Source organism: Levilinea saccharolytica (genome assembly GCF_001306035.1).
GTDB classification, from domain to species: Bacteria; Chloroflexota; Anaerolineae; order Anaerolineales; family Anaerolineaceae; genus Levilinea; species Levilinea saccharolytica.
Genome location: NZ_LGCM01000034.1, coordinates 1 through 57,671, shown reverse-complemented (window position 1 = coordinate 57,671; position 57,671 = coordinate 1). Strand labels below are relative to the sequence as shown.

39 protein-coding genes and 2 tRNA genes (1 of these 41 running past the window's edge) are annotated in these 57,671 nt (G+C 61.2%); 26 read left to right on the top strand and 15 right to left on the bottom strand.

What is annotated here, in order from left to right; genetic code table 11:
- Nucleotides 1–614 carry the 3' portion of a class I SAM-dependent methyltransferase gene (locus ADN01_RS09145; RefSeq protein WP_062419722.1) on the top strand. 88 nt of this gene lie to the left of the window's left edge, so 614 of the gene's 702 nt are visible here — the last part of the coding sequence; its start codon lies off the left edge, out of view; its stop codon occupies nt 612–614.
- Nucleotides 614–1,777 carry an MFS transporter gene (locus tag ADN01_RS09140; protein ID WP_160318404.1) on the top strand — a complete coding sequence of 388 codons (1,164 nt, stop codon included), beginning with the start codon at nt 614–616 and terminating at the stop codon, nt 1,775–1,777. The genes ADN01_RS09145 and ADN01_RS09140 overlap by 1 nt, the downstream gene beginning before the upstream one ends.
- Here ADN01_RS09140 and ADN01_RS09135 read toward each other — a convergent pair.
- From ADN01_RS09135 to ADN01_RS09125, 3 genes are all read right to left on the bottom strand, one after another.
- Nucleotides 1,760–2,635, bottom strand: coding sequence for a DMT family transporter (locus ADN01_RS09135; protein ID WP_062419724.1), 876 nt, complete (start codon nt 2,633–2,635; stop codon nt 1,760–1,762). The genes ADN01_RS09140 and ADN01_RS09135 overlap by 18 nt on opposite strands.
- Before the next feature lie 125 nt (nt 2,636–2,760).
- Entirely contained in the window at nt 2,761–5,334 is a 2,574-nt protein-coding gene (gene clpB / locus ADN01_RS09130) for an ATP-dependent chaperone ClpB (RefSeq protein ID WP_062419725.1), read from the bottom strand.
- Nucleotides 5,335–5,470: 136 nt separating this feature from the next.
- On the bottom strand, nt 5,471–6,241 hold the full coding sequence (locus tag ADN01_RS09125) for a YceI family protein (protein WP_062419726.1): 771 nt from the start codon (nt 6,239–6,241) through the stop codon (nt 5,471–5,473).
- A gap of 257 nt (nt 6,242–6,498) precedes the next feature.
- Between ADN01_RS09125 and ADN01_RS09120 the strand changes: the two genes are divergently transcribed.
- Complete coding sequence (locus ADN01_RS09120) at nt 6,499–7,068, top strand: DoxX family membrane protein (protein ID WP_062419727.1); 570 nt, start codon at nt 6,499–6,501, stop codon at nt 7,066–7,068.
- An 84-nt stretch (nt 7,069–7,152) separates the two neighbouring features.
- On the opposite strand, the gene ADN01_RS09115 is transcribed toward ADN01_RS09120, so the two are convergent.
- The 7 genes from ADN01_RS09115 to ADN01_RS19260 all read right to left on the bottom strand — a co-directional run bounded on the left by ADN01_RS09115 (nt 7,153) and on the right by ADN01_RS19260 (nt 20,945).
- Nucleotides 7,153–11,994, bottom strand: a complete 4,842-nt coding sequence (locus ADN01_RS09115; RefSeq protein WP_062419728.1) for a PKD domain-containing protein — start codon at nt 11,992–11,994, stop codon at nt 7,153–7,155.
- Between the two features lie 410 nt (nt 11,995–12,404).
- Nucleotides 12,405–13,097 (bottom strand): response regulator, encoded by a 693-nt coding sequence (locus ADN01_RS09110; protein ID WP_062419729.1) that lies wholly within the window; start codon nt 13,095–13,097, stop codon nt 12,405–12,407.
- A 3-nt stretch (nt 13,098–13,100) separates the two neighbouring features.
- The gene (locus ADN01_RS09105; protein ID WP_113918800.1) at nt 13,101–15,800 is read right to left on the bottom strand and encodes a sensor histidine kinase; all 2,700 of its coding nucleotides are present in this window, start codon (nt 15,798–15,800) and stop codon (nt 13,101–13,103) included.
- Between the two features lie 17 nt (nt 15,801–15,817).
- A complete protein-coding gene (locus ADN01_RS09100) occupies nt 15,818–17,755 on the bottom strand; it encodes an APC family permease (RefSeq protein WP_062419731.1) in 1,938 nt (645 codons plus the stop codon).
- Between the two features lie 193 nt (nt 17,756–17,948).
- Entirely contained in the window at nt 17,949–19,001 is a 1,053-nt protein-coding gene (locus tag ADN01_RS09095) for an Mrp/NBP35 family ATP-binding protein (protein ID WP_082142973.1), read from the bottom strand.
- Nucleotides 18,998–20,314, bottom strand: coding sequence for an NAD(P)/FAD-dependent oxidoreductase (locus ADN01_RS09090; RefSeq protein ID WP_062419732.1), 1,317 nt, complete (start codon nt 20,312–20,314; stop codon nt 18,998–19,000). The genes ADN01_RS09095 and ADN01_RS09090 overlap by 4 nt, the downstream gene beginning before the upstream one ends.
- A 283-nt stretch (nt 20,315–20,597) precedes the next feature.
- Nucleotides 20,598–20,945: a hypothetical protein gene (locus tag ADN01_RS19260; protein WP_147238931.1), complete on the bottom strand. Its 348-nt coding sequence runs from the start codon at nt 20,943–20,945 to the stop codon at nt 20,598–20,600.
- 63 nt (nt 20,946–21,008) lie between these two features.
- On the opposite strand from ADN01_RS19260, the gene ADN01_RS09085 reads away from it, so the two are divergent.
- From ADN01_RS09085 to surE, 14 genes are all read left to right on the top strand, one after another.
- The gene (locus ADN01_RS09085; protein ID WP_062419733.1) at nt 21,009–21,803 is read left to right on the top strand and encodes a YIP1 family protein; all 795 of its coding nucleotides are present in this window, start codon (nt 21,009–21,011) and stop codon (nt 21,801–21,803) included.
- A gap of 10 nt (nt 21,804–21,813) precedes the next feature.
- Nucleotides 21,814–22,554, top strand: a complete 741-nt coding sequence (locus ADN01_RS09080; protein ID WP_062419734.1) for an ABC transporter ATP-binding protein — start codon at nt 21,814–21,816, stop codon at nt 22,552–22,554.
- Nucleotides 22,551–24,425, top strand: a complete 1,875-nt coding sequence (locus ADN01_RS09075) for a COG1361 S-layer family protein (RefSeq protein WP_075071087.1) — start codon at nt 22,551–22,553, stop codon at nt 24,423–24,425. The genes ADN01_RS09080 and ADN01_RS09075 overlap by 4 nt, the downstream gene beginning before the upstream one ends.
- A gap of 16 nt (nt 24,426–24,441) precedes the next feature.
- Nucleotides 24,442–25,773 (top strand): ABC transporter permease, encoded by a 1,332-nt coding sequence (locus ADN01_RS09070; protein WP_062419738.1) that lies wholly within the window; start codon nt 24,442–24,444, stop codon nt 25,771–25,773.
- Between the two features lie 236 nt (nt 25,774–26,009).
- Nucleotides 26,010–28,079 (top strand): sensor domain-containing diguanylate cyclase, encoded by a 2,070-nt coding sequence (locus tag ADN01_RS09065; protein ID WP_062419739.1) that lies wholly within the window; start codon nt 26,010–26,012, stop codon nt 28,077–28,079.
- A 38-nt stretch (nt 28,080–28,117) separates the two neighbouring features.
- Nucleotides 28,118–28,191: transfer RNA gene (locus ADN01_RS09060), tRNA-Arg, on the top strand.
- Between the two features lie 148 nt (nt 28,192–28,339).
- The gene (locus tag ADN01_RS09055; RefSeq protein WP_062419740.1) at nt 28,340–32,002 is read left to right on the top strand and encodes a GAF domain-containing protein; all 3,663 of its coding nucleotides are present in this window, start codon (nt 28,340–28,342) and stop codon (nt 32,000–32,002) included.
- A 9-nt stretch (nt 32,003–32,011) separates the two neighbouring features.
- Nucleotides 32,012–32,401 carry a DNA-binding transcriptional response regulator gene (locus tag ADN01_RS09050; protein ID WP_147238932.1) on the top strand — a complete coding sequence of 130 codons (390 nt, stop codon included), beginning with the start codon at nt 32,012–32,014 and terminating at the stop codon, nt 32,399–32,401.
- A 25-nt stretch (nt 32,402–32,426) separates the two neighbouring features.
- Entirely contained in the window at nt 32,427–34,358 is a 1,932-nt protein-coding gene (locus ADN01_RS19255) for a winged helix-turn-helix domain-containing protein (protein WP_075071086.1), read from the top strand.
- 196 nt (nt 34,359–34,554) lie between these two features.
- Nucleotides 34,555–34,986 carry a hypothetical protein gene (locus ADN01_RS09040; RefSeq protein WP_062419743.1) on the top strand — a complete coding sequence of 144 codons (432 nt, stop codon included), beginning with the start codon at nt 34,555–34,557 and terminating at the stop codon, nt 34,984–34,986.
- 451 nt (nt 34,987–35,437) lie between these two features.
- Complete coding sequence (locus ADN01_RS09035; RefSeq protein WP_062419744.1) at nt 35,438–38,287, top strand: site-specific DNA-methyltransferase; 2,850 nt, start codon at nt 35,438–35,440, stop codon at nt 38,285–38,287.
- Nucleotide 38,288: 1 nt separating this feature from the next.
- Nucleotides 38,289–41,261 carry a DEAD/DEAH box helicase family protein gene (locus tag ADN01_RS09030; protein ID WP_062419745.1) on the top strand — a complete coding sequence of 991 codons (2,973 nt, stop codon included), beginning with the start codon at nt 38,289–38,291 and terminating at the stop codon, nt 41,259–41,261.
- A 68-nt stretch (nt 41,262–41,329) separates the two neighbouring features.
- The gene (locus ADN01_RS09025) at nt 41,330–41,827 is read left to right on the top strand and encodes a cysteine hydrolase family protein (protein ID WP_062419746.1); all 498 of its coding nucleotides are present in this window, start codon (nt 41,330–41,332) and stop codon (nt 41,825–41,827) included.
- Between the two features lie 91 nt (nt 41,828–41,918).
- Nucleotides 41,919–42,737 carry a 5'/3'-nucleotidase SurE gene (gene surE, locus ADN01_RS09020; RefSeq protein WP_062419747.1) on the top strand — a complete coding sequence of 273 codons (819 nt, stop codon included), beginning with the start codon at nt 41,919–41,921 and terminating at the stop codon, nt 42,735–42,737.
- Between the two features lie 68 nt (nt 42,738–42,805).
- On the opposite strand, the gene ychF is transcribed toward surE, so the two are convergent.
- Nucleotides 42,806–43,876, bottom strand: a complete 1,071-nt coding sequence (gene ychF, locus ADN01_RS09015; protein ID WP_062419748.1) for a redox-regulated ATPase YchF — start codon at nt 43,874–43,876, stop codon at nt 42,806–42,808.
- A gap of 49 nt (nt 43,877–43,925) precedes the next feature.
- Between ychF and ADN01_RS09010 the strand changes: the two genes are divergently transcribed.
- Nucleotides 43,926–44,007: transfer RNA gene (locus ADN01_RS09010), tRNA-Leu, on the top strand.
- Nucleotides 44,008–44,099: 92 nt separating this feature from the next.
- Here the strand turns inward: ADN01_RS09010 and ADN01_RS09005 are convergent.
- On the bottom strand, nt 44,100–44,606 hold the full coding sequence (locus ADN01_RS09005) for a flavodoxin domain-containing protein (RefSeq protein ID WP_062419749.1): 507 nt from the start codon (nt 44,604–44,606) through the stop codon (nt 44,100–44,102).
- 175 nt (nt 44,607–44,781) lie between these two features.
- On the opposite strand from ADN01_RS09005, the gene ADN01_RS09000 reads away from it, so the two are divergent.
- The 8 genes from ADN01_RS09000 to ADN01_RS08965 all read left to right on the top strand — a co-directional run bounded on the left by ADN01_RS09000 (nt 44,782) and on the right by ADN01_RS08965 (nt 54,741).
- Nucleotides 44,782–45,747 (top strand): glycosyltransferase family 2 protein, encoded by a 966-nt coding sequence (locus ADN01_RS09000; protein WP_062419750.1) that lies wholly within the window; start codon nt 44,782–44,784, stop codon nt 45,745–45,747.
- A gap of 25 nt (nt 45,748–45,772) precedes the next feature.
- The gene (locus tag ADN01_RS08995) at nt 45,773–47,845 is read left to right on the top strand and encodes a hypothetical protein (protein WP_062419751.1); all 2,073 of its coding nucleotides are present in this window, start codon (nt 45,773–45,775) and stop codon (nt 47,843–47,845) included.
- Nucleotides 47,842–48,855 carry a UDP-glucose 4-epimerase GalE gene (gene galE, locus ADN01_RS08990; RefSeq protein ID WP_062419752.1) on the top strand — a complete coding sequence of 338 codons (1,014 nt, stop codon included), beginning with the start codon at nt 47,842–47,844 and terminating at the stop codon, nt 48,853–48,855. The genes ADN01_RS08995 and galE overlap by 4 nt, the downstream gene beginning before the upstream one ends.
- 220 nt (nt 48,856–49,075) lie before the next feature.
- Nucleotides 49,076–49,810, top strand: coding sequence for a GntR family transcriptional regulator (locus ADN01_RS08985; RefSeq protein ID WP_062419753.1), 735 nt, complete (start codon nt 49,076–49,078; stop codon nt 49,808–49,810).
- Between the two features lie 48 nt (nt 49,811–49,858).
- Entirely contained in the window at nt 49,859–50,938 is a 1,080-nt protein-coding gene (locus ADN01_RS08980) for an ABC transporter permease (protein ID WP_062419754.1), read from the top strand.
- A complete protein-coding gene (locus ADN01_RS08975) occupies nt 50,931–51,863 on the top strand; it encodes an ABC transporter permease (protein ID WP_062419755.1) in 933 nt (310 codons plus the stop codon). Before ADN01_RS08980 ends, ADN01_RS08975 begins: the two co-directional genes overlap by 8 nt.
- A 128-nt stretch (nt 51,864–51,991) precedes the next feature.
- Nucleotides 51,992–53,089, top strand: coding sequence for a BMP family protein (locus tag ADN01_RS08970; protein ID WP_062419756.1), 1,098 nt, complete (start codon nt 51,992–51,994; stop codon nt 53,087–53,089).
- Between the two features lie 104 nt (nt 53,090–53,193).
- Nucleotides 53,194–54,741, top strand: a complete 1,548-nt coding sequence (locus ADN01_RS08965) for an ABC transporter ATP-binding protein (protein ID WP_062419757.1) — start codon at nt 53,194–53,196, stop codon at nt 54,739–54,741.
- Between the two features lie 78 nt (nt 54,742–54,819).
- Here the strand turns inward: ADN01_RS08965 and ADN01_RS08960 are convergent, their stop codons facing one another.
- The 3 genes from ADN01_RS08960 to ADN01_RS19625 all read right to left on the bottom strand — a co-directional run.
- Nucleotides 54,820–55,800 carry an SGNH/GDSL hydrolase family protein gene (locus ADN01_RS08960; protein ID WP_062419758.1) on the bottom strand — a complete coding sequence of 327 codons (981 nt, stop codon included), beginning with the start codon at nt 55,798–55,800 and terminating at the stop codon, nt 54,820–54,822.
- Nucleotides 55,797–56,903 carry an SGNH/GDSL hydrolase family protein gene (locus tag ADN01_RS08955; RefSeq protein WP_062419759.1) on the bottom strand — a complete coding sequence of 369 codons (1,107 nt, stop codon included), beginning with the start codon at nt 56,901–56,903 and terminating at the stop codon, nt 55,797–55,799. The genes ADN01_RS08960 and ADN01_RS08955 overlap by 4 nt, the downstream gene beginning before the upstream one ends.
- Before the next feature lie 6 nt (nt 56,904–56,909).
- A partial coding sequence (locus tag ADN01_RS19625) for an SGNH/GDSL hydrolase family protein (protein ID WP_160318403.1) occupies nt 56,910–57,671 on the bottom strand: 762 nt, incomplete at its 5' end.

The window sequence follows — 57,671 nt, the reverse complement described above, 5'->3', positions numbered from 1 at the left end:
CCGCTCTGGGGCTGGACGGCCCGCAAGACGGGCTGAAGATTTTGGATTTGGGCAGCGGCACAGGGCGCATTCCCCTGCTGCTGCACCCCCAACCCGTGCGCCTGGCCGCGCTGGACCTGAACCGCGCCATGCTGGCCGAACAGGCCGTGCAGCGCAGCGCCCTGGGGGGCAGCTGGCCTTTGTTGGAAGGCGACATGCGCGCCCTGCCTTTTGCCAGCCGCTGGGCAGATGTGGTCACCGCCGGGTGGGCCATCGGTCACTTGCGCGCCTGGTACGCCCAGGACTGGCAGACCCACATGACCCGCATCCTGACCGAAATGCTGCGTGTGGTGCGCCCCGGCGGGCGGGTGATCATCATGGAAACCCTCTCCACCGGCAGTCTCACCCCCCAGCCGCCCACGCCGGAGCTGGCGGAATATTACGCCTGGCTGGAAAACCGCTGGGGCTTCGTCCGCCAGCAAATCTCCACCGATTACCAGTTCCCCGACGTGGACACCGCCGTGGCCTGGACAGAATTTTTCTTCGGCGCCGAACTGGCTGAGGCCATCCGCCGCAACGCCTGGGCGCGCTTACCCGAATGGACCGGTGTATGGACTCTTCAAACCCCCGCCTGATGCAACCTGCCGCAATTATGCTGCGCGGCTCGCTCTACAGCGCGGTCTATTGGGGAGTGATTGGCGTCTTTGAACCTTCTTTCAACGTGCATTTGCAGAACCTGGGCATCACTGGCAGTCAAATCGGCCTGCTGGGGGCTATTCTGCCCTTCTTGCAGTTGTGGGTAGCCCCCCTGTACTCCGGTTGGGCCGACCGCCTGGGCAAACGGCGCTGGATGTTGGCCGGGGCGCTCCTGGCGGTGGCGGTGGTCCTGTTCCTCTTCCCCTGGGCGCGCACCTTTCCGGCGGTGCTGGTCCTGTCGTTTCTGCTGGCCCTGGGGCGCAGCCCCACGGTGGGCCTGGGCGAAGGCGTTTCTGCGCGCATGGCCGCCCGCCACGGGCTGGAATACGGGCGCATGCGCATGTGGGGGTCGGTGGGCTTCGGCATCATCGCCATCCTGTGCGGGTACATTTGGAGCCGCATCGGCACGACGAGCATGTTCCCCGCCGCAGCGGTCATGGCCCTGCTGGCCGCGCTGGCGGTGGGCTTTTTGGAAGAAGAACCCCCCGCCCAGGGCCCCGCGCAGCGCTTCCCCTTGCGGGAAATCCGCAGCAACCGCGTGATCGTGGTCCTGCTGATCGGCAGCTTCCTCATCGGCGGCGCGCTGTGGCTGGGGGTCATCTTTGGGGGCGTGTACATGACCGACCTGGGCGGCGGCCTGGAGATGGTGGGCATCACCGTCGGCCTGCCCGCCTTTTTGGAAGTGCCCGCCATGTACCTCAGCGGGCGGCTGGTGCGGCGCTGGGGCGGCACGAAGACGCTGCTGTTGGGCTACGCCCTGGTGGGGGCTTACTTCCTGGGCCTGGCGGTGGTGAAAACCCCCATGCTGGCCCTGCTCATGGCCCTGCTGCGCGGGCCTGGCTTCGGCCTGTTCATGGTGTCCACGGTGGTGCTGCTGGAACGCAACGCGCCGCCTGGATGGGCGGCGACGGTGGTGGCCCTGATGAGTTCGGTGTCGTTTGGTCTGGCCCCCCTGCTTTCTTCCCCCCTGGGCGGCTGGATCTACCAGCACCTCGGCCCGCAGACCATGTTCGCCTTCGCGGCGGCCCTGGTGGGCGCGGGGGCCTTGGCGCTGTGGTGGGGGCGGGAAAAGCCCGCGCCCGGCTCAGGACCGGCTGCCTAAGACCAACGACACGCTGAATAAAATCACCGCCAGACCGGCGAACATGCCCCAGTTGAGCGGCTCGCTCAGCAGCAGAACCCCCCATAAGAGACTGAAGAACGGCACCATAAACGTCACCGTGATGGCCTTGGTGGCGCCCCCCTTGGTGATCAGGCGGAAGTAGATCAGATACGCCAGGCAGGTGCACAGCACCGCCAATGCCAGCAGCGCCAGCCAGGCCAGGGTCGAAGGGCTGCCCTTCGGCAGGAAAAAGAAGGCCGCCGGCAGCATGGCCGCCCCGGCTCCGGCGAGCTGCCCAGCCGAGACTTGCAGCGGGGTGAAGCCCTGAAAACGCGCGCGCACGTACACCGCGCCAAAAGCATAGGCCACCGCTGCCAGCAATGATTCCAGGGCCGCCAGAATGGTGCGCTGATTTAAGGGCAGCGGGCTGAAACCCATCAAGATCACCACCCCCAGAATGCCCAGCAGACCGCCCAAGCCTTTACGCGCAGTGAAGCGTTCCAGCCCAAAAGCCGCCGCCACAATGGCCGTGAACAGGGGCGTGGTGGCGTTGATGATGGCAGCCATAGAGCTGTTCAGCACCAAGACCGCACTGGCGATGAGGGTGAAGGGGATGGCGTTGTTGATTGCGCCCAGCAGCAGAAACGCCTTCCAATTCTTGCGAAAATCCGGCAGCCCGCCCGCAAAATGCGCCACGGCCACCAGCAGCACCGCCGAAATCCACACCCGCAGGGCGATCAAGAAGATCGGCCCAAAATCCGGCCCCGCCACGCGCATGAACAAAAACGCGCCGCCCCAAATGGCCGAGAGCAGCAGCAGCATCAAAAAGTATTGCAGTGAATCACGTTGGATTTTCATTGGGCGCCTCCCGCACGGGAATGATCGCACCATTATACAGGATGGCGGCCGAAAATCCACAAAACCCTGCCCTCCCCGTAAGGAAATCGGAGAGGGCAGGGCCGTTATTCAGCCTGATCGATGGGTCAGGAGATCGATGTGAACTCCAGCCCCTGCGCGCCGCGCCGCACCTGCACCGTTTCACCCGGGTGGAACGCCCCGGATAACAGGCGCACAGCCAGCGGGTCCTGCAGTTCGCGCTGAATGGCGCGTTTCAGCGGCCGCGCCCCAAAATCGGGATCGTAGCCCGCCTCCGCCAGATAAGCGCGCGCCTCCGCATCCACCTCCAGATGGTAGCCGCGCTCGGCCAGCAGCGCCTCCACCCGCCGCAGTTGAATATTGATGATCTCGGCCAGCTCTTCGCGCCCCAGGGGATGAAAGACCACGATCTCATCCACACGGTTTAAGAACTCGGGGCGGAAATGCGCCTGCAAGACGTGGTTCAGCGCTTCGCGGGTGACCACGCGCTGCCCGTTCATCCACAGTTCGCTGCCCAGGTTGCTGGTCATAATCACAACCACATTACGAAAATCCACTGTGCGGCCCTGGCCGTCGGTCAAACGGCCGTCGTCCAGCAATTGCAGCAGCACATTGAAGACCTCAGCGTGGGCCTTTTCGATCTCGTCAAACAGCACCACGCTGTAGGGCCGGCGGCGCACGGCCTCGGTCAGCTGTCCGCCCTCGTCGTAGCCCACATAGCCGGGGGGCGCGCCCACCAGGCGCGAGACGGTGTGCTTTTCCTGATATTCGCTCATGTCAATGCGGATCATGGCGCGCTCGTCGTCGAACATGAACTCCGCCAACGCCCGCGCCAGCTCGGTCTTACCCACGCCCGTCGGCCCCAGGAAGATGAAGGACCCGATGGGGCGGTTGGGATCCTGCAGCCCGGCGCGCGCGCGGCGCACCGCGTTGGACACCGCCTGCAGGGCCTCGCTTTGGCCCACCACACGCTGGCGCAGCCGCTCTTCCATGCGCAGCAGCTTCTGCATTTCGCCTTCCAACAGGCGCGAGACGGGGATATGCGTCCAGCGGCTGACCACCCCGGCGATCTCTTCGGCGTCCACCTCTTCCTTCAGCAGCGCGCCCTGGCTTTGCAGGCTCTGAATGCGCGCCTCGGCCGCCTCCTGACGCTGCTGGAGCTCGCGCAGTTCGCCGTATTTCAGGCGGGCCATGCGCTCCAAATCGGCCTGGCGCTCGGCCTGTTCCATCTCCAAATGCACCTGCTCCACCTTTTCTTTCACGGCGCGCAGCTCGGCAATGGCCTCTTTTTCGGTCTGCCATCGCGTGCTCAACTGGCGCGAACGTTCGCGCAGATCGGCCAGCTCCTGCTCCAGCTTCTCCAGGCGCTCGCGCGAGGCCGCGTCTTTCTCTTTTTGCAAGGCTTCGCGCTCAATTTCCAGCTGGAGCACCTCGCGGTCCACCTCATCCAGAGCCTGCGGCTTGGAATCGATCTCGGTGCGCAGGCGCGCGGCGGCTTCGTCAATCAGATCAATGGCCTTATCCGGCAGGTGGCGGTCGGCGATGTAGCGGTGCGAGAGGGTGGCCGCGGCAATGACCGCCGGGTCGGTGATGCGCACGCCGTGGTGCACCTCGTAGCGCTGCTTCAGGCCGCGCAGAATGCTGATGGTGTCTTCCACGCTGGGCTCTTCCACAAGCAGCGGCTGAAAGCGCCGTTCCAGGGCCGGGTCTTTTTCCACATATTTGCGGTACTCGTCCAGGGTGGTGGCCCCCACCAGGTGCAGCTCGCCGCGGGCCAAAAGCGGCTTGAGCATGTTGCCCGCGTCCATCGCCCCTTCGGCCGCGCCCGCCCCCACCACGGTGTGCATTTCATCCACAAACAGGATGATATCACCCGCTGCGCTGGTGATTTCTTTGAGAACGGCTTTCAAGCGTTCCTCAAACTCGCCGCGGTATTTGGCCCCGGCGATCAGCGCGCCCATATCCAACTGCACCAGGCGCTTGTGCTTCAACCCCTCGGGCACGTCCCCGTTGACAATGCGCTGGGCCAGCCCTTCCACGATGGCGGTCTTGCCCACGCCCGGGTCGCCGATCAGCGCCGGGTTGTTTTTGGTGCGGCGCGAGAGAATTTGCACCAGCCGCCGGATCTCTTCATCCCGGCCAATCACGGGGTCCAGCTTGCCCTGGCGCGCGGCGGCCGTCAGGTCGCGGCCGTATTTCTCCAGCGCCTGATAGGTGTCCTCCGGGTTTTGCGAGGTGACGCGCTGGTTGCCGCGCACCTCCGCCAGGGCCTTCAAAACGGCGTCGCGGGTCAGCCCGTACTGCGCCAGGCGTTTGCCCTCCGCGCTTTCGGTCAGCCCCAGCAGAATATGCTCCGCCGAAACGTAATCGTCCTGCATGCCCTTGGCAAAGCGCTCCGCGGCGCCGAGCACATCCGTGGCCGGGCGCGAAAGCCCCACTTCGCTGGGGGCGCTGCCGTACACTTTGGGGCGCTGATCCAGTTCTTTTTGCAGTTCCTCCGCCAGCGCCAACGTGCTGCCGGAAACCTTGGTGACCACCGCGGGAACCACGCCGTCCGGCTGTTGGATGAGTGCCAGCAGCAGGTGCGCGGGTTCAATCGTCTGATGGTGCAGTTCTTCGGCCAGTCTCTGCGCGCTGAACAGCGATTCTTGAGCTTTTTGGGTGTAGCGATCCAGATTCATATTGCCTCCAGTTAAACCAACAAAATACCTGCAAACGCCCTTTGCAGAACGCTTGCAGGTTAAGTGTAAACCGGAAGGATCAATTTTGGATTAGAAGCGTGTATGAATTGGATATACACGCCGGGGCAGCCTGTGCCTAGGGCACAGGCACCGCGGTGAACTCAATCTCCAGGATGACGTCATCCTCCACGCCGGTGACGGAGGGCACTTCGGGGATGAAGATGCCAAAATCCTTGTAGCGCACGGTGGCGACGGCCAAACCTTTCAGCTCGGTTTCAGAAACCGCGGTCACCTCAGCGTTAAACGTCACGCTTTGGGTTTTGCCGATGATGGTCAGGTCGCCGGTGATTTGGAATTGGAAGGCCTCCCCCAGCTTGACCTCAGCGGGCAGGCCGGTGAGGCTCTGCGGGGTAAAGACAATCCACTCGTGATCATTGGTGAGCAGAATGCGGTTCTTCACCGCGCGGTTGCGAAATTCGTTGTCGGTGGTCAGCGTGCGCGCATTCACGCGCACCTCGCCCAGGCGCGTGCTGGCGTAGTTGCCGCGGTCCACGGCAATCTGCCCCGCCACCTGGTTGGTGACGCCGATGACCGTCTTGGGGGAGCCGTTCAGCACCTCGTTGATCTTAAAGCGCGCTTCCGAACGGGCGGGGTCAATTTCAAACAGGCTTTCGCCGCTGGCGGGCGCGGCCGCCGGAGGCTGGGTGGCCGCGGGCGCAGCCGGTTCTGCGGCGGCGGGCGGCTGGGTGGGCGCCGGGGTCGGGGGCGCCGCTGCGGTGGCCGTGGCAATGGGCACGGCCGCCAAGGGTTGACTGGCTTCCTGGGTGGGCTTCAGAAACAGAATCACCACCGCGGTCACGGCCGCGAGACCTACCAAGATTGCGATCAAAATCCATTTTTTACCCATATTTCCCTCCCATCAGGAGCTGTATCGTTAAGGATGCCCCGTTTTCCCTTGAAAACGAGGGTGGACATGGTATTGAATTTATCTTATTTAGATAAAAATAGTATTAATTTAGTGCACACATGAGATTCTTCTTATCCAAGACTGTAAGGAATATTGGATATTTTTTATCCTATTATATGATAAAATCACTTTGTGGGGGCTTTCACAAAAAGCCGCCCCTATCTTATCCGTATTGTATAAGTTGTAAGGAGGAAGTCATGACTGCTCAAACCCGTACTCCCCTGGTGGAGATCACCGATCCGCCTTTTGCCGCCAAACTGTTCGGCAGCCCGTCCTGGGCCTGGCTGTGGCTGCTCATGCGCCTGTACCTGGGCTACACCTGGCTCTCCAGCGGCATTGGCAAGCTCTCCAACCCCGGCTGGACCCAGGGCGGTGAAGCCCTGAAAGGCTTTTGGGAACGCGCCGTGCTGATTCCCGAAGCACCCGCCCGCCCGGCTATTTCCTTTGATTGGTACCGCAGTTTCATCCAGGCCCTGCTCGACAGCTCGGCCTATACCTGGTTTTCCAAATTGGTGGTGGCTGGGGAAATCTTGGTGGGGGCCGCCCTGATTTTGGGCATGTTCGCGGGCATCGCCGCCTTTTTCGGCGGGTTCCTCAACTGGAACTTCATGATGGCCGGAACCGCCAGCACCAACCCGCTCTTATTCACCCTCTCGATTTTCTTGATCCTGGCCTGGAAGACGGCGGGTTGGTGGGGGCTCGACCGCTGGCTGCTGCCGCTGGTGGGCACACCCTGGAAGCCCGGGCGCGTCTTTTTGAAAAAGTAACGCCGCCGCCGAGATCTAAGAACCAAAGAGCAGAGCCGCCCCAACCACGGGCGGCTCTGTTTGTATCCTAATAATCGAGCGGTCTTACAGCGGCGGTTGTCCTCGCCGCGGACGGCGCGTCAGACCGTTCAAGACCATGCCTACGCCCAAGAGCAGCAGGCCCAGGTTGGTCAGCCAGCGCTGCACCGCCACCGCGAAGGGCAGCTGGCGCAGGTCCGCGCCGGTCACCGGGATGAGCACATCGCCGGTGTTGGCCGGGGGCAGCAAGGCGGGCAAGTTCCCGCCGCCCGCACCCCCACCACCGCCCGGCGTGGGCGTGGGATCGGGGTTGCCTTCCTTGGGCGGCTTGCAGTAGTTAGCGGCGGTGCTTTCGCTGGTTTCTGAGCTGCCTTCGCCCTCGCCGTACACGATGTACACCGTGTGCGCCCCGCCCGATGTGGTCAGGAATTCCAGCGAGCCGGGTTCGCCCACCGTACCGCCGGGCACCACCCCGCTGCCGTCCGCCGCGCCCGTGGGCGCGCGGTCGAGGTACCACGAGAAGGCCACATCATAGCCGTTGGGGTTCAAGACCGTCCAGCGGATCTGGCGCGTGACCGAACCGGTGGGGCAGGCGTAGGTCAGGTCCAGTTCCACCGGCGGCACGCAGAAGAACTCACCGCTGGTGTTGCTGGCCGAGCGGGTCTCCTCGTCGGGCTGCATCCACACAATCGTCACGGTGTGCCCGCCGCCGCTGGTGCTGGTAAAAGCCACCCCGCTGGTGTTGGCCGCCGCTGTGCCGGTTCCATCCGGCTCGCCTTCCGGCGCGCGGTCAATGTAGTATTCAAAGTCCACCTCGTACCCGTTGGGGTTCGAGACCCGCCAATCCACGCTGTTATCTTCCAGATTACAGGTGAAAGTCACCGACAGATCGCCAGGCGGCACGCATTGGAAGGCGCTGGACTGCGCCGAAACCTGGCGCGAGCCGTCCACACCGGTGTAGGTCACCACCATGCTGTGGCCGCCGTTGGACGAGGTGTGAATAGAAAGGGTCTGACCGCCGGCGATGCTGCCTGCCCCCACGGCCGCTCCAACGTCCAGACTGAAGGAGTAGTCAAAGCTCAGGTCAGCATTGGGGTTGCTCAGCACCCAGGAAATTTCGTTGTTCTCGGTGCACACCGGCGAAAGGGTCAAATCGGCCTTGCACGGCGTACCGCTGTTTTGACTGGTGATGAGCGTCTCGCCCACGTACACATTCAGGGTCTGCGTTTCGCGCGTGGGGAAGCTCTGGATGGGGGTGGTGAAGCTGGTGGAACCGTTGGGGCCCACCCTGCCGCCGCCGCTGAGGGCGGTGCTGGTCACGTCCCAGGTGAAGTCAATGGTGTAGCCGGTGGTGTTGACCACCTGCCAGGTGTAGGTGGTTTCATCCGCGAAACCGCACTGGTAGGTGAGGGTCAGTGTATTGCTGGTGGTGCATTCATCCGCCGCCGCCGAATCCGTGTAGCTGCGCGTCACTTCATCCGCCGCCGTCCACGAAACGCTGGCGTTACGCGCCGTACCCAAGGGCGTGGTAGCGTAGATGGCGGTCTCGTTAGCGGCCACGGTTCCTGTGCCGCCGGAGATGCCAGTCACGCTGAAGGAAATGGTGACGGGGTAGGTGTTGGGGTTGGTCACCAGCCACTCGATGCCCTCGTCCCCACAGCGGTGGCTCAGGCTGAGGTCCACAATCGGTTCCGAGACCGTCACCACCCGCCGGACGGCGTACTGCCCGATGGCACCCTGCACCACCATGGTGACTTCATAGTCGCCGCCGGATGCGTAGGTGTGGCACAAGTTGGGATCATCGCTGGGCTGCAAGTACACCACCGTGCCGTCCCCGAAGTCCCACATCACCACCGTCTCGCCCGGCTGCATGGAAACGGTGAAACAAATGGTGGTCGTATTAGAGGGATCAACCGTAAAGGTCGAGCCGCCCTGCACCACCGAGAAGACCTTGATATTATTGGTGGCCATGGCCGTCAGGCCCGCCGTGTTGTTAATCGTCAGGGTGACGGTGTAATCGCCCGCGACGGTGTAGGTCGTGCAGGGGTTTTGTTCCGTGCTGGTTTCGCCGTTCCCCAAATCCCACAGCCAGCTGGTGATGGGCGTTTCGCTGACGCTTTCATCGGTGAAGCAAATCTCCACCGGAACCACCCCGGTCCACTTATCCGGGGTGAAGGCCGCCTGGATGGTGGTGGTGGTGTAGCCGACGGTCTTGCCGGATGCGGTCAGCTCGCCGTACTTCCAGGTGCCGACCACCGAAGCCCACTGGTCGCCTGCGGTGGTGACGATGTAGTCCACGCTCTGACCGTAGGCCGTCGAGCCGTCCGGCAGGGTCCACACAAAGCCGCTGAAATCCCGCGGACCGCCCACGGCTGTGAAGGTCACCGTGTAGGGCAGCAGTTCCGTTTCTGGGTCCACCTGCACGCTGAGGGACTGCTGGTCGTAAACGGTCACGTTGCAGACAGCCGTGGTCTGGCTGCCTGTACTGGACGTGACCAGTACACTGACATTTTTAGCTCCGATGGTGCTGAAACTGAAGGTGGGGGTCTTAATCGCCGCGCTGCCTTCGCCGTTGAAATTCCATTGGTACGAAGCCACCGTCACGCCCGCCGGCAGGCTGGGGTTGACGTTAAAGTTGACCACCTGACCCACCGAGGGGTCGTTGGGCGTGGCCGAGCAGGTCGCGTAGATAAAGTCGGCAGCGTACACCGTGCGGCTGCGAGCGCAGTTCAAGAAGCTGCCGTCGCTCAAGGTGACGCGCAGGCTGGCCGTGAAGGACGGCGTGGCCGCCAGGAAGGTGACCACCTGGCCGCTCAAAGCCTGGGCCGGGTTGCTGATGGTCCAATCCCAGGCGGTAGCCGTGACCCCCGCGGGCAGGTTGTTGGCGAAGCCGGTCAGGGTCACCGTATCGCCCGCGCGGACGATATCCGGCTGGATGCCGATCGCACAGGTGGGCGTCACCGCCGTGATCGTCAGCGTCTTCGAAGCCGAAGAGCTGCCCCCTGGGCCGGTGACGGTCAGCGTGACCACATAGGCTCCAGCCGTGTTGAAGCGTTTATTGGACACATTGCGGGTGGTCACCAGCGCGCTGCCGTCGCCAAAGTCCCACGACCAGTTGGTGATGACCCCCGTGCTGGTGTCGGTGAAGTTGAAATTCGTGACAGTGGTGCCGCTGGTGGCGTTGACGTTAAAACTGGCGATCGGCGGGATGGTGTTGGGAACCACATTCAGGCGCTTGCTGGCCGTCGAAATCTGGCCGCTGGTGCCCACCACGCGCAGCTCAATGATGTAAGTCCCTTCGGTGAAGTACGCGCAGGGGTTCATCTCGGTGCTGGCGCCGCCTGAGGCCAAATTCCATTGGAAGCTAGCCACTGGCCCGGTGCTGTCGTTGCTGAAGCACACCTGCTGGCCGTCGGGGCCGTAGCTGCCCACAAATTCGTGGCTGAACTGCGCCTGCACAGGCGTATCGTTGACCGTCACCACCACCTGCTTATAGGTCGTGCCCGATCCGCCAGGGCCGCTGGCGTTGAGGGTGATGGTGTAGGTTCCGATCGAGGTATAGGTGTGTTCGAGAGACGGCAGGTTATCCGTGGTCACCAGGGTGTAGCCGTCGCCGAAATTCCACGACCACTGCGTCACCGGGCCGCCGCTGGTCTCGTTGCTGATGCTCACTTCCAACGGGGCAGGGCCGGTTTGCGGACTGACGCTGAAGGCGGGCAGCGGGGCGGGCGCCCCCACATAAATTTCCACCGCGCCAAAAGCGTGCACGGTGTTGCCCAAACTGTCCGTCACCACCAGATGCACGTAATAGGTGCCCGGGGCAGCATAGGTGTGGGTGGGGTCTTCTTCGCTGCTGCTGCCGCCGTCCCCAAAGGTCCAGGCGTAGCCGGTGATCGTGCCGGTGCTGACCGCGGTGGCGTCAAAGTTGAAGGTGAACAGATCCGCCGGGCTGGCCTGGGTGGAAACAAAGGTGGCCGACAGGCTGGAAGTCGCCGGGGCGATGGAAACCTGCCCGGTAGCTTGCAGGGTCTCGCCGGGGCGGGAGCACACCAGAAGGATGTTGAACGTGCCCGCGGTGGTGTAGGTGTGGGTAGGGTTGGTCAGAATGCTGCCCGAACCGTCGCCAAACGTCCAGGTGAAGCTGTCCGCATTTTCGCTGAGGTTGTTAAACGAAACCGTCAGCGGCACGGTGGGCGTGTCGCCGCCGTCATGGCTCAGGCTGAAATCGCAAACCATCGGCGGCAGGACGGTATCCGTCACCACCACCGCTTTGGTGACGGCGATGGGGCTGCCGCCCTCCGTTTCCACCACGGTCAGCGTCACCGAATAGGTGCCCGCCGCGGCGTACTCATGCAGGGGGTTCTCTTCGCTGCTGCTGTTGCCGTCGCCAAAATTCCACGAATAGGAGAACGACGCCGGGCCGATATGGGTGAATTCCACAAAGACCCCATTCATGCTCACGCTGAAGTCATGCACCGCGCTGGGAACATTGGCCGCCTGGGTGTCTTCACAGGCGTCGCCAATGCCGTTCTGATTGGCGTCCGCCTGATCCGGGTTGGCGATGTACGGGCAGTTATCCCCCTCCCCCACGCCGTCCCCATCCGAGTCGTTGCTGTGAATGGGATCCTCGCGCGGGGTCACCGGGGAGACGGTGGGAGCAGGATCTTCCGTAGGTAGGGGATCTTCTTCGGGCGGCGCCGGGTCATCCGGCACGGCCGTCTCCACCGGCTCCGGTTCCACAATGACATCATCGTTATCCACCGGCGGCGGGGGCGTCACCGGGGCGCTGGCCGCCAGGGCGGGCTGGTTCATCGCCGAAAGCAGCATGCCTGCGATGAGCAGCACCACGCCCAGCATGTAGCTGGCCCGCATGGTTTTGCGCATCAATTGATTGATTTTTGGATACATGGTTCCCTCCACTCATTCCACTAGACCGCGATACATTCGGTAAACGTCGGTGGGTCCAACGCCGTGACCCAGAACAGGTGATTCCCAGACGCTTGAGGGAGCGGTGATGAGGGCAGGAAATCCCAAGCGGAAGATCTTTCAAACCAAAGAGGGTAAATAAAAAAACCGACCATGTGGGCCGGTTTCGCTACTTGGCTCCCTAAACTCTCGGCGGGTCTCTGCACCCTCCAAGCGACCAAATTAGAGTTTAGTTCACAGCCGCCGTACTGTTTGCATTTTGGTTAGAACGACCTTACAAATTGGTAAGAGTACATGCTTATTATAGATAAAGGAAGTCAAAGAGTCAATAGGGATGCTTGATTCTTATATTGAAACTTTAGAATTTTTTAGGCGCGCCTAAACATTTTCTTTCATTCCAACCGCAAACGGTAGCCCACCGCTGCCTCGGTGAGGATATACTGCGGGCGGGCCGGGTCGGCCTCCAATTTCTTGCGCAAATTGCTGATGTTGACCCGCAGCAAATGATCCGCGCCAATCAGGTCGCTGCCCCAAATTTTCTGAATCATGTGCGGGTGGGTTAAAACCTTGCCCGCGTTCTGTGCCAGCAGCTTCAGCAGGTCGTATTCTGTCGGGGTCAGGTTCACTTCCCGCTCCCCCACCCATACCCGGCGGCGGGTGTAATCCACCTTCAACTCACCGCTCTGAAACACGGCTTCCTGCCGGTGCGCCTGCCACACGCGCCGCAGCACCGCCCGCATGCGCACCATCAATTCGCCCATGCCAAACGGTTTCACCAGGTAATCATCCGCGCCCGCCTCCAGCGCGGCAATTTTATCCGCTTCGCGGTCGCGTACCGAAAGGATGATGATGGGCGTGTCGCTCCATTCGCGGATCTGGCGCGTCACCTCCACCCCATCCATATCCGGCAGGCCCAAATCCAGGAAAATGATGTCGGGGCGCTGCTCGGCCACCGCGCTGAGCGCCTCGCGCCCGGCGGCTGCCTCCAGAATGGTATGGCCGTGGGCGCTCAGCGAGGCGCGTAAAAACCGCCGGATGGCGCGTTCATCATCCACCACCAAAATGCGAACGCCAGTTTCTTCCATACGCTACCCCACCTGCCTTTCTGCCCAGCGCGCCAGTTGAATCGAGATGATCGTGCCGCCGCCGGGCCGGTTCTGCGCCCAAATACGCCCGCCGTGGGCTTCCACGATGCCGCGGGCAATCGCCAGGCCCAGGCCTGTGCCCGACGGGCCTGCGGGGGTCTGCACGCGGTAAAACTTATCAAACACGCGTTCCAAATCTTCCGGCGGAATGCCCACGCCCTCATCCGCCACCGAGAGGATCACATCCTCGCCCTCCAGCCGCCCCAACAGGCGAATGGGGGCTGGCACGGGAGAATATTTGGCGGCGTTGTCCAGCAAGTTCACCAGCACCTGCACCATCAGAGCCATATCCACATCCAGCAGGGGGGCGTCTTCGGCCAGGTCGGTCAGCACCTGCCGTTCGGGGTGGCGCTCGCCAAACTGCGAAAGGGCCACGCCCGCCAAATCCCACAAATCGCTGGGTTGGCGGTTCAGCCGGAACGCGCCCGATTCCAGGCGGCTCATATCCAACAAATTGCCCACCAAAATGTTCATGCGGCGCGCTTCGCCGTAAGCGGCCTCAGCCAGTTCGCGCTGCAAGGCGGGCGCGGCTTCGCCCTCGGCCAGCGAACTGAGCGCGCCGGTGATGGTGACCAAGGGGGTGCGCAGCTCATGGGAGATGGAATGCAGCAGCGCCGCCTGCAATTTTTCGGTGCTTTGCAGCACCTGGGTCTGGCTGGCCTGCTGCGCCAGACGCGCGCGTTCAATGGCCAAAGCGGCCAGGCTGGCAAAAGACTCCAGCAGGTGGCGCTGATCTGCAGTCAGCAGCCCCTGGGCCTCAGCGGGCTGCACGCCCATCACCCCCACCAGGCCGTGCACGGTTTGCAGAGGGATGCAGCGCATGGCGGCCTGCGGCAGAGTGCTGGTTCCCAGGCCCGTTTCGCGGTTGTGCTGAAAGGCCCACAGTGCAGCGGTCATCTCCTCCTCACCTAGCTTTTCCAGGCGGGGCGAGGCCGCGGCCACCTTCAGATGGTTGTTTTCAGGCAGCAGCAGAACCACATCGCGACTGAAATCGGTTTGAATGCGCCGGATGACCGCCCGCAGCATCTCATCCAGGTCCGAAAGACCGGTCAAATCGCGGCTGAGGGCGTTGATCGCCGCGGTGAAAGCCTCGCGTTTACGCAGCTGCTCCACCTGTTCCCGCACCAGGGCGGCGGAATTGCTGATCACCAGGCCCACCAGTAGCAATCCGGCAAACGTGATCAGATATTCGGTATCCGCCACACTGAGGGTCAGGGTGGGGCGGATGAAGAAGAAATCAAAAGCCAACACGCTTAACAAGGAAGCCAGCATGGACGGCCCGCGCCCCAAAAACAACGCCGCCAGCACCACCGCCGTCAGGTAAATCATCACCAGGTTGGTGGGTTCGATGCGCCCGTGCAGAGGGACACCCAACAAGGTCACCCCGCCCACCAGCACCGCCGCGGCCGCGTAGCGCCAGGCAGGGCTGTGCAGAAACACGCGCATCGAAGGCGACTTTTCCTCGGCGGCTGTTTCGCCAATAATAAACACATCCACACTACCGCTCTTGCGCAAAATCTGCTGGGTGATGGAACCGCGCGCCCATTCCACCCAGCGCGGCCAACGCGGCTTGCCTACCACCAATTTGGTGATGTTGTGGGCATGGGCATAGGCCAAAAGCGTCTCGGCCGCGTTCACCCCCGTCAGCCGCACCACCTCGGCCCCCATCTGCTCGGCCAGCAGCAGGGTTTGGTTCAGGCGCTGCTGCTGCTCTGGGCGCATGCGCACATGCCCAGGGGTTTCGACAAAAGCCACCGTCCAGGGTGCATCCAGGTCTCCTGCCAGCCGCCGCCCCGTGCGCACCAGGCGCTCAGCCAGGGGGTGGGAGCTGACGCACACCAAAATGCGCTCACCCGCTGCCCACGGCCCGGTGATGTCGCGCGCGGCCATGTAGTCGCGCATCTGCACATCCACGCGCGCCGCCGTCCGCCGCAGGGCCAGCTCGCGCAGCGCCGTCAGGTTGCCTTTGCGAAAGAAGCCGGGCTGAGTTTCTGGGCCTTCCGGCGGCAAATGCACCTTGCCGTCCCGCAGCCGTTCCAACAGTTCATCCGGCGGCAGGTCCACCAACTCAATTTCATCCGCCCCATCCAGCACAAAATCGGGCAGGGCGTCGACCACGATCCCGCCGGTGATCTGCTGTACCACATCGCCCAGGCTCTCTAACTGCTGAATGTTGAGCGTGGTGTACACGTCTAGGCCGGCTTCCAACAAATCCAGCACGTCCTGATAACGGCGCGGATGGCGGCTGCCAGGCAAATTGGCATGGGCCAGTTCGTCCACCAACACCAGGGCGGGGCGCCGGTTCAGCACCGCGTCCAGATCCATCTCGGTCTGCACGCGCTCCGGGCTTAAGATCTTGCGCAGCGGGATCTGCGGCAGGTCCGACAGCAGCGCTTCCATCTCGGGCCGGTTGTGGGTGTTCACCACCCCCACGGCCACATCCACGCCTGCCTCGGCCCGGTCGCGGGCGGCGGACAGCATGGCCGAGGTCTTGCCCACGCCCGCCGCGTAGCCCAAGTACACTTTCAGCCTGCCGCGCTGCGGGTTAGCCGCCTCGCCCTCCCCCCTTGTGGAATGTGGAAAAACCCCCAGCGGGTTGGAGGGGGTCATCCGAGTGCTGGGGGTTTCAGAAGAGTCTGGCATCCATCGCGGTCCAGGAACTATTCCACTTGATACGGTACCTCGATGATAACCATATCCTCCTGGTTGAGCAAGACCTTGCGCAGCATTTCGGCGGTGCGCGAATGCAGCAGACGGAAAATTGGCTTCTTGGGCACAAACTGCGGCACCACGATGGTGATCAGCTGCCCTGGTTTGCGCAGCTTTTCCAGCTTGGCCAGGTAATCCAGCAGCGGCTCCATAAACAGCCGGAAAGGCGATTCCAGAATGATCAGGCGTGCGCCCTCTCCCCACACCTCCCATTTGGCGCGGATCTTCTCCGCTTCCACCGGGTCGGTGGCGATGTGCACGGCGGTGATGTCATCCGTCAGGTTACGGGCGTAGCGCAGAGCCGCCAGCGTGCCCTGATGCACCCCGCCCACCAGCAGCACCACGCGGTTGCGTTTGATGCCGTTGGGGCTTGTGCCGTGTTCCAACGAAAGCTGCCGCGCCAGGCCCTTATAATGGCGGTGAATGGTCAGGAAAACAATCACCAGGAAGGGGATGATGATCGTCACCACCCAGGCGCCCTCATGGAACTTGGTCACCGCAAAAACGATCATGACCACGAAGGTGCACACGGCCCCAAAGCCGTTGATGAACATCTTCACCATCCAGTTTTTCTCATAGCGCAGGGTCGACCCCGGCTCAACCACCGTCTCGTCTTTCTTTAAGTGCCCCACCTTCCACCAGCGGTGCGCCATGCCCGATTGCGACAGGGTGAACGACAGGAACACGCCAATGGCATACAGGGGGATCAGCCGGGTGACGCTGGCCTGGAAGAGGACGATCAAGGTGATGGCGATGGCCGCCAGCGACATGATGCCGCGGGAAAACACCAGGCGGCTGCCGCGGTAGGTCAGCTGGCGCGGCAAAAAGCCGTCTCCCGCCTGCAAGGCCCCCAGGCGCGGAAAATCAGCAAAGGCGGTGTTGGCCGCCATCACCAGGATCACCGACGTTCCCGCCATGACCAGGAAGTAGAACAGGCCCTGGCTGCCGTAAATGGTGCGCGTCAGCTGCGAGATGACCGTCTCTGTTTCCGAAGGCACCGCGCCAACGTGCTGGGCTATGTAGGAAACCCCCAGGAAAAGCACACCCAAGAGGGCCGCCATCCAGACCAGGGTGATGCCGGCGTTGCGGCTGCGCGGCTCTTTAAACGCGGTAATGCCGTTGGAAATGGCCTCAATGCCGGTCAGGGCGGAGGTGCCGCTGGAAAACGCGTGCAAAATCAGGAACGGCGAAAGCGCGGCCACGGCCGTGCCCACATGCATCTCAGGCGGGTTCACCACCGTGCCCAACTGCCCGGTCAGCGCCTTAAACAGACCCACAGACACCGTCAGCAGCATGGTGATCACGAAGAAATAGGTGGGGATGGCAAAGGTCACCCCCGACTCCTTCACACCGCGCAAATTAATCACCATCACAAACAGCACCAGCCCCGCGGCGATCCATACACGGTAAGGGAAAAGGGATGGCACCGCCGAAACGATCTGCGCCACACCGGAGGAGATGGACACGGCCACCGTGAGGGTGTAATCGGTCAGCAGGGCTGCCCCGGCCGCCTGCGCGGGCACTTCACCCAGGTTGTCGCGCGCCACAATATAGGCGCCGCCGCCGCCCGGGTAGGCGTGAATGGTCTGCTCATACGAAATGGCCACAATCGTCATCAGCGCCACAATCGCCAGGGCGATGGGAAAAGTGAAGCGGAAAGCACCCGCGCCCGCCAGGGCCAGGATCATCAAAATTTCCTGGGTGGCATAGGCCGTGGAAGACAGCGCATCGGAAGCAAACACAGCCAATCCCACCACCTTGCCGATGGTCTGGTGCGGGGCGTCGGCGGTGGCCAGCGGGCGGCCGATGAAAAAGGTGCGCCAGGATTTGGGCAGATCCCCAATGGCGGTGTCCTTAAAAACGTTTTGAATACGATGGTCAAGCTGCATAGATCTACCTTCAAATCTGCCGTTCTGCAAACGGCGGGGTATAAAACAGATGGGGTCAGTTATACCGGCAGATCCATCAATGGGATGTCAAACCCTGGAGGGAGCGCGTCAAGAAAGTGTCAAGATAAAAACAGAGAGGCGGGGCTGCCGTCTCTCTGTCTGAATGAAGACCTGTGCGTGTTCGCGCCCGCTGTTACGCGGGCTGTAAGAGCAAATCCACCACCGGCTGAATGGCCTCCAGCTCAATGCTCTCGGCCTGCCCCGCATCGCACAAAGCGGCGATCTGCGGATCAATGGGCAGCCGCGCCGCCACAGGCGCGCCCGCCTCCTGGGCCAAAACATCGGCGTGGCTGGGACCAAAGATGGCATGTTCGTGCTGGGTTTCGGGACAGCGGAAATAGCTCATGTTTTCCACCACGCCCAGAATGGGGATGTTGAGCTGACGGATCATCTGGATGGCCTTACGCACCACCAGCGCCGCCAGATCCTGGGGCGTGGTCACCAGCACCACGCCGGTGACGGGTAGGTTCTGCAGCACGCCTAGGGCCGCGTCGGAAGTTCCCGGCGGCAAATCCACCAGCAGCGTGTCCAGCTTGCCCCACAGGGTGTCCGTCCAAAACTGGCGGATGGTGGCCGAGATCATCGGGCCGCGCCACACCACCGCCTGGGCTTCGTCGCGCAGCAGCAAATTGGTAGACACCACGCGGATCCCGCCGCCGGTCACCGCCGGAAGCATGCCCTGTTCGCTGCCCCGCAGCCCCCCCGCCGGCAGCCCAAACAGCTTGGGAATGCTGGGGCCGGTGATATCCGCATCCAAAATGCCCACCTTCTGCCCGCGGCGCGCCAGGTTGGCCGCCAGCATAGCCGTCACCGATGATTTGCCCACCCCGCCCTTGCCGCTCATCACCGGAATCACCTGGCTGACGCGGTTAAAGGCGTTCAGCTTGGGCAGCTCCGGCGCGCCCTTGCCCAAAATGTCGCGGCGCTCTTCCTCGCTCATGGCCCCAAAGGTGATCTGCACATCTGTCACCCCCGGCACTTTGGCCAGAACCGCGCGCGCATCCTGCGCCATGCGGTTGCGCATGGGGCAGGTGGGGATGGTCAGGGCCAGGGTAAAGCTCACCGCCCCCTCCGGGCTAATCACCACATCCCGCACCATGGTCAATTCCACCAGATTGCGGCCCAATTCCGGGTCCATCACCTGGCGCAGTGCATCCAAAACTTCGCTTTCAGTCGGTATTGTCATCCTCGGCTCCCATTGATTTCTGCGTCCATTATACCCGCTGGCGCCGCATCTGCATCAATCAAGCGCACGGCGCGGTCATAGCTGATGTACTGCCAGGCCCAATCTACCAGCACCAGCAGCCGGTTGCGAAAGCCGATCAATTGCAGGATGTGCACACCCAGCCAGGCCAGCCAGGCCAAAAAGCCGCGCAGGCGCAGCGAGCCAATCTGCGCCACGGCCTGATTGCGGCCAATGGTGGCCATCATGCCAGGGTCGCGGTAGGTGAAGGGCAGCCCCGCCTGCCCATCCAAAACGCGCAGCACGTTGCGTGCGGCGTGCTCGCCCTGCTGCATGGCCACCGGCGCTACCATCGGCAGCAGCTTTCCCTGCGCGTCCAGCGCGGCGGCCGCATCCCCAATCACGAATACCTCAGGGTGACCTTCCAACTGCAAACTGGGCTGCACCTGCGCCCGTCCCAGGCGGTCCTGGCAGCAGCCCAGCGCATCCAGCAAAGGATGCGCGCGCACCCCCGCCGCCCACACCACCGTGGCTGCGGGCAGGTCGGGCTGATCCTTCAATTGAATGCGGTGCCCATCGTAGGCCGTCACCGCCGCGCCAAAGCGCACCTCCACGCCTTTTTGGCGCAGGGCGCTCACCGCCGCCTGCCCCAGGGTTGCATCTAAAGCCGGCAGCAAGGCCCCACCGGCTTCCAGCAAAATCACCCGCACCTCCTCCAGACGCAGGTTGGGGTAATCGCGCTGCACAGCCATGTGCACCAGCTCGCCAATCGCCCCAGCCATCTCCACGCCCGAAGGCCCCCCGCCCACCACCACAAAGGTCAAAAGCTCCCGCCGCCGGGCTTCGTCCGTCTCATGAGCCGCGTGTTCAAATTGGCGCAGCAAATGGCTGCGGATGCGCTGGGCGTCTTCCAGAGTCTTCAGCCCCAGGCCGTGCTGGGCCACCGAGGGGATGCCGAAAGTGTGCGTCACCCCACCCACGGCCAGAATCAGGTAATCGTAGCGGATCTCGCCAGTGGCAGTGAACAGGCGGCGCTGGGTTAAATCTAACCCAGATACTTCCGCCAGGCGAAAGCGCAAATTGTCCTGCCCGCGCAGAATGGCGCGCAGGGGGTGGGCAATCTCATCCGCCGCCAGTCCGGCCGTGGCCACCTGGTAAAGCAAGGGCTGGAATAAATGGTAATTGTTGCGGTCCACCAGCAGCACGTCCACCGGTTGGTTGGCCAGGGCACGCGCCGCGCGCAGGCCGCCAAACCCGCCGCCCACAATCACCACCTGGGGCCGCTGGGGGCTGCGCTGAATTTCTGTGTGAGCCATGTGTGCCTCCTTGTCCGAGTCCATCCGATAATTCGGATAATTTGTGTATGATTTCACCAATATGATAGCACCCTTTGACCCTCTTGAAAAGCCCTTTTTGTGAAAAATAGTACAGGGTTTTTCCCCGGTTCGAAGCGGAACTTTTTCCATTTTAAAACGTATAGATATTAAGCAAGTGCGCGCTGAAGCCCACTGGCCAGTTGACCAGCCGCAATCTCGTCCGACTGGACTAGTGAATCCCCTCTTGTAGAGGGATGCTTTTTCACCCCCGCGGGGTTATATTCTATACACCCGCGGCAGCACTGCGGTTTCGATCCATTTTTTGAGGAGGTGCAGCATGGCAACCATCATCTATATCGCCATCGCCTTCGTTAGCGTTATGTTCGCCGCCATGAGCTTTGTCAGCCTGGAGCCAGAACAATAATGTGTCCGGAGGAAAAACAGCGCTCATTCGATGCGCTCGCTGCAGCCTGACGGCTGGAAGTACGCCGTCTGGGATCCCCTGATTTAACCCCCTGGTTTTGCCGTGTTCCCGCCCAAATGACCTCTGGGCGGGAACTTTTTGCCCCCAAAGATCGTCCAAAACCCAGCTGCAATCGCTCAAAACGGCTGATTCGTAGACTAAAAACATTGACAAATTGTGCATGGTGGTACAATCGCGTTCATTGGTGCTTTACCATCACAAGGAGACCCTATGACCGAAAGCGAAATGGAAAACAACGGCAGCGAGGCCGAGGTTTCGCGCCGCCTTCACTTCGAATGGGTGCTGCCGCTCTTCTTCCGCCCGCGCCGCACCTTACAAGCCGTCGCCCGCCAGACCATCGGGGTATGGTGGGTGCCGCTGCTGCTGCTGTCTTTGGCGGCGATAGCCGCTGCCCTGGCCGGGGGGCCGGCCCGCCTTCAGGCCGCCCAGATGGGCGCGACCCTGCCCCAGGATTTTCAATACTACAGCCCCGAAATGCAGGCCCAGTTCACCAAAGCCCTGGAGATGCAGCAGGGGCCGGTCTACATCTATATCTTCCCCGCGCTGGGGGCGCTTTTGGGGGTGTGGGTACAGTGGTTTTTGTTGGCGGCCCTGCTGCACCTGGCGCTAACCCTCAGCGGCAGCCGCAGCTCCAGCACCACCAGCTTTAACCTGGCAGCCTGGGCCAGCTTGCCCTTCCTCATCGGCTCCCTGGTGCAGGCCGTTTATTTGCTGTCCACCGGCCAGCTCATCACCGCGCCCGGCCTGGCGGGCTTTGCCAGCGCCGACGGGGCGGGCCTTTCGGCCGTGGCGCGCCCCTTCCTGGGCGTGGTGGATCTGTACTGGATCTGGCACATCGTCCTGCTGCTCATCGGCGCCGTGGATTCCTCCGGCACCTCCCGCCTGAAAACTGTGATTGTGGTGCTGACGGTGGTTCTTTTGCTGTGGGTGCTGCGCGCCCTGCCGGGAATTTTGGCCGCCCGGCTGAGCAGCATGCCCGCCACCCAGCCTTTCTTCTTCTACTAAGCCGGCACGTATGAACACCGCATCCCTGATCTGCACCCAGGGCCTGACCAAGATTTTCCAGATGGGCCGTCAGCAAGTGCGCGCCCTGGACGGTTTGGACCTGGAGATTCCGGCCAACTCCTTCACCACCATCATGGGCCCTTCCGGCTCCGGCAAGTCCACCCTGCTCTACATCCTCGGCGGGCTAGACCGTCCCACCGGCGGCAGCGTGAAGGTGGATGGAGTCGGCCTGGAAAAAATGGATGAAAACGACCTGGCCATCTACCGCCGCAACAAGGTGGGCTTTGTGTTCCAGTCCTTCAATCTGGTCACCAGCATGACGGCCCTGGAAAACGTGGCCTTCCCCATGCGCTTTATGGGGACCCCAGGGCGCAAACGCCACGACCTGGCCCAAAAGCTGCTGGCCCAGGTGGGGCTTGAAAAACGCGCCCACCACCGCCCCACCGAGCTTTCCGGCGGCCAACAGCAGCGTGTGGCCATCGCCCGCGCCCTGGTGAACAACCCGCCTCTCATCCTGGCGGACGAACCCACCGGCAACCTGGATACTTCCAGCGGCATGAGCATCATGCAGCTGCTGTCTGAGCTGCACAACGCCGGCCGCACTGTGGTGGTGGTGACTCACGACCCGCGCATGCTGCGCTTCGCTACCCACGTGGTCTATCTGCTGGACGGCAAATCCGTGAGCGAAGCCGAATACCGCGCAGCCTCTGAAATGCAAACCTTTGAATCCCACGAGGAGATTTCCGCATGAATGTGCGCACCCAACTCTGGAAACTTAGCATCTTCGCCAGCATCCTGGCCCTGCTCTTGACGGGGACTCTGCGGGCTCCCGCCCAGGCTGCCCCTCTGGCCGCTCCGGGGGTGACCCTGGCAGTGGACAAAACCGCGCGCACCAACCTGCCCGGCAGTCTGCTGACCTACACCCTGACCCTCACCAACACCGGCGACGCCGCCGACACCTTTAGCCTGACCCTGTCATCAACCGAATGGGGCGCCGGGCTGAGCCAATCCAGCCTCAGCCTGGAAGCCGGAGCCGCCGGAAACGCCACCGCCTCGGTGACCATCCCCGAAAACGCCGTGGACGGCGCCAGCCAATCCTTCAAGGTCACGGCCGTTTCTGGTCTGGACGGCAGCGTGAGCGCCAGCGTCACCTTCAGCGCCTCCGCCCGCATCCCCACCCCCACCCCGCCCGCCGCCGTCAGCCGCCCGCTGCTGGTCATCACCGGATACGGCTCCAGCGTCAACCCCATCCCCGCGGGCAAAGATTTTGACCTGGAAGTGACCCTCAAGAACAAAGGTCAGGCCCAGGCCTCCAACATCGTGGTAGCCTTTGAAAGCCCCGACTTTCTGCCGCGCGACACGGGCGGTGTGCGCACGCTGAACAAACTGAACGCCGGCAACAGCGCCGACCTCTCACAGCCCTTCCTGGCCAACGCGGAGCTGGCGGGGAAAACCGTCTCCACCCTGACGGTCAAAATCACCTATTCCGACGCCAGCGGCGCCACCTACACCGAAACCTTCACCCTCACCCTGGATCTGAAAAACCCGGTCAGCTCCGGCAGCGGCGCCGCACAGCCCACCGCCACCCCCACCGGCGTGGCGCGTGCGCAGATTGTGGTCAGCAGCTACGCCAGCGACGTGGACCCCCTGCAGCCAGGGACGGTCTTTAACCTCAACCTGGAAATTCACAACCTCGGCAACGCCGACGCCCGCGCCGTCACCCTGGTGTTGGGCGGCTCCAGCGTGCCCAACCCTGGCGACGGCTCCGGCACGCCTCAACCCGGCGGCGTTTCGGGCGGCGGCAGCGACCTGACCAATTTTGCCCCGTTGGGCAGCTCCAACCTGTTTTACGTGGGCGATATCGCCGCTGGACAGGTGGTGAAAGGCTCGCAGCAGCTCATCGTCAACGTTTCCACCCAGCCGGGGGCCTACCCCCTCAAGCTGTCCTTTGTGTACACCGACAGCAAAAACAATCAGATTGTGGATGACCAGGTGGTCACCCTGCTGGTGTATTCGCTGCCGCAGGTGGAAGTGAATTTTTACCGCGACCCCGGGGTGTTCTTCACCAATCAGCCCAACATGCTGCCTTTGCAGATCACCAATTTGGGGAAAAAGACCACGGTGCTGGGCAATATGCGCATCAGCGCCGAAGGGGCCGAAGTGACCAACAACGTCAGCCTGGTGGGCGCGCTGGACCCGGGCGGGTATTTCACCCTGGATTCTATGGTGATCCCCAGCCAGGCCGGGCCGCTGGATCTGAGCGTGACGATTAACTACACCGACGACTTCAACCAGCCGCGGGTCATCACCCAAACCGTGCAGGTGGCGGTGGAAGAAGCGCCGGTGATGGAACCCATGCCCGGCGAGGGCGGCATGCTCGGCCCGGACGGTCTGCCCATCTCCCCCGAAGGCTTCCCCGCCAGCGAAGAGACCTTCTGGCAAAAAGTGCTGCGCTTTTTCAAAGGCCTGCTGGGCCTGGGCAGCGATCCAGCCCAGCCGGACATGAACGTGCCGATGGAAGGCCCCATGGAAGGGCCGATGGAAGAAAATTTTGACAAGCAGCAGCCCGCCCGCCCCAGCAAAGGCGGCTTCACCCCCAGCCTGAACGGCTGGGTGGGATAAGCCCCAAGGAGAGGGTATGCGTTTTAGCGACCTGGTCAGTTTAATTTTCAGCAACCTGAACCGCCGCAAGGGACGGGTGGCCCTGACCGCTGTGGGCGTGATCATCGGTACCGCCGCGGTGGTGCTGCTGGTGTCGTTGGCCATCGGCCTGCAGCGCAACGCCACCCAGTCCTTTGGCTCCATCACCGACCTGACCCTGATCAATGTCTATCCCAACTACGGCGAAGGGCCGATCATGATGGGCGGCGGAGGCGGGGGCATGGTCATGGAAGGCGGGGGCATGCCGCAGCAAAAAATGCTCACCACCCAGGCCATTGAGGAAATCACCGCCATCCCCGGCGTGGCCAGCGTCATCCCGCGCGAATACGTGCAATATTCCGGCTCCATGCAGTACGGCCGTCTGGAAGCCTACGGCGGCATCATGGGCGTGGGCGTCAGCGACCTGGCTGAGTTTGGCTATCCGCTGGAAGCCGGAACCACCCAGTTGGAAAAAGGCACGGCCGTGATTGGCGGGTGGATTGCGAAAAATTGGATGGATCCCAAGCTGCGCCCCGGCCAGGAACCGCCCCCTCAGCCGGATCTGCTCAACCAGCAAATCAAGGTCAACCTCATCCGCTGGACGCAGGACGGGCAGGAGGTGCGCAAGACGATCAACCTGCGCATTGTGGGTGTGCTGCAAGAAGCCCGTTCCGAAGCCGACAGCTTCTTGTTTGTGCGCCTGGAAGACAGCACTGCCTGGAACGAATGGGGGCGCGGCAAGCGCATTAACCGCTATAAAGAAGGCTACGAACAGTTAATCGTCAAAGCTGAGGATACAGATGTGGTGCTGGACGTGGCTGAGCAAATTAACAACATGGGCTACATGGCCAGCACCCCCCAATCCTTCGTGCAGGGCGTCAACAGCTTTTTCACCGTGCTGCAGGTCATCTTCGGCGGGGTCGGGGCCATCGCCCTGCTGGTGGCCGCCATCGGCATCGCCAACACCATGACCATGGCCATCCTGGAGCGCACGCGTGAAATCGGCCTGATGAAAGCCGTGGGGGCCACCAACCGGGATGTGCTCAGCATCTTCCTGGGCGAGGCGGCCGGAATTGGCCTGCTGGGCGGCCTGGGGGGCGTGCTGGTAGGTTGGTTGGGCGGGCAAGTCTTGAACGTGGTGGCCGCTACCTACCTGACCAGTCAGGCGGCCCAAAGCGGCGGCATGCCCACCAACTTTGGCGTGTACACACCGCTGTGGCTGCTGGGGTTTGCCCTGGTCTTCTCCACCCTGGTGGGGCTGCTTTCGGGTCTGTACCCGGCTCTGCGCGCCGCCACGCTCGTGCCGGTCACGGCGTTGAAGTACGAATAACGCGGCCCTCAGCAGCGGGACACCGGCCGTCAGTAGTTATAAATAGCAAACCGACGGTGGAAACGGTCAAACCAATCGTTTCCACCGTCTTCATTTTCCGGTGCAGGTGTGATATAGTAGTACCACTTGTGAGTGTGCACGAAACACGATATCTGGCGCTTACCTCCGAAAACGCCCTCTCCAATTTCGAGCGCCCCGGTTGATGAACCGCGAGGTACCCGCTGACTGCTAGGCCCATGCAAAAAACCACCCTCCGCAACGCCCTCCTCCTGGCCGGCGCATACGCATTTCTTGCGCTTGTATGGCACTTCACAGCCCCCTGGCTGCTGGAGCCGTGGCGTTTCGATGCGGCTTTGCTGGCACGTGCAGAGGGGGTGAAAGATTTGCTCTTTGCCCTGCTCTCCGGCCTGTTCTGGCTGCTGGCCGTGATCTGGCTCACCCGGCGCGAGGCCGCCGTCCCGCCTGCCCCTCCCGAAATAAGACAAGAAGAAAGCTCGCGCGCCAGCAGCAATCCGCCTTCCTCTCCCATAGGTTTGGGACGTCCAGCCATCGGCACCGAACCCGGCAGCGGAGCCTCAACCCACAATCGCGCCCGTTACCTGTTTGAAAATTCACCCGTCTCATTGTGGGAAGAGGATTTTTCCCAGGTGCACGCTTATGTCCATGAACTGATGGAGCGCGGCGTCACCAACCTGGCGTTATACCTGGAACTGCACCCAGAAATCTTAGATGAATGCGCGCGCCGCATCCGGGTGTTGGACGTCAACCGCAGTACGCTGCGGCTTTTCGGCGCCAGGAACAAGGCCGACCTGCTGGGAGACCTGGATCACATCCTGAGCGGTGAGGGGCGGCAATTGCTCAAAAAAGAAATCCTCACCATGGCCAAAGACGACACCGAATTTGAAGCCCAGGGGGTGAACCACACCCTGGACGGCAAACGGTTGGACGTTTTTGTACGTTGGTCGGTGATCCCCGGGTATGAAGCCGAATTCAGCCGCGTGGTGGTATCGGTAATCGATGTGACCGACCGGCTGCGCATGGAAGAGCAGCTGCGCAACGCCGAGGCGCGCTTCCGCCTGCTGGTGGAACAGGTCTCCGCTGCCATCTATTCCGACCGCGTGGACGAAGAAAGCTCTAACATCTACACCAGCCCCCATATCGAAGTCATCACCGGCTACACCGCCGAAGAGTGGTCCACCATCCCCGATATCTGGCTCAAATCCATTCACCCCGACGATTACGAGCGCGTCAAAGCCGAGCACGAGCGCACCAACCAACTGGGCGAACCGTTTGAGATGGAATACCGCCTGGTGGGCAAAGATGGGCGCATCGCCTGGGTGCGCGATCAGGCCGTGCTGCGCTGGGACCGCACCCTGCAGTGCGCCGTGTGGCAGGGCTTCTTACTGGATATCACCCAGGCCAAAACCGCCGAAACAGCCCTGCGGGAATCAGAAGCCCGGTTTCGCACCCTGCTGCAGCTGCAAGGCGAGGGCACCATCCTGTTCGATTTGCAGGGCCGCCTGGAATATGTGAACCCCGCGGCGGAGGAGCTGTTTGGGGTTCGGCCAGGGAAAATGGCCGGGCGGCACCTGACCGATTTCATGTCGGAGCCTTCCGCTCAATCTATTCTGCAAATCGCCCGCGAATCCGAGGGCGGACGCAGCTTTTCCACTGAGGTGGCCATGGTGCGCCTGGACGGGGGTCAGCGCATCTTGCTGGTGACAGTGACCCCCACCCAGGAAGAGATGGGCCTGCGCGGCGGGGGTTTGGCGGTGTGCCGCGATATCACCGCCCGCAAGCACGATGAAACCCGGCTGCGCTACCAAAGCACGCACGACACAGTGACCGGGCTGTATAACCGCGCCTATTTTGATGATTACCTCAGCCGTCAGGTCAGCTCCGGCAGCTACCCCATCAGCCTGGTGATGATTGACGTGGATGGGCTGAAGCAGATCAACGACCACTACGGCCATCCGGTGGGGGATGAACTGCTGCGGCGGGTGTCGTTTGTGCTGCGCTCCATCGTGCGCTCCGCCGATTCGGTGGCGCGCATCGGCGGCGATGAATTTGCCCTGCTGCTCCCCGGGGCTGACGACGCCACGGCTCAGGCGGTGATGAACCGCCTGGAAGAGCAGTTGGCCGCGGTCAACCAGACCAAGCTGGGCCACCCTATTGATCTTTCCTTCGGCACGGCCACCGCAGAACGCCCAGAAGAGATGGAATCCCTGGTACAGGCTGCGGATCAGGCCATGTACCAGCAAAAACAGACCAAACGCGCCCGAAAATCAGGCCAGCCGATCTCTTGACGATTCGCTCAGAGCGCGGTATAAATGGAGCACGTAACGCCCTCGTAGCTCAATTGGACAGAGCGTCTGCTTGCGGAGCAAAAGGTTGCAGATTCGAGTTCTGCCGAGGGCACTCCCACACGACCCGTAAGGGTCGTTTTGTTTTCCCCCTCCCGCCGTCTCACATTGTGATGAAATTGTGATGGAATCCCGTGTTTCAATCCCCGCCGCCGGGTTACAATAAAACTGAAACGCACCCCATTGTTTGATTCAGAGGGTTTATGTGCAGGCTGGCGGACAGCACCCAAAAAATTTTGATTATTGAAGATCAGCCCGATGACCTGGAAACCCTCCAGCTTCGCCTGCAAAACTGTGTCGCCCATCTGAGCTATGCCCCCGACGGCCAGACCGCCCTCGACCTGCTGCACGAAGCCAGCCGCCAGCAAAATCCCTTCAGCCTGGTCATTTTGGACTACCGCCTGCCCGACCGCGACGGGCTGGAGCTGCTGCGCGAGCTACGCGCCGACCCCGACCTGACCCGGCTGAAGGTGCTGCTTCTGACCTGTGCCGACGAGCTGACGGTGCGCGTGGACGCCTTGCAGCTGGGCGCGGACGATTTCTTGATGAAAACCTGCTCAGCCGCCGAGCTGACCGCCCGCGTTCAGCACCTCTTGGAGCGCGAAATTTCCGAACGGCGCCTGCTGACCTCCACCCAAAAGGCCCAGGCTCTGCAAGAGATCAGCAAGCGCATCACCGAGGACATCACCAGCCGCGCGGACCTGAGCGAATATCTGCATTACGTGCTGGAGCGCCTGGCGCAGTTTGTGGAATACGACAGCTGCTCCATTATGCTCGACACCGCCAACCATCTGGAAATTGTGGCTCAGCGCGGGTTTCGCTCCAACCAGCAAAATTTTTCCTATACCCAGTTGGCTCACTTGCAGCATGTCCAGCAGGTGATCCGCGACCGCCGTCCGCTGATCATCTCCGACACCGACCAGGATCCGCGCTGGTTCCGTCTGCCGCAGGATGAATATATCCGCTGCTGGCTGGGCGTGCCCCTGATTTATAAAGACCAGACCATCGGCGTGCTCAACCTGGACAAGATTGAGGCCAACTACTACAACCAGAACCATCTGGCGGATGTGACCGCCTTCGCCAGCCATGCCGCCATCGCCATTCACAACGCGCAGATCTTCCAAGAAATCCAGCGCCGCGAAAAGGTCTCGCGCGAACTGGTGGCGGTCAGCGGCATTTTGGCCGAAAAGCGCGACCTGAACACCCAGTTGGAGGCCGTCTGGGAATTTGTCTCGACCCAACTGCATGCCAACATGTTCTTCGTGGCTCTGGCCAAAGAACTGCCGCTGCGCCTTCAGTTTGAGATCGCCTATGATCAGGGCCATCCTGTGCACCTCACCGAGGTGCTGCTGTCGGACCCCACCACCTGGGGCTGGGCCGGATATGTATTTCACCATCAAAAGCCGTTGGAATGGGGCAGCCTGGCCCAAAAAGAAAGCATTATGAAAGAAATTGGCGTGCGCTCGCGCGTGCGCGGCACACCCTCTCAATCGGGGATCGTGCGCCCCATTGAAGTCAGCGGCCAGTGCATCGGCGTCATCTCCATGCAAAGCGACCGCGCCGAAGCCTGGAGCGACCAGGAGCGCAACGCCTTTGACACGCTGGTGGCCCAGGTGGCCGTCAACATTCAAAACACGCGCCTGCTGGAAGAAGTCCTGCACGGCTCGGAATACCTCAAGAACGCCTACATGGCCTCGGAGCGCATCACCTCACAGCTCAACCCCAAAGAGGTGCTGCGCCAGATCGTGGAAAACACCCACAAACGCCTGGGCGTCTGGTGGGCTTGCGTGCTGATCATGGACGCGGACGGCGCCACCCAGTACATTGAATCGGCCAATTTCTTCGACATGCCCAACCCCAAAGATTGGACCCGCCCCAGCGGCTATTCGCGGCGGGTGTTCGAGAGCGGCAAGGCCGTCTTCATTGAAGATATCACCGTTCTCGAAGACATGAACCCGCGCCTGACAGCCGACGGCGTGCGCTCGGCGGCCTGCCTGCCGCTCATCTCCAACGAGCGCAAATTGGGCGTGCTGTGGGTGCATTACCCCGAAACGCGCAAGTTTTCGGAAGGCGAACAAAACGCCTGGCGGCTGTACGCCAATCAGGCAGCCATCGCCTATGAAAACGCCCTCAAGATGCTGGACCTGGAAAACATCCGCTCCGCCAGCGAGGGCTTCTCGCAGGCCGAAACCGTGGAAGAGGTCGTGCAGTGTCTGGTGGAAAGCAGCCGCAAGGTGTTCGACTGCGACTCGGCCGTCTTTCTGCACACCAGCAAAGACCAGAACCGGCTGACCTTTGAAAAGGCTGCCGTCGCCGGCATCCCCGCCGAAGAATGGGGGCAGTTCTTACAGCACACCCAGGCTGCCACCATGCCCACCGAAATGTTCACCGCCCGCGATTTCCTCGAAGCTCCCCACATGCTGGAGCGGCACACCAACCACATTCACTCGCCGGAGCTGCGCCAGATGTTCCAGCGCCTGGGCATCCGCGCCAGCGAAACCATTCTGCTCAAGCTGCCGGATGAGCGCCAGGGGGCCTTATTTGTAAACTACCACCGTCCCTATTCCCCCACGCGCAGCAACCAGCAGAAAGCCGTCACCCTGGCCAACCAGGCCAGCATGGCCCTCAAACGCGCCTCTCTGTTGGAGCACCTCCAGCGCGTCAAAGCCGCCTCACAGGTGGCCACCCAGTGGACCGTGCGCGGCGACCTGCAAAGCACGCTGAACGCCATCGTGCAGGGCACCATCAACACCCTGGAAGCCGATGTGGTGACGCTCTACGCCTATAACCAGGAGCGCGACCGCTTTGATTATCCCCCCGCCATGCAGGGCGTTGAAAAGCCCGAAAAGGTGTTGGAACTGGACTACGTGGACCGCAGTTCGATGCCCTTCAAGGTGATCGCCATGGACTCCCCCTACGTGGTCACTGACACCACCATTCAGAGCGTGTTTGGGGCCGGCTTCACCGAGCGCGAAGGGGTCAAATCGCTGGTGGCCGTGCCGCTCATCGCCGCGGGCGAAAAAGTGGGCGTGATGTTCATCAACTACCGCGAGCACCATTCCTTCACCAAGCAGGACCTGAGCAACATCAACCTGTTCTCCAACCTGGCCGCCATCGCCATCTCCTTTGTCAAGCAGAGCGAGAAAATCCGCGGCCAGCAGCAGGAAGCCGCCGGACGGCTCTTCCTGGACTACATGGGCGTCATGTCCAGCACCTATTTCCACTCCATCAAGGGCCACATCGCCACCATCAGCAACACCCTGGGCTCGCTGGAAAAAGACCTGAACAACAACGCCCCGCGTGAAGCCGTGAACGAGCGCCTGGGCAAGATCAAGGACGCCCTCAACGAGATCCGCTCCATCCCCAACTACCCCACCTCCAACGAAGACTTTTACGAGTCCATCCCCATCAACAGCCTGATCAACGAGCGGCTGACGCAGTTCCGCCGCAAGAAAGGCAAATACGAAGACAAGGTGTTTGAAGCTGATTTTTACACCGCCGAAACGGTCAAGGTGCGCGGGTACGCTGAACACCTGCGCCGCGCCCTGGACATTCTCATCAACAACAGCGTGGACGCGGTGGAAAACAGCCCCCAGAAAAAGATCACCATTGAAACCCGCCAGGACCCGCTCAACGACCGCGTGGAAATCCGCGTGCGCGACACCGGCGGCGGCATTCCCGAAGAGATTCGCGCCAAACTGATCCGCCAACCCATCCTCAAAAAGCCAGGGGAACGCGGCTCCGGCATTGGCCTGTATCTGGCCGGGATCATCTTTTCGATGCACCAGGGCAGTGTTGAAGTGGAGAAAACCGGCCCCACAGGGACCAGCATGTTGATCCGGATTCCCATCGAAAAGTTTGCGTGAGGAAACGCCATGTCGCCTATGCGGATACTTGTGGTTTGCAATGAGTATGAAATTTTCTGGCACGAAGAAATGCGCAGCGCACTGGAACAAATGGGCAGCCCCACCTACCTGCCCCCCGAACCCTCCCCCTGGCCCCAGGGCGAATTTTCGCTGGTGATTTTGGATCAGGAGGGGGTCGAGGATCCGGCGGAGCTGATCCAATCCCTGCGTCAGGCCTACCCCGCCGCCAAAATCGTGGCGGTTTCGGGGCTGCCCACCTGGAAACAGGCCCTGACCGCCTTCGAAAGCGGTGCCGACGACTTCTATAAAAAACATTACAACGTGGATCTCATGCTAGAATACTTGCAGAGCGTTTTGCGGCGGTCTTCGCACCAAAACGGACAGCAGGTTCAAGCGTGAGCGCGCCGGTGAGGAAAAGGTGAGCATGAAACGGGTTCTGCTGGCGGATGATGACAAGGGGTATCTGGAAAGCTGCCTGGAGTATTTCGCCGACGCCGGCTATCAGGTCATCGCGGCCACCAGCCTGGAAGAAACCCGCTGGCACCTGGAAAACACCTGGGTACACCTGGCGGTTCTGGATATCCGTTGGGAAAAAGACAACACCGCAGACCAGTCCGGCCTGATCCTGGCGATGGACCCGGCCTACGCCCATATCCCCAAGGTGATCAACACCGGCTTTTCGGATGTGGAGAAAGTGCGCCTGGCCATGTCCGAAACGGACGAGGGCGTGAAGCCCGCCGTGGAGTATGTGGACAAGCTGGACGGCGCGGACGTGCTGGTGGAGCGGGTGAAGCGCGCCTTTCAGCGCCATGTGCGCGTGAACTTTGACCTGCCCGCGCACAGCCTGCACAACCTCCCCGCCCCGTTTCACAGCCTTGCCGCCCAGCTGCCCGGCGCGCCCCTCGGCGCGGGCTTTGACCTGTGGGCGGGCGAACTGGAAGACCTCTTCCGGCGCGTGTTTTACCCCGCCGCCCAACTGCTGGTGGGGCGCGTTTTGTGGCGGGATGAGAACGCCCTGGGGCTGGAGATTTTGGCGGCGGATGAGCAGCAGCGCCTCAGCCCGTATACGGTGCTGGTGGGCGGGCCGCAGACGGCCGAAGCCTGGCGCGCCGCCCGGCAAACCGCCAGTGCCTGGCTGCCGGCCCCCGCCGCCCCGACCCCACCGGCCCAGCGCAGCGTGCATTTTTACGCCCTGGCCCAACCCGCCCCCGGCCTGGATCTGGCCGTGCCCTTCTTCACCTGGCTCAAGCAGGCCCAGCCCACCGCGGCCCGCGCCGGGCTGCAGAACTGGCTCAGCGCCAGCTTGACGCCCTCCCTCAACCTGCACCGCCGCCAGCTGTTTACCCCCAGCCTGCCGCCGCTGAGCACGCGCGCCGAGCTGCTGGCCGCCCTGCAGCCGGCCTTCACCGCCGCCGAACAGCGCGGTCTGGCCCAGGTGACGCTGCGCGGCGAACAGCTCACCCTGCACTTCCCCGGCGGCGCCTCGGCCAACCTGACCCTCCCCGAGCTGACGGAGCCCGCCCTGAGCGCTTTTCTCCAGGCCGCCTGCGAGCAGCCCCTGGTGTGGGGCGGGCAGGATTTGAGCCGCCTGTATGTGACGGAGGGCGCCCAGCCCGCCGCCGCCGACCCGCTGCAGGGCCAGCCCCTGCCCCTGGCGCTGGAACTGGCCCGCCTGGAGATGCAGGTGCGGCGCGAGGCCGTGGACGACAGCAACCTGCTTAACCGCTGGGATTTTGAACGCCAGCTGCTGGCCGCCCCCCACCTGGGCGAATTTCTCAGCCACACGCAGGTGGAACCGGGCTGCCGCAGCGCCCTGGCCGTCCTCACCGCCCTGCGCCACCTGTGGAACCAGCAGGCCGGCGCCCCCCAGGCGGCCTACGAAAGCGCGCTGCTGGCCGCGGCGGCCCAGGCCCTGACGCAGGTTCCCGCCCAGCGCCCGCTGACGGCCGCGGAAGCCGCCTTTGCCCTGCACGCCCTCATGCTGCTGGCCCTGCTGGCCGAAAAAGCGCGCCAATCCCCCGCCAGCGCGCCCGCCCAGCCCACCGCCCCGGCCGTGCTGACCCTGGACGAGACCACCAGCGAAGCCGTGTACGCCGGCAAGCGCGTGCACCTCTCCAACAAAGAGAGCCTGCTGCTGGGCTATTTCCTCCAGCACGAAGGCCAGCTGTGCACCCGCGCGCAGATCGCCCAGCAATTGCTGGACGCGGCCCCCAGCCAGGTGCAGAAAGCCGACGGGCTGGTCAACACCAATATGGACCGCCTGCGCTCCTCCCTCAAGCGGATCGCCGGGCCGGTGCAGTTTATTGAAACCATCCCCACCAAAGGCTATATCTTTCACAGCCAGCCTGTGAGCTGAAATCTCACAAACCCCCCACCAACCGCTGTCACTCTTGTGATTTTTCTCACAACCCGCGCGCAAAGGCCCGCCGCGGGTGCATTTGTCATACAACTGCCACAGGAGTGTGTGCGGGCCGCCCCTACCCCGGCGCTATAGTGAGTTCAGAAAACGCAGCCGCTACGTTCCGCCGAATGAGTGCAAAGGTAGGTGTGCGATGAAACTCGGAAGCGCGTTAGTCCTCTTGATCCTGATCCTGGTGATGGCCGGTTACCTGCTCAGCGACGACCTGCATGTGCGCGAAGACCTGTACGAAACCAGCAGCGAAAACGGCCATCTGCGCGCTCAGGTGGCCCGACAGCAAACCGAGATGGAAACTCTCCGCCAGCAGCTGCACGAGGCCGAAACCCAGAACGCCGCGCTGAAAGCGCAGGTAGACGTCCTGCAGAACCAGCCGCGCGGCCTGCCCACCCTGGTGAGCGGGGTGGATGTGCAGACCGCCTGGAACCAACTGAACGGCCTGCTGCACACCCATAAGTTGGCCGCTGTCTTTCTGGGATGGGCCGTGCTGCTTGTGCTGATGACCGCCGGGGTGGTGGCCCTGGGGCTGCGCAAGCCCAGGCGCCGCGGCTACCCATACGATGATTGATCTTTCCACTCCTATGGGGGCGGGGCCGTAATGGCTCCGCCCTTTTTTGATCGATGGAGGTGCCCGTGCCTCCCCTCTCGCGCCGTGCGTTTCTGTTCTGGGTGCTCAACCCGTTTCTCGGGGCTGCGCTCAGACGGCGCGCCGCGCGGGGTTCGCGGGGCATTTGGGTTGTGCTCAAACTCAAGCCTGGCTACAATAAGGGTACTGACCATGGGGAATGAAAGCTGTGGATGGGAAGTCCCTTTTGAAGATCAATCCAGGCGCGGCATTCCCTTCCCGTTGATATAATCAGGGGAGTAAGGAAATTCTCTTCGCCTGTATTCTAAGGTGAGCATTGGCGGCTCCGCCGAGCAACCGCGTTGGGAAAAACCAGCAGTAGAAAACTAAACTACCCAGGCCCGAAAACCACACCGCAAGTATAATTTCGGTATCATTTTTCTCGGAGAACAACATGGCACAAACCAATAAGTTTGAGAAACAATTCTTTAATGCCCTGCATGAAATCTTTGTGGGCGCTAAAGTTGAGGGTGATTCGGGCTATGTGAACCTGATGGGCATCAAATCACGTTATTATGAGCGGGGCGTCTTCCCACAATTGCAAAAGGACATCACCGCCGCGTTAAAGCCCTTCCCGGATTTCCGCGAAGAATTGTTTGACAAGCTCTACACCTTCTTCCAGCGTTACTTCAGCGAAAGCGGTTCCATCTACTTTCGTTATACCGCCCTGCACCAAAACGTGTATGAGAAGGTGTACACCGATGACCGTGATGTGATCCTCTTCTGGAAAACGCATATGCTGTATTACGTCAAGACAGACCGCATCTTCACCAGCCTGAATGTGGAAGTGGATGGGGTCAATTTCTTCTTTGACGCTTCCAAGATGACGCTCAAGAAATCCAACGAAAAGCGTGAGGTCATTTACGCTTTCCGCAAGGTTCACCCCGAAGATGGCACCCTGGTTTTTGACGTGGCGTATTCCGAAAAAGGCAGAACCACCAAGGTGGATGACATCCTTAAGGATCTGAAAAAAGCTGGCGTCAAGCTGAGCGACGAGACCCTCTATAAGGCGTTTCGCGTCTTTGAAAAACAAAGCGAGGTGGATTATTTCATCAATAAGAACGCCCGCGCCTTTTTACAGGAACAGTTTGACCTGTGGCTTTACCAATACCTGTTTGCCGGGCAAAATGTGTGGGGCGCCGAACGCCTGGCGCAGTTGCAAGCGTTAAAGACGGTCGCCTATCAAGTGATTGACTTTATCAGCCAGTTTGAAGACGAGTTGGTCAAGATCTGGAACAAGCCCAAGTTTGTGCGCAACAGCCATTATGTGCTGACCCTCGACCATATCATTGCGAATGCCGTAGGGGCGAAGCAATCTCCCGCCGAGGGGGACAAGATTGCTTCGGGCGAAGAGCGCCCTCGCAATGACAACCTCTCTGTCATTGCGACCCCCGCACCCTCTGTCATTGCGAGCCCAGCACCCTCTGTCATTGCGAGCCCCGCAGGGGCGAAGCAATCTCCCGCCGAGGGGGACAAGATTGCTTCGGGCACAGAGCGCCCTCGCAATGACATTTTGGCGAGATTGCTCACCCACCCCAACCTGCCCCAACAGGTGCAGGAATGGCGCGATCTGGGCATGATTGGCGAGGATTTTAAGCTGGAGATGCTCACCCAAAAAGACGCAGATGGCGCGCCCCTGCACCCGCAGTATCAGTACCTGCCCATGGATACAAAGTACTTCCCCGATCTGGAACTGGACATTCTGGCGCTGTTTGACGACCTGGATGCCGCCCTAGACGGCTGGCTGGTGCATAGCGAGAATTATCAGGCGTTGATCACATTACTCCCGAAGTTTAAACAACGGGTAGATGCTGTTTATATTGACCCACCTTATAACACAGATGCTTCAGCTATTATCTATAGTAACGATTATAAAGATAGCTCATGGGCTACCTTAATGGAAAATAGATTGAATGTAGTGTCCAATTATTTAAAACAAGAAGGGATTATTTGTGTCGCAATTGATGATGAGGAAATTATCCAAACCAAGTTTATACTTTCAACAATTTTTAAAAAACAAGTCGGTATTGCCGCAGTGCGGTCAAATCCGGCTGGGCGAAAAACAAAAGGTAAATTTGCTCCAGCGCATGAATATGCCTTATTCTATGGGATATCCGAATATTCTATTCCTTCTTCTCTAGAAAAAACAGAACATGCACTGTCTCGTTTCCCAAAAGAGGATGATTCAGGTAGATATTCATGGGCAAATTTTATCCGTTCAGGGAGTCATGATAAAAGAATAGATCGCCCCAAATTGTACTATCCGATTTTCGTTGATAAAAACGATAATATACGTGTTCCAAGAATCGAATGGGTAGAAAGTAAAAGGGAATATGAACTTCTTGAAGAGCCAGATGAAAATGAAGTGGTTGTTTATCCTGATGTATTGAAGGAAGGACGAATAATACAAAAGAATTGGCATAGGGGCTATATTCGTATGATTAAAGAATTGCCATTGGGGGAATATCGGGTAAGAAGAGACAAATCAAATAATATTAGTATCGATTTCAAAACAAGAATGGATGAAGAATCTCTTCCTATTACTTGGTGGGATCATAAAAAATATGCATCTGCAAATTATGGCGCTGCAGAATTAAAGGAATTATTTGGTCAATCAGGTTTTGATTTTCCAAAGTCCAAAGAATTAGTGAGTGATTGTTTGCAAACTTCTGGAATTTCTGAAGAGTATTCCATAGCGTTCGATTTTTTTGCCGGTTCCGGCACTACTGCCCATGCGGTGATGAACCTGAACCGCGCGGATGGCGGCAAGCGCAAATACATCCTGGTGGAGATGGGTGAGCATTTCCACACCGTCATCCTGCCGCGCATCAAGAAGGTGGCCTTCTCCGACAAGTGGAAAGACGGTAAAGCCAACGGCGGCCAGGGCATGAGCCATTTTGTCAAATATTACGATCTGGAGCAGTACGAAGACGTGCTGCGCCGCGCCCACTACGCCGATGCCGACCTGTTCAACAACCCCTATGAAGATCCCTATCACAGCTACGTCTTCCTGCGCGACCTGAAGATGCTGGATTCTGTGGAAATGGATGTGGAACAAAACAAAGCCCATTTCTACCCCGAACGGCTGTACTCCGACATTGATTTAGCCGAAACCCTCTCCCAGCGGCGTGGCAAGTGGATCAAGCGCATCACCGCCGAGTACGTCGAGTTCCAGGATGGCGAACGCATGAGCCTGACCGACCCCGATTGGCAGACGATCAAGCCATTGGTCTGGTGGCAGTAGTATGACGGGCATCTACCTGCAACGTATGCTGGAAAACCTGCCACAAGGGTCGCTGCCGTCCAACTGGGCCGGCTTCGATCTGGCGACCTTCTCGCGTGGCAAGGTGCTATGGGATTACCAGCAGCAAGCCCTGCAAAACGCGCTTCTGGCCTTATGGAAGTATTACCAGACCCCCGGGCAGCCTGAGAACGAACGCAAACAGGCGTACATGGCCTGGTATCGCGACTTTGGATTGGAAGAAAACCTGGATCTGCCGCTGGATCGCTCCTCGGCCGCCAAGCGCAAACTGGCAACCCTGTTAGAAACCTACTACAGCCAGACAGATGACCGCATGCCGTATGAGCAGTTCATCAACCGCATGTGCTTTTGGATGGCGACGGGTTCAGGTAAAACGCTGGTGATCGTTAAAATGATCGAGCTGCTACATCACCTGATGCAGCGCGGCGAAATCCCTGCGCATGACATCCTGGTATTAGCACACCGTGACGACCTGTTGGAGCAGTTGCGTACCCACGTGGACGAGTTCAATGCCGATGGAGGATTATTCATCCGCTTGAAGGAGCTGCGCGACTACGCCGAGGTCAAACATCAGTCCCCCGCCTCGCTATGGCACGGTCAGGAACTGACCATCTTCTACTACCGCTCAGACAACCTGAGTGACGAAAAGAAAGACAAGATCATTGATTTTCGCAGCTATGATAACAATGGGAACTGGTATATCCTGCTGGATGAAGCCCACAAAGGCGATAAAGAAGATTCCAAACGCCAACACCTCTATTCCATCCTTTCGCGCAACGGATTTCTATTTAATTTTTCCGCCACCTTCACCGATGCTCGTGACATCATCACCACCGCGGCCAACTTCAACCTGAGCGAGTTTATCCGCAAAGGCTTTGGCAAGCACATTGCCGTCCTAAAACAAGAAGTGCGCGCCTTTAGAAAAGGGGATGAGTACACCGACGCTGAAAAGCAAAAGATCGTGCTGAAAGCCCTGATCATGCTCACCTATTCGCGCAGCATCGAAGCCAGGGTACGTCAGGTGCGCCTTGACCTGTATCATCGTCCGTTGATGATGACCCTGGTCAACTCGGTCAATACCGAAGACGCCGACCTGAAGCTCTTCTTCCGCGAACTGGTACGCATTGGCAAAGGAGAAATTGACGCAGAAACCTGGGAAAGCGCCAAACGAGAGCTTTTGACCGAATTACGCGACCGACCAGAATTTTTGTTTGAAAGTGACACCACGCCCCGGGTGGATGACCGACTGCTCAGCGGGCTTACACAAACCGACCTGCTGCGCGAGGTGTTCAACGCGTCTTCCACCGGCGAGATTGAAGTTCTGACGCGCCCCTCAGATCGCCAGGAAGTGGCCTTCAAACTCAAGACCAGCGACGACCCGTTTGCTTTAATCCGCATCGGGGATATTACCGATTGGTTGAAGCAAGAACTCTCTGGGTATGAAGTGAATCAACATTTTACGGATGAAGGTTATTTTGAGCGACTGAACCAGCCCGATTCCGATATCAACATTTTGCTTGGGTCGCGCAGCTTCTACGAAGGTTGGGATTCCAACCGTCCAAACGTGATCACGTATATCAATATTGGCACGGGCACAGAAGCCAAGAAATTTATCCTGCAATCCGTCGGGCGCGGCGTCCGGATTGAACCGCTTAAAAATCGGCGCAAACGCCTGCGCGAACTGATCACCAGCAACGCTTTACCAGAGGATGACCGCCAGGTTCTTGACCGAATCAAAAATGATGTTCAACCGCTGGAGAGCGTTTTCATCTTTGGCACCAATCGCGAAGCGCTCAACCTGGTGATTGGCGGCTTAGACCAGGAAGAGAAACAAGCTGGCGAGGTGGAAATTTCTCTTGAACTTAACACAGAAGCTACGCAAGGCAAGTTACTGTTAATCCCCACCTATGCTCAGAGTTCGGACTTGCTTTACCAAGAACGGAATCTGGCAAAATTTTCCTTGACACCGGAAAACCTGGATTTACTGCAAAACTATCTGCAATATGTGGATGACGATCGGGTCTTTTATGCCTTGCACGAGGTTTCACCAGTGCAAATTAGCACGCTACGTGCCAGCCTGCAAAATCCTGGCGAAACTTACCGGACAGATAGTCCGCGTTCTTACCGCAACCTACCGGTTCTCATCCGTCAGGCATCCAATTATTTCAACCTGCGCAACAAGGAACTGACCGGGTTCAAAGAGCTGGAAAATGAGATTAACCACTTCAGACACATTAAAGTGTCGATTGAAAAAATCGGGGATCTGGAACGAAGAATTCAAAGGGTACTGCAAGCCGTCCAATTATTAAAAGAAGCAAAAGCCAAATTTAACGCTAAACAAATTTCGATTGATGAGTACACCGATGAGATCAATGGTTTGCCCCAAAATGAAACTTTCTTCGCTGACAATGCGCTATTAAGAATCCAACGAATTGCAAACCATTACTACATCCCGGTTCTATTAAGTGAAAATGAGCGGATCGATTACATCCGCAGTGTCATCCACGTAGAAAGTGAAGTACATTTCTTGCGGGCTTTAGAAGAATATCTACGCAAGAAAGATCACCGATTTAAGGACTTCGATTGGTGGTTGTTTAGCCGCGTGGATGAAACCGTTGATGATATCAACATCCCCTATTATTACCCGATTGAGAATCGGATTGCCAATTTCAAGCCCGATTTCATCTTCTGGCTTAAGAAGGGAGATCGATACCATATCGTGTATATCGATCCTAAAGGCACTGGACGAACGGAATACGAGCATAAAGTGGATGGCTATCGCACTTTGTTTGAAGAAAATGGCGTACCCAAGGTATTTCACCATCAAGGAATGGAAGTGGTCGTGAATGTGTTCTTATACACTTCTGACCGTCAATATCTGGCAGAAGGATATCGGAAATACTGGTTTGACCACATTGATCAGGTACTGAAATCACTGGATGGACAGCAGAATTAGCCCATTCCTCCTTGAGCAAGCATCTAAAATATCAAGGATTTCTTACTTACCCCCCAGGAGCCTTTCCCATGAAACCCGCCTTACTTGTAATCGACATCCAAAAAGCCTTTTACGACATCGGCCCCGCCGCCGCCGAATCGCTGGCGGACGCCGTGGAATACACCAACGCCGCCATCGCCCTCTTCCGTGAAAAAGGCCTGCCCGTGGTCTGCATTCAGCATGTGGAACCCGAAGACAACCTCGTCCCCGGCCAGCCCGGCTTCGACCTGCCCGACACCTTGCACATCCTGCCCGGCGATGTGCACATTCACAAGACCTACGGCAACGCCTTCAACCGCACCGCCCTCGAAGACGAGCTGCGCCGCCAGGGCGTGGATACGGTCATCCTCACCGGCTTCTGCGCCGAATACTGCGTCCTGTCCACCTGCCGCGGGGCCGCCGACCGCGACCTGACCCCCATCCTGCTGCGCGGCGCCCTGGCCAGCGTGGAGCCCAGCCACATCCCCTTTGTGGAGCGCATCAACGACGTCATCTCCTTCGGCGCGCTGAAAAAAGTGCTGGGCTAAAGCCCGCCTGCATCGGGTATAATCCACCTCACGGACGCGGCGGAGCACCGCCCGTCCGCCATCTTGACCCGTCTGGAGAAGAACCCCCCTCATGTCCGCAGCCACCCGCCCGCAAATCCTGTTAACCAACGACGACGGCATCCAATCCCCCGGTTTGTGGGCCGCCGCCCAGGCGCTTTCGGCCCTGGGGTATGTGTACGTCACCGCCCCGCGCGATCAGGTGTCGGGCAGCGGGCGCTCCGTTCCGCCCACCTCCGACGGCCGCATCCTCTCGCAGCGCCTGCAAATCGGCGGGCAGGAATGGCCGGTGTACGCCGTGGGCGGCACCCCCGCCCAGGTGGTCATGCACGGGGTGATGGAGATCATGCCCCAGCCGCCGGATCTGGTGGTTTCGGGCATCAACTACGGCGAAAACCCCGGCCTCAGCGTTACCGTCTCCGGCACGGTGGGGGCCGCGCTGGAAGCCGCCTCCATGGGCATCCCCGCCCTGGCCGTCTCGCTGGAGCTGGAAGACATCTCCACCTATCTGGAGCACCGCGACGATGTGGATTTCAGCACCGCGGCCCACTTCACCGCCCTGTTTGCCGCCCGCGTGCTGCGCGAAGGCCTGCCGCCGGATGTGGACCTGCTCAAAATTGATGTGCCCCACAACGCCACCCCCCAGACCCCCTGGCGCCTCACCCGTCTGGCCCGCCACCGCTACTTCATCCCCCGCATCCAGCGCACTGGCCCCTGGGAAGAGCCGGCCGTCATCAGCGGCGGCCTGGACGTGACCCCCGATCAGGTGGCCCCCGACAGCGACGTGCACACCCTCATGTTTGACCGGCTGGTGTCCGTCACCCCCCTCAGCCTGGATATGACCTCCCGCGTGGATCTGCCCGCGCTGGAACAGCGCTGGAAGCAGGACTGAGACCCCCTATCCTCAAAAAAATCAAAGCCCCCCAAACTTGGGGGGCTTTGTGGTTGGGTTGGCTGGTTTTACAGGCTGAAGCGGATGTTGAGGATGTCCCCGTCCTTCACCGGGTATTCCTTGCCTTCCAGGCGCAGCTTACCTTTGGCCTTGGCCTCGTTCATGCCGCCCAGCGTCATCAGGTCGTCGTAGTGAATCACCTCGGCGCGGATGAAGCCCTTCTGCAGGTCGGTGTGAATTTCACCCGCCGCCTCCGGCGCAAAGGCCCCCCGCCGCACCGTCCAGGCGCGCACTTCGTCCGGCCCCACGGTGAAGAAGGACTGCAATCCCAGCAGGTCGTAGGACAGGCGGATGACGCGGTACAGGCTGGGTTCTTCAATTTGATATTCGGCCAAAAACAGCGCAGCCTCATCCGCCGGCAGCTGGGCCAAATCCATCTCCAGCTTACCCTGCAAGGCCACCCACTGGCTGTGGGCGTGGGCATAGCTGAATTCGGGCGCGGCCTGCCCCTCGGCCAGGTTGAAGACAATCAGCACCGGCTTGCGGCTGAGAAAGCCAAAGCCGGAGAGCAGCCTGTCTTCCTCGGCGTTAATGGGCACATCCCGCAGCGGGATTTCCTCGCCCAGGGCGGCGTGCAGGCGCGTGAAGAGTTCAATCTCGCGCTCCACCAGGCCCTTATCGCGCCCGGCCCCCTTGCGCTTCTCCTCGCCCAGGCGTTCCAGCTTGCGCTCCACAGAGATCAAATCATTGAGCACAAACTCGCTGTCCATGATGTTCAAATCCCGCAGCGCGTCCACGCTGCCGTTGGGGTGGGGCACAGCCTCATCCTCAAAGCAGCGGATCACGTGAATAAAGCCGTCCATCTGCGTCAGCTGGTTCAGCAGCGTGCCGGCGATGCCGGTTTTGCCCGCGCTGCCGTCCAGCCCGGCGATATCCGCGTAGGTCACCTTGGCGTAGATGGTCTTTTTGGGGTTAAACATCGCGCTCAGCTTGTCCACGCGCCCGTCCGGCACGTCCACCACACCCGTGTGCACTTCCATTTTGCCGCTGACCGCACCGGTGGGCACACTGCCGCGCGTCAGCGCGTTAAACACCGTAGTTTTGCCGGACTGAGGCAGTCCAATAATTCCAAGTCGCATCGTTAATACCTTGACCCTTCTGAGGTTATTCGTTATACTTTGCGTGCGGGCCGGAGTGGCGGAATTGGCAGACGCGCACGACTCAAAATCGTGTACCTTCGGGTATGTGGGTTCGATTCCCACCTTCGGCACACCGATTATAACATAGCCTGACATCAGGCGCGAAACGCGCTGTGAGCCTCACCGGTTCACAGCGCGTTTGGTTTTTACCCGTAGGGCATTCTTAAGGCGCGGGCAGTTTGGGGATCAGCTCATCCGTCCATCTGTGAATGGCCGCCCAGTCGCGAAAATCACCGCGGGGCAGGTCGCTTTTGGACATGAAAAAGCGCCACAGGCCCGAAAGGCGCTCAGGATCGAACACGCCGCCAAACAGCCCCAGGCTCACCGGCTCTTTCAGCGCGCACAGCGGGGCGGCAAACCCCTGGGCGGCGGCGCGGTGTTCGGGGGTATCTTCTTTCATGGTCATATTCACCAAAAAATAGGCCGCCGGCAGGTGTTCCAGCGCCTCGGCGTGCTGCTTCATAAATTTAACCGCCTCGGGCAAAATGCGCGAAATGCGCACCGCGCTGCCCAAAATCACCGCGCGGTAGGGAGTCAGGTCTTTCACCTTGGGGGCCGCCAGCACATCCACCACATAGCCGGCATCCATGAGCTGCTTGCCAATTTCCTGGGCCACCTCCGCCGTGGAACCAGCGCGGGTGGCGAACGCCACAAGTACTTTTTCTGCCATAAAGTCTTACCCTCTGTCAAAACGCTGCGTTGAGTGCGGCTAAAGCGCATTTTTAGTATACCGGATAACGGTAATAAAGTGGTAATAAAATCGGGCTTACAATTTGACAACCAACCCCACCCGCGCCCGCAAAACCGCCCAAGCCGCCCGCCCCGCGGTCTGATATAATAAGCCCGTGCGCGCCGAAACGAATCCCACGGTTGATTTAATCATCCCGGTGTATAACGAGCAGGGGGTGGTCAGCACCTTTCACGCCCAGCTGTGCCAGGCGGTGGATGCGCTGCCCTACGCCTTCACCATCCTCTACGTGGATGACGGCTCCAGCGACGGCACCCCCGCCGAGCTGGCCGCCCTGGCCCAGGCGGATGGGCGCGTGCGCGTGGTGACCCTCAGCCGCAATTTCGGCCATCAGGCGGCCCTCAGCGCGGGCCTGGACCGCGCGGACAGCGACTTCACCATCACCCTCGACGGCGACGGCCAGCACCCCCCCACCCTCATCCCGCAGATGCTGTCCCTGGCCCAGGCGGGTTACGAGGTGGTGCTCACCCAGCGCCTGGAGAGCGACGAACTCTCCTGGTTCAAGCGCGCCACCTCCGCCCTGTTCTACCGCCTGCTCAACCGCGTGGGCAGCACCAACATCCTCCCCGGCGGGGCCGATTTTCGCCTGCTGTCGCGCGCGGCCGTGCAGGCCCTGCGCAGCCTGCCGGAATATCACCGCTTTCTGCGCGGCATGGTGGCCTGGATCGGCTTTCGCACGGTCATCCTGCCCTTTGCCCAGCCCGCGCGCCTGGCGGGGCATTCCAAATATTCCCTGCGCAAGATGACCCGCCTGGCCATGGACGCCGTGTTCTCCTTTTCGCTGGTGCCGCTCTATATGGGCATCTCCCTGGGGGTGCTCTTTTTGCTGGGGGCGCTGGCCGAGGCCGTGTATGTGCTCAGCTTCTGGATCACCGGCAACACCGCCAATCTGGCCCCCGGCTGGAGCTCGCTCATGTTCATGCTGCTGGTGGTGGGCGGCACGCTCATGATCACCCTGGGTGTGGTCGGCATCTACATCGGCTACATCTTTCAGGAAGTCAAGCACCGCCCCGTCTACGTGGTGCGCGCTGAAGCCCCCGCGCCCGCCCCACCGTCCCGTTAACTCCCTCCGCCTCTCTGGAACCCGTATGTCCGCTTTCCTTCGCCGCTTATCCGCCCTTCGCGCCCCCGTCTGGAGCGCCCCCCTGGCCCTGCTGGGCGCCAGTCTGCTCAGTTACGCTGTCCTCCTGCCCTGGCTGGGGTTCTATTGGGACGACTGGGCCTTTGTGTGGATCTCGCAGAAGCTCGGCCCTGAAGGTCTGGCGCGCTATTTTTCCACCAACCGGCCCATCTGGGGGCTGCTGTACCCGCTGAGCACTGCGCTGGTGGGCTCCTCGCCCCTCGGCTGGCAAATCTTCGGTCTGGTGTGGCATTGGCTCAGCGCCGTCAGCCTGTGGGGAGCCGTGCGCACGTTGTGGCCCAAGCACGCCGAAGCCGCCCTGTGGATCAGCCTGCTGTATGTGGTTTACCCCGGCTTTGACCAGCAGGCCATCGCCATCACCTACGGCCACTTTTTCATCGTCCTCACCCTGTTCTTTTCATCCTATATGTTCACCGCGCTGGCCTTCCGTCAGCCGCGCCGCACTGCGCTGTGGACCGCCCTGGCCCTGCTGACCTCGCTGGCCAACCTGATGATGATGGAATATTTCTTCGTGCTGGAGCTGCTGCGCGCCGTGTGGCTGTGGGTGCTGGCGGGTGAATCCGCCCTCCCCGCGCGCGGCCGCCTGCGCCAGACTCTGCGGCGCGGGCTGCCCTATGCCCTGCTCTTCCTGGGCGCTGCCGTCTGGCGGGCCTTCTTCTTCCGCTTCCAAACTCAAAATTACGAGCTGGGCCTGCTCACCCAGCTGCAAAGCGCCCCCCTGCAGGCCCTGGCCCAACTGGCCCGGACGGTGGTGCGCGATGTCTTCGTGGTCAGCTTCGGCGCCTGGGCGCATGCCTTCCGCCTGCCGGACGCGGCCGTGTTTGGCACGCGCACCATTCAGCTCTTCGCCGCCCTGGTGACGGCCGCCGCCGGGCTGACCGGCCTGTACCTGGGCCTGACGCGCGCTGAAAGCCCGCGCGCCGCCTGGGCCAAACCCGCCCTGCTGCTGGGCGGGGCCGGGCTGCTCTTGGGCGGCTGGCCCTTCTGGCTCACCGGCCTGCCCGTGGGTTTGGAATACCCCAACAGCCGCTTCACCCTCTCCTTTGTCCTGGGGGCCAGTTTCTGGACGGCGGGCCTCATCGCCTGGCTGCCGCTGCGCCGCTGGATGCGCGTTGGGCTGCTGGCGGTGCTGGTGGCGGCCGCCGTGGGCATGCACTTTCAGGACGCCAACGCCTACCGCCGCGAATGGAATTTTCAAAAAGCCCTCTTCTGGCAGCTTTCCTGGCGCGCGCCGGGCATCACCCCCGGCACCGCCCTGCTGTTCAACGACCTGCCCCTGGATTTTTGCAGCGACAACACCCTCACCGCGCCCCTGAACTGGATTTACGCCCCCGACAACCGCACCCAGGATATGTCCTACATGCTGTATTTCACCAGCGTGCGCGTAGGGCGCGGCTTGCCCGCCCTGCAAAGCGGCCTGCCCATCGAGCAAAATTACCTGGCGGCCTGGTTCAGCGGGAACACCGCTCAGGTGCTGGCCCTCACCTTCTCCCCGCCGGGCTGTCTGCGCGTTCTGGACCCGGCCGTGGACGCCCACACCAGCCTGCTGCCCGAACTCATGCGCCAATCCGCGGCCCTCTCCAATTGGGGCTGGATTGAAAGCGGCCCGCAGCAGCCTGCCGCCCCCGACCCGGCCATCTTTGGCCCCGAGCCGCCCCACAACTGGTGTTATTATTATCAAAAAGCCGAGCTTGCTCGCCAGGAGCAGGATTGGCAGACCGTGGCCGATCTGGGGCAGGAGGCCTTCGCCCTCTCGGATCACCCCAACGATCCGGCCGAACGGCTGCCCTTCATTGAAGGCTACGCCCACGTGGGCGACCTGGAACGCGCCCTGGCGCTGACCGAAGAAGCCCATCAAATTACCCCCCTCATGCAGCCCGCCTTGTGCCGCCTGTGGGGCCGCATTGCCAATGACCTGCCGGATGACCCCGCGGCGGCCGCTGCCAGCGGCCAAGTTCGCACCGATCTGGGGTGCCCGGCAGAATCTGCACTTAACGACTTAAGGGAGAAAACCCAATGAAAGTTCTCATCACCGGAGGGGCCGGCTACATCGGCAGCACCATCTGTTCCGCACTGGAAGACCAGGGCCACACCCCCATCATCCTCGATTCGCTGGTCACCGGCCGCCCAGAGTTCACCCGCGGGCGCATCTTCTACCAGGCCGACATCGCCGACAGCGCCGCCCTGGAGCAGGTCTTCCGCGACCACCCCGACATCTACGCCACCATCCACTGCGCCGCGCTGATCGTCGTGCCCGAATCGACCTCGCAGCCCTACCTGTACTACCGCGAGAACGTGGCCAAATCGCTGGAACTGTTCCACACCCTCAACCGCCTGGGCTACAACCGCATCGTCTTCAGCTCGTCCGCGGCCATTTATGATGAAGTCCCCGGCTATATGGTCACCGAAGAGGCCCCTCTGGCCCCCAACAGCCCCTATTCGCGCACCAAATTCATGATGGAAATGATCCTGCGCGATTTCTGCGCCGCGTACGGCATGAAGGGCATCGCCCTGCGCTATTTCAACCCCATTGGGGCCGACCCCAAAATGCGCTCCGGCATCCATGTCAAAAACCCATCGCATGTCGTGGGCAAGCTGGTCGAAACCGCCCTGGGCAAGCAGCCCGTGTTTGAAATCACCGGAACCCATTGGGCCACCCGAGACGGCACCGGCATCCGCGATTACATCCACGTCTGGGATCTGGCCCGCGCGCACATCCTGGCAGTGGAGGGCTTTGAACGTGCCTTCGAACGCGCCGGACAGCTTCAGGATCCCTATCTGGTCATCAACCTGGGCACCGGCCACGGCGTGACCGTGCGCGAGATGGTCACCGCCTTTGAGAAGGTGTACGGCCAATCCCTGCCCACCCGCGAAGCCCCCTCGCGCCCTGGCGACGTGGCCGGGGCCTATGCCAGCGCCGGGCGCGCCTGGGACCTGCTGGGCTGGAAAGCCGAACTGCCCATCGAACAGGGCATCTCGGACGCTATCCGCTGGGGCGAAGAACGCCTCAAGATCCTGCATTGGGACTGATCTTCAGCCCTGCGCAAATTCACTGCACAAGCTGCCGGCGCCTCACCGCGCCGGTTTTGCTTAAATCCACCCGAAAACGGGCGATTAAGCGGAATTTCCTATTGCATTTGTGAATTTTTTTGCTAATATTAAGGTGTCAGTTGTATGACGATAGTCGTTTGCCCTTTTGAAGCTCTCTCCAGCCAAAAGCGTCCCCCAATCTCTTCAATATAGGCAGTCCATGATCTTGAAACGCCCGCAAACCATTACGAGCCAGGTCAATTCGATCCTCCGCAAAAGGATTCGCGACGGCGCCTATGCCCCAGGGTCCAAGCTGCCCTCCGAAAGCGATCTGGCCGCCGAGCTGGGCGTCAGCCGCGCCACCCTGCGCCAGGCCATGACCTCCCTGGTTTCCGAAGGCATGCTCCTGCCCCGCCAGGGGGACGGCACGTATGTGAACCGGCGCGTGTTTGAAATCAGCACCCGCCTGGAGAGCTTCTGGTCTTTCACGCACATGATCGAAAACTCCGGGCGAAAGTGCACCATCCACGTGCTTTCCACCCAGGTGCTCCCCGCAGGACAACGCGAAAGCGACGTCCTCGAAATTGCCCCGGAGGAACCCATTTATGTGATGGAACGCCTCTTTTTCGCAGATGAGCAGCCGGTGATCTTGTCCACAAACATCATCCCGGTTGCTTTTTTTTCCATTGCGCCCGAATGCTGCGATGCGCGCGTGCCGCTGAATGTGTTCCTGGAAACCTACTGCGACCAGTGGATCGCCTATTCCACCTCCGACATCCGTTCTGCCCTGCCGGCTCCCCAGGCGGTTGAACGGCTGCAGTTAGACAGCGACGAACCGCTGCTGACCTTCTTTGACGTGTTTTACAACCGCGCCGACCAGCCCGTGGCGTTTGGTCTGAACAACTACGCAGACAAACGCCTGAACATGCGGCTGGTGCGGGCGTGGGGCGCTTAACCAGGCTGCCCAAAGCAGCCCCACCCTGAACCGAAAGGGGTACTGTGTATGCCGGAGAAACCGGGCATCAAAAAATTTCTAAACCAGCTTTTCGAGGCGCTGCTCCCACTGGGATCGGTCTTCCTGGCGCTGCTGGTGGGCGCGCTGATCTTGCTGGCGTTAAAGGTCAATCCGCTGGTCGCCTACAGCTCCATGCTGCGCGGCGCATTCGGCGATATGACCGGCATCACCCAGACCCTGGTGAAAGCCACCCCCCTGCTGTTAGTGGGTTTGGGGGTGTGCATCGCCTTCCGCGGCGGCGTCATCAACATTGGCGGCGAAGGGCAGCTTTTGGTGGGCGCCCTGGCAGCCACCGCCCTGGCGGTCGGTTTTCAGACCGCGCCGGGCTGGATCCTGCTGCCCTCCTGCTTGATCGTGGGAGCCTTGGCGGGCGCGGCCTGGGGCGGCGTCCCCGGTTTTCTCAAGGCCCGCATGGGTGTCAATGAGATCCTCTCCACCATCATGATGAACGCCATTGCCTTGCAGCTCTCCAACTTCCTGCTGCGCGGCCCGATGATTGATCCGGCGGAAATTGAGGCCGGAACACGCATCGCCCAGTCGGCTCTGCTGCCCCGCTCGGTGTGGCTGGTGCGTTTGGTGCCCAAGACCCTGCTGCACGGCGGGGCCATCCTGGCGCTGATCATGGCGGTGGTGGTGTTCATCTTCTTGTGGCGCACCACCATCGGCTACCGCATCCGCGCCGTGGGTCTGAACCCCGATGCCGCCCGCTACGCCGGCATCCGCGTGCCCTTCTATCAGGCCCTGTCCCTCATTCTGGGGGGCGCCTTCGCCGGGCTGGCGGGGGCCGTGGAGGTCATGGGCGTGCAGCACCGTATGATGGAAGGCCTCTCCGGCGGCTACGGCTTTTCCGGGATTGTGGCCGCCCTGTTCGGCAAACTGCACCCCCTGGGCGCAATTCCCGCCTCCATCCTCTTTGGCGGCTTACTGGAGGGCGCCAACAAAATGCAGCGCACCGTCCAGGTTCCCTCCGCCCTGATTGATGTCATGCTCGGCCTGGTAGTTTTGTTCGTGGTCAGCGCCGATCTATTGGCCCGCAGCCGCGCGCGCAGGAGGAAGATCAATGGGTGACCTGTTTACACTGCCCGTCCTGCTGGGTATCCTTTATTCCGGCATCCGCCTGGCCACCCCCTATCTGTACGCGGCCATCGGCGAAACCTTTGTGCAAAATTCCGGCATCTTCAACCTGGGCGTGGAAGGCATCATGCTCATGGGCGCGTATGTCGGCTTCTTCGTCGGCATGACCACCGGCAGCCTGTGGCTGGGTCTGCTGGGCGCGGCCTTGGTGGGGCTGCTCATGGGCCTGCTCATGGCTGTGGTCAGCGTCACCTTTAAAGCCGAGCAAGGCATCAGCGGCATCGGCCTGCACCTGTTTGGCATGGGGCTGTCTTCGCTGCTCTTCAAGAAAACCCTGGGCGGCGTGGAATCCATCTCCGGTTTTCAGCCGATCAAAATCCCTCTGTTGGGGGATATTCCCCTGCTGGGTGACGTGCTCTTCAACCATAACCTGCTGGTTTACGTCGCCTTCCTGCTGGTTCCCATCGCCGCCTTCGTCCTCTACAAAACCACCTTTGGCCTCAAGGTGCGCTCGGTGGGGCAAAACCCCCAGGCCGCCGACTCGTTGGGTATCAATGTGGCCCAAATTCGCTATACCACGGTATGCATCGGCGGCACCCTGGCCGGCATCGCCGGGGCGTCCTTGTCCATCGCCCTCATCAACCTCTTCCAGGAAAACATGACCAACGGCATGGGCTTCATAGCCGTGGCCCTGGTTTACTTTGGAAGCTGGCGGCCGGGCGGGGTGCTGGTGGGCGCGCTGATCTTCAGCTTTGTGAACGCGCTCCAACTGTGGATCCAGGTCAAAGGCATTAATCTGCCCTCCGATCTGGCCGTGATGATGCCCTACGTCCTCACCATTCTGGCGCTGGCCTTCGCGGTTCGCCGCGCCCGACAACCCGCAGCGCTGTCGAAACCTTTCGAACGCGGCGAAAACTGAAACCAATTCGCGGATACCGCCGCAGTTTACCTTTGCACCCCAAGGAGGTGATGACCCCTCAGCCCTGACCTGACCCGTATTGCAACAACTCTCAACCGTATCCGAATTGTGAATGGAGGAGATTTAAAATGAAGTCCGTGCTGTTTCGCCTGAGTTTGCTAGTGGTCCTTGCGGCCGTGTTGGTTTCCGGCTGCGCCCCCGCCGCTGCCGAGCCGGTCACTGTGGAAGTGACCCGCGTGGTGGAAGTGGAAGCTGCCCCCGTGGAAGTGGTAGTCACGGCCACCCCCGCCCCTGTGGAAGAAGAAATCTTCCGCGTCGCCATCGTCATGCCCAGCTCCATCACCGACATGGCCTTCAGCCAGTCTATGTACGAAGGTCTGCTGAAGGTGCAGGCCGAGATGGGCGGCCCGGAGAAGATGGAAATTGCCTATTCTGAGGGCATGTTCAAGGTTCCGGATGCGGCTGCCGCCATCCGCGACTACGCTTCCCAGGGTTATAACCTGGTCATCGCCCACGGTTCCCAATACGGCACCTCGCTGGCGCAGATCGCCCCCGATTTCCCCGAAACCGCGTTCGCCTGGGGCACCTCGCTGGATACCTTCCAGGCCCAGGGCATCACCAACGTTTTTGCCTACCAGGCTGAAGCCCAGGAAGGCGGCTATGTGCTCGGCACGCTGGCAGCCAATATGTCCGCCAGCGGTGTGTTGGGCGTGAGCGGCCCCGTGGAAGCGGGCGATGCCAAGCTCTTCGTGGACGGTTTCAAGACCGGCGCCATGATCGCCAAACCCGAAGCCAAAGTCAACATTTCCTACACCGGCTCGTTCTCGGATGTTTCCCTGATGGCCGCCGCGGCCGAAACGCACATCGCCGCGGGCGCTGACATGCTCACCGGCTCCTCGCAGTCCGTGGTGGGCGCCATCGGCGTCGCCAAGGAAAAGGGCGCCAAGTGGTTCGGCGCGCAGTGGGATCAGACCAACCTGGCCCCCGACACCGTGGCCGCCAGCATGGTGTATGACTGGACCGGCGTGATCAAAGACATGATCACCAGCGTCAAAGCGGGCGTGATGGGCGGCAAGGCCTACACCCTGACCTTCAAGAACAAGGGCCTGGTCATCGCCTACAACCCCGGTGTTGAAATCCCCGCTGATGCCAAAACCGCCGCCGAAGCTGCCATCCAGGGCATTATGGACGGCACGATTGCCCCTCTGAGCGGCCCCAAGCAGTAACCCTGATTCGCTTTATCCATAGAAACCCGTTTGATCGTCGAATGGGGGTGTTCCGGCCTCAGCGCCGGAACACCCCACCAAAGAAAGAAAGGGCCACGGTACTGATGAGCAACCTCCTGCCTACCGGCCAACCCCGGATCGAAGAGATGCAAATGTTGGGAATCGTCAAACGCTTCCCAGGCGTGCTGGCAAATGACCATGTTGATTTCGACGTCAAGGCTGGCGAAATTCACGCCCTGTTGGGTGAAAACGGCGCGGGAAAAAGCACCCTCATGCGTCAGCTCTATGGGCTGTACCGCCCAGACGAAGGCAAAATCCTCATCAACGGCGTGGAACACGTCTTCCGCTCCCCCCAGGACGCCATCAACGCCGGCATCGGCATGATTCACCAACACTTCATGCTGGTTCCCTCGCTGACGGTGGTCGAAAACGTGGCCCTGGGGCTAAAATCTTCACGCGGACCGCTTCTGGACCTGGAACGCGTGGAAAAACGCATCCTCACCCTGGCCGAACAGTACCGTCTGAAGATTGACCCGCACGCCTATGTATGGCAGCTGGCGGTCGGCGAGCAGCAGCGCGTTGAAATCCTCAAGGCCCTTTACCGCGGCGCGGCTTTGCTCATCCTGGATGAACCGACTGCCGTATTGACCCCCCAGGAAGTGGACGACCTGTTCCTGACCTTCCGTCAGATGGTGACGGACGGACACGCACTCATTTTTATCTCTCATAAGCTCCACGAAGTGTTGGACATCAGCCACCGCGTCACCGTGCTGCGCGACGGCGCCACCGTGGGCACGCGCCCCACCGCCGGGGCCACCAAAGCCGAGCTGGCCCAAATGATGGTCGGCCGGCCGGTCATTCTGCAATACGACCGACCCGCCCCCAAGCTGGGCAAAAGCCGTCTGAAGGTCAACGACATTTACGTGGCTGGCGACCGCGGCAGCGACGCCCTGAGAGGGGTCTCGCTGGAGGTGCACGCCGGTGAAATTCTGGGCCTGGCGGGCGTTTCGGGCAACGGGCAGCGCGAGCTGGCCGAGGCGCTGGCGGGCCTGCGCCCCATCCGCCAGGGATCCGTGGTGCTCAACGGGCGGGATGTGACCCATGATTCCCCCCTGGCGCACATTGACGCCGGGCAGTCCTACATCCCCGAAGAACGCATGCGCGAAGGGGCCATCAAAGACTTCAGCGTAGCCGATAATTTCATCCTCGAAGATCACGGCAAACGGCCTTATTCCCGCGCCACCTTCTTCGATTTCAAAGCCATCGCCGAGCAAACCCGCAAAGCGGTGGAGGCTTACAGCGTCAAGACTCCCAGCCTGGACACGCCCCTGAAGAACCTGTCCGGCGGCAACATTCAAAAACTCATCCTGGCGCGCGAACTCTCCCGCCAGCCCAGCGTGCTCATCGCCGCCCAGCCCACCCGCGGCGTGGATATCGGCGCCAGCGAGTACATCCACCAGCGCCTGTTACAACAGCGCCAGGCTGGAACCGCCACCCTGCTGATTTCCGAAGACCTGGATGAAATTCTGGCCCTCTCCGACCGCATCGCCGTGATTTATGAAGGCAAGATCGTGGGCGTGGTCAACGCCAACGAGGCCTCCGTGGAGCAGCTCGGTTTGATGATGGCCGGGGTAGCCGAGACCCACGCCTGAAAATACTCTCCTGAATAAATAACACCTGGGTGCGCCGTTGTGGGCAGACCCAGGTGTTTTTTTGTGTTTTCCGCAGGGTTAGTCCGCGCTCAGCTCCTGACGCAGCGCGTCCAACACTTGCAGCGCGGTCAAATTGCGCACCGGCCAGGCGCGCTTTAGGTTGGCCGGGTCGGCGTAATCATTGGGGCTCCAGGTCAGGTGGGCGCGGTCTTCCTGCAAGCCCTGGCCGGGCAAATCCTGCACCGCCCGCCAGAAATTCCACAGCGGAAGATCGTATTCCAGCGCCAGGCGCGCAATGGTGGCATTCAGGTGGTGATTGCCCTCCAGGTTGTCGGCCTTGGTAGCCAACACCGGCACAATCCCCGCCTCGATGGTCTGCTCGATCACCTCGCGCAAATTTTTCTCAAAGCCGTCTGGCCGAGCCACGTCGTTGGTGCCCACCGAAATGAGCGCCAGCGCCGGGTTGTGTTGGCGGTATTCGCAGGCCAAGGGGGATTCGTTGGGCTCGCATTCCTTGCGGTCGGCCCACAGCGGGCTGAGCATAGACGCCACGGTGAAGCCGGGGCGGGCCACCTGGCTGAGGCGGCCAAAGGAACCCTGGTAATAGTCCACCGTGTCCTGCAAAGCGGCGTACGGCCCCAGATTGTAATACTGCGGCCCCAGGTCAAAATCGCCCAGGAACCACACCGTGCGGCTCTCGCAGTCACCCACCTTAGAAAATGCCTGCGGCTGGCGGCCCAGGCTCTGTCCCTGGGCGTAGATTTCGCGGGCGGTCTGGCTGACGGTGGGGATGACGGGCAGCTCCTTCCAGCCGTCCGCGCCCAGGGTGGGGCGCAGGGTGGGGGTAGGCAGCGCCGGGGGTGCCGTGGGGGCGGCCGCCGCCGGGGGTGCGGTGAGTGTGGGGGTCGGCAGGGCCGTGGGCGTGTTCACCGGCGCGGCCGAAGCCTGCGGCGGCTGCGCCGCTGCCGGGGAGGGCGTCTGCGGGGCGCAGCCCGCGCTCCACATCAAAGCCGCCGCAGCCGCGCCCACCAGCCAAAAGCGCATCTTCCCGCCGCTCATGGGCACACACTCAATTCAGCCGCCACCGCCTGCGCCAGCAGGGCTTCGCCCGCGGGGGTCAGGTGAATGGCGCTGTTGGTAAATTCCGCCTCCGGAACCAGATCCCAGGCGTCCAGCCAGCGCCAGCCCTGCTGCGCGGCGCGCTCGCTCAGCGCCTGGCGGTAGTCGTCATACGCCCAGTGCGGATAGAAGAAGTTGTAACGGATATCGGCATTTTGGCCGCTGCTGATCAGCATGGGTTCGTTCACCAGCAGAACCTCAGCCGGGGCCGCCGCGCGCAGACCGGCATCCAGCACATCCCAGGCCAACGCCTGCGGCGGGAAAGTCTCTTCCCAGCCGTGATAGCTGGGGTCAGCTTCCAGGTCGCGCTGCGCGGGGGGGTATTCGGACGGATATTCCTGATCCACGCCGGTGGCCGCCCACATCACCCCATACATCTGAAGGCGGAACAAATCCGCCAGGGGGCGGCGCTGCCCCACCAGGGTGCGCTGCCAGAATCCGGGAAAGGCGGGCAGTTCCTCATCCCAGGCCAGCCCATAGCGCTCGGCCAGCCCGCGCACCGCTGCCGGGTTGTTGGCCACAATGGGCGAATCCAACTGCTTCTCGCGCACCAGGGATTCGAGAGTCACCAGCCACACCATCCGCTCCGCTCCCAACTCGCGGGCGCGGTCCAAAATCATCACATCCTTGGTCAGCGACAGGGTGGGGTAGCCCAGGTTGTAAAAGCGCAGCGGGCGGCCGTCGCAGCTTTGCAGATGCATGGCGTTCAGCTGCCCCGCCAGGGTCTGCGCGGGGGTCAGCAGCGTGCCCCATACCGAGGAATCGCCCACCAAAAAGACGCGCGCCTCCCCCGTTGGGGCGGGGGCGCTCACCTGGTGGGCGGCGAACATGGCCTCCAGGTTGTACAGGCTGAGGTTGTAGGCACGCTGGGGATTTTCGCCAAAGGGGAAACGTTCGCGCCCCGGGATCAGGCGGTTGTAGAGCGAAAGCCGCCCCAGAGCGGTCTGCCCATCCCCCCAGGCGGCAAACAGCAGGTTCAACACCGCGAACAGGAGCGCGGCTTTCCAGAGGACGTTGCGGAGAAAGCGGGCGTTTTCGGTCATCGCGGCTCAGGGCGCAGGCTGCGGCAGGTTAAACAGGGCGCGGCGGATTGCGTCCAGGCTTTGCAGCGCGGTGAAGTTGCGCCGGTCCCAGCCGTCGGGGAAACTGAGGTAGATGTTATCGCGCTCAGGGTCCAGGCCGCCGTTTTCCAGGCTTTGTGCCGCCAGCCAAAAATTCCACAGGGGCACATCGTAATCGTGGGCCACCTGGGCCGTGGCGCGGTTGAGGCTGTGGTCGCCTTCCACGTTGTCAGCCTTGGTGGAAAGGATCGGCAGCGCCCCGGCGCGGATCACCTGATCCACAATCTGGCGTAGATACTGTTCGTAGCGCGCCGCCGAAGCCCCCGCCTTCCAGTTGGTGCCCAGGTTGATGAAGACAAAGGCCGGTTGGTACAGGCGCAGTTCGCAGGCCACCGGACTTTCATCCGATTGGCACAGGGTCTTATCCGCCCACATCGGCGAAAGGGCTGTGGGTGCGCTCAGCCCATCCCGCACCGCAGCAGATTGATGGTCGAAAGAATCCCCGAAATAATCAATGGTCTCCTGCAAGTATTGGTACTGATCGCCCAGCCAATAGCGGTCGGTGGCGTAAATGCCCATAAACACGTTTGGCTCGCTCTGGCAGTCGCCCACCGAAGAAAAGCGCTGCGCGTGCATGCCCTGGGCCTGCCCATACTCGTAAATCTGACGTGCCGTGGCGCTGAGGGTGGGGATCACCGGCCATTCGCTCCAGCGAGCGGGGTCGGGGCGGGTGTCGGCGGTGGGGGTGGG

Coding starts and splice junctions, on each gene's coding strand:
- ADN01_RS09140 (WP_160318404.1), top strand. CDS start 614: ATGCAACCTGCCGCAATTATGCTGCGCGGCTCGCTCTACAGCGCGGTC.
- ADN01_RS09135 (WP_062419724.1), bottom strand. CDS start 2,635: ATGAAAATCCAACGTGATTCACTGCAATACTTTTTGATGCTGCTGCTG.
- clpB (WP_062419725.1), bottom strand. CDS start 5,334: ATGAATCTGGATCGCTACACCCAAAAAGCTCAAGAATCGCTGTTCAGC.
- ADN01_RS09125 (WP_062419726.1), bottom strand. CDS start 6,241: ATGGGTAAAAAATGGATTTTGATCGCAATCTTGGTAGGTCTCGCGGCC.
- ADN01_RS09120 (WP_062419727.1), top strand. CDS start 6,499: ATGACTGCTCAAACCCGTACTCCCCTGGTGGAGATCACCGATCCGCCT.
- ADN01_RS09115 (WP_062419728.1), bottom strand. CDS start 11,994: ATGTATCCAAAAATCAATCAATTGATGCGCAAAACCATGCGGGCCAGC.
- ADN01_RS09110 (WP_062419729.1), bottom strand. CDS start 13,097: ATGGAAGAAACTGGCGTTCGCATTTTGGTGGTGGATGATGAACGCGCC.
- ADN01_RS09105 (WP_113918800.1), bottom strand. CDS start 15,800: ATGCCAGACTCTTCTGAAACCCCCAGCACTCGGATGACCCCCTCCAAC.
- ADN01_RS09100 (WP_062419731.1), bottom strand. CDS start 17,755: ATGCAGCTTGACCATCGTATTCAAAACGTTTTTAAGGACACCGCCATT.
- ADN01_RS09095 (WP_082142973.1), bottom strand. CDS start 19,001: ATGACAATACCGACTGAAAGCGAAGTTTTGGATGCACTGCGCCAGGTG.
- ADN01_RS09090 (WP_062419732.1), bottom strand. CDS start 20,314: ATGGCTCACACAGAAATTCAGCGCAGCCCCCAGCGGCCCCAGGTGGTG.
- ADN01_RS19260 (WP_147238931.1), bottom strand. CDS start 20,945: ATGTTTTTAGTCTACGAATCAGCCGTTTTGAGCGATTGCAGCTGGGTT.
- ADN01_RS09085 (WP_062419733.1), top strand. CDS start 21,009: ATGACCGAAAGCGAAATGGAAAACAACGGCAGCGAGGCCGAGGTTTCG.
- ADN01_RS09080 (WP_062419734.1), top strand. CDS start 21,814: ATGAACACCGCATCCCTGATCTGCACCCAGGGCCTGACCAAGATTTTC.
- ADN01_RS09075 (WP_075071087.1), top strand. CDS start 22,551: ATGAATGTGCGCACCCAACTCTGGAAACTTAGCATCTTCGCCAGCATC.
- ADN01_RS09070 (WP_062419738.1), top strand. CDS start 24,442: ATGCGTTTTAGCGACCTGGTCAGTTTAATTTTCAGCAACCTGAACCGC.
- ADN01_RS09065 (WP_062419739.1), top strand. CDS start 26,010: ATGCAAAAAACCACCCTCCGCAACGCCCTCCTCCTGGCCGGCGCATAC.
- ADN01_RS09055 (WP_062419740.1), top strand. CDS start 28,340: ATGTGCAGGCTGGCGGACAGCACCCAAAAAATTTTGATTATTGAAGAT.
- ADN01_RS09050 (WP_147238932.1), top strand. CDS start 32,012: ATGTCGCCTATGCGGATACTTGTGGTTTGCAATGAGTATGAAATTTTC.
- ADN01_RS19255 (WP_075071086.1), top strand. CDS start 32,427: ATGAAACGGGTTCTGCTGGCGGATGATGACAAGGGGTATCTGGAAAGC.
- ADN01_RS09040 (WP_062419743.1), top strand. CDS start 34,555: ATGAAACTCGGAAGCGCGTTAGTCCTCTTGATCCTGATCCTGGTGATG.
- ADN01_RS09035 (WP_062419744.1), top strand. CDS start 35,438: ATGGCACAAACCAATAAGTTTGAGAAACAATTCTTTAATGCCCTGCAT.
- ADN01_RS09030 (WP_062419745.1), top strand. CDS start 38,289: ATGACGGGCATCTACCTGCAACGTATGCTGGAAAACCTGCCACAAGGG.
- ADN01_RS09025 (WP_062419746.1), top strand. CDS start 41,330: ATGAAACCCGCCTTACTTGTAATCGACATCCAAAAAGCCTTTTACGAC.
- surE (WP_062419747.1), top strand. CDS start 41,919: ATGTCCGCAGCCACCCGCCCGCAAATCCTGTTAACCAACGACGACGGC.
- ychF (WP_062419748.1), bottom strand. CDS start 43,876: ATGCGACTTGGAATTATTGGACTGCCTCAGTCCGGCAAAACTACGGTG.
- ADN01_RS09005 (WP_062419749.1), bottom strand. CDS start 44,606: ATGGCAGAAAAAGTACTTGTGGCGTTCGCCACCCGCGCTGGTTCCACG.
- ADN01_RS08995 (WP_062419751.1), top strand. CDS start 45,773: ATGTCCGCTTTCCTTCGCCGCTTATCCGCCCTTCGCGCCCCCGTCTGG.
- galE (WP_062419752.1), top strand. CDS start 47,842: ATGAAAGTTCTCATCACCGGAGGGGCCGGCTACATCGGCAGCACCATC.
- ADN01_RS08985 (WP_062419753.1), top strand. CDS start 49,076: ATGATCTTGAAACGCCCGCAAACCATTACGAGCCAGGTCAATTCGATC.
- ADN01_RS08980 (WP_062419754.1), top strand. CDS start 49,859: ATGCCGGAGAAACCGGGCATCAAAAAATTTCTAAACCAGCTTTTCGAG.
- ADN01_RS08975 (WP_062419755.1), top strand. CDS start 50,931: ATGGGTGACCTGTTTACACTGCCCGTCCTGCTGGGTATCCTTTATTCC.
- ADN01_RS08970 (WP_062419756.1), top strand. CDS start 51,992: ATGAAGTCCGTGCTGTTTCGCCTGAGTTTGCTAGTGGTCCTTGCGGCC.
- ADN01_RS08965 (WP_062419757.1), top strand. CDS start 53,194: ATGAGCAACCTCCTGCCTACCGGCCAACCCCGGATCGAAGAGATGCAA.
- ADN01_RS08960 (WP_062419758.1), bottom strand. CDS start 55,800: ATGAGCGGCGGGAAGATGCGCTTTTGGCTGGTGGGCGCGGCTGCGGCG.
- ADN01_RS08955 (WP_062419759.1), bottom strand. CDS start 56,903: ATGACCGAAAACGCCCGCTTTCTCCGCAACGTCCTCTGGAAAGCCGCG.